Source organism: Streptomyces sp. CB01635 (assembly GCF_002803065.1).
Taxonomy (GTDB): Bacteria; Actinomycetota; Actinomycetes; order Streptomycetales; family Streptomycetaceae; genus Streptomyces.
The window spans coordinates 1-57,671 of sequence record NZ_NNBL01000009.1 but is presented as its reverse complement, the minus strand read 5'-3'; the positions used below and the strand labels follow the sequence as shown (position 1 = coordinate 57,671).

Genomic DNA, 57,671 nt, shown 5'->3' with positions numbered 1-57,671 from the left:
CCGGGCGGCGTGGTGCTCTTCCTCGGGCGGACGGCACGCCGCCTCGTACGCAAGTCGGACCCGCACCGCCCGACCACCGTAGAGCTGCCGGAAGGGCCCCCGCAGCCGGTGCCCGCCCCCGCGGCCACCGCTCCCGAAGTACTGCGCCTGGACGAGGTGGCCGTCTCCTTCGGCGGGCTCAAGGCACTCGAAGGCGCCTCGATGTCGGTACGGGCGGGCGAGACGCTCGCGATCATCGGCCCCAACGGCGCGGGCAAGACGACCCTCCTGAACGTCCTGTCGGGGCTCGTCGGCGGCGGGCGGGTGGCGGGCAGCGCGCGGTACGGCGGCAAGCCCCTGCTCAAGTCCCGTGCCACCGCCCGCCGTCGGTTCGGCATCGGGCGCACCTTCCAGCACGCCGAGACGTTCCCCGAACTCACGGTCCTGGAGAACGTGCTCTGCACACATCGCCGGGTCACCGCCCGGCACCGGGCCAGAGCCGCCGAGCTGCTGGACCGTGTCGGCCTCGCCCATGTCGCCGACCGCTACCCGGCCGAGCTGCCGTTCGGTCTGCACAAGCGCCTCGACCTTGCCAGGGCGCTGGCCGAGGACCCCGAACTGCTCATCCTGGACGAGCCGTTCGGCGGCCTCGACGCCACCGAACGCACCGTGCTGGCCCGGCAGATCGTGCGGCAGCAGGAACGCGGCACCGCCGTCGTGATCATCGACCATGTCCTCGACGACCTGTTCGCCGTCGCCCACCGGGTGGTCGCCTTCGACTTCGGCCGGCCGATCGGCGAGGGCGAGCCCGGCAAGATCCTCGACGATCCCCGGGTGCGCTCCTCCTACTTGGGCGAGGGCGGCGCCCACGACGAGCTGCCGCCCAGGGACGGCACCGAGCGCGCCGCTGTGCGGCTCGACGCGGTGGACCACGCCTACAGCGGCGTGACCGCCCTGCACGGAGTCGACCTCACCATCGGCCGGGGCAGCGTGGTGGGCGTCGTCGGTGCCAACGGGGCGGGCAAGAGCACGCTGGGCCGGATTCTGCACGGCTCGCTCCCGCCCACCCGCGGCCGGCGCACCGTCGAAGAGGGCCTGCGGACCGCGCTGGTGCCCGAGGGCCGCGCCCTGTTCAAGACACTTTCCCTGCGCGAGAACCTGGAGGTCGCCGCGTACGCAGCGGGCATCAAGGGAGCTGACCTGCGGGCCCGGCTCGCAGAGACCGCCGAGTGGCTGCCGCCGCGGCTGCGCGAGCGGATGGGCGTACTCGCCGGGGGACTGTCCGGCGGTGAACAGCAGGTCCTGGCCATCGCGCGAGCCATGATGGCGCGCCCCGACCTGCTGATCGTCGACGAACCGGCGCTCGGCCTGTCCCCGGCCATGGTCGACGAGGTGTACGCCCGCATCGGCCGCCTCGCCCACGAGGGCATGACGGTCGTCCTCCTCGAGCAGTCGCTCGGCCGGGCCGCGTCCGCCTGCCACGAGGTGGTCGTGCTCCACGAGGGCGCCGTCGCCGTCTGCGGCGAACCCGGTGACCCGGTGTTCCTCACCCGCGCCGAACGGGCCTACTTCGACGGGCCGGACGACGCCGTCGTGCCTGCCACGGGCCGTACCTGAGGGACCGCGTCACCTCACTTGCCCAACGAGCCCACCCCTCGGCCGGAGGAGAGCCACATGCAGACAGAAAGCGTCGACCTGCTGATCATCGGGGCGGGGATGGCGGGCCTGACCGCCGGTGCCCGCGCCGTGCGTGACGGCCTGACCGTCGCGCTCGTCGAGATCGGCGCGGACGTCGGCGGCTCCGCACGCTTCGCGGGCTACGCGTGGACCGCTCCGAGTCACGACGTCATGGAGCAGCACAATCCGCACGGGGACAGCGCGCTCAAGCGCGCCCTCGTGGACCGCTTCGACGACGGCATCTCATGGATCCGCACCCTCGGCGTGGAGGCGAAGGACGCCCAGCCCATCCTCAGCTTCGGCCGCGGGCACCAGTTCGACACCAACCACTACGTCGACGCCTGCCGGCGCCTGATCGTCGAAGGCGGTGGCGAACTCCTGCTGGGGACCGACACCGAACGGCTGGTGGTCGAGGACGGGGTCGTGACCGGAGCTGATCTGCGGACGGCGAACGGCACGCGCAGGCGGGTACGGGCCCGCAACACCCTCCTCGCGACCGGCGGCTTCCAGGGCGACCTCGCCCTGCGCACCGCCCATGTGCACCCCGCGGCCGACCGCATGCAGCTGCGCTCCAACCCCCATAGCCGCGGCGCCGGTTACCGCCTCGCCACGCACGCCGGAGCCACCACCGGCCACGACGACGCCGGCTTCTACGGGCACCTCATCCCCAGCGGCATCCCCTTCGCCGACCCGGCCGACTTCGTCGACATGTCGCTCTACTACAGCGAGCACGCGTTGCTCCTCAATCTGCGGGGCGAACGGTTCGTCGACGAGACGCTGGGCGATCACCTCACCGCGATGGCGCTCCTGGAGCAGCCCGAAGGCCGCGGCCTGCTCATCGCCGACGCGCGGGTGTTCCGCGACTGGATCGTCGGCTCCTACGTCGAGGGCGCCGTCGCTGTCGACAAGTTCGCCCTGGCCAGCAAGCGGGGCGGTCGCGTCGGACTCGCCGAGGACCTCGACGAACTGGCCTTCCTGCCCGAGGAATGGGGCTACGACGCCGAGACCGTCCGCACCGCCGTCCGGCAGTTCAACGAGCACGCCGCGGCGCGCAAGGACCCGGCCCCCGGCCGCGAGCTGGACCACCTGCCGCTGGACGAACCGCCGTACTACGTCATCGAGACGGTCCCGGCCATCACGTTCCCGTTCCACGGCGTGCGCATCGACGACCGGGCCCGCGTCCTGGGCGAGGACGGCCGTCCCATCGGCGGGCTCCTGGCAGCCGGATCGGACACCGGAGGCCTCTGGCACCGCGCCTACGCGGGCGGCATCGCCTCAGCCCTCGTCTTCGGACTGACAGCCGCGGACACCGCCCGCGGGACGACCCACCACTCGTGACCGGACGCAGACGTGTACGCGCAGGAGGCGGCATGACAGCCATCGACCACAAGGCTTTCTTCATCAACGGGTCGTGGAGAGCGGCCGACGGCACGGACCGCTTCGACGTGATCTCCCCGAGGTCGGAGCAGCGCATCGGCAGCGCCCCGGCCGCCTCGAAGGCGGACATCGACGCCGCCGTGGCCGCGGCCCGGCACGCGTTCGACGAAGGGGAGTGGCCCCGGCTCACCCCGGCGGAGCGAGCCGACCATCTCTCCCGCCTCGCGGACGGGATCGAGCGGCGACGGACCGAACTCGCCGAGCTGATCACCGAGGAGCTTGGCTGCACGCTGTTCCTCTCGCATATCTACCAGACGGTGTCGCCCGTCATGAGCCTCAACTACTCCGCCGAGATCGGCCGGAGCCTGCAGACGGCCGAGGTGCGCGTCAGCGATCTGTCGCGGCTCGGGGGCGAGTCGGCGGGCGGCGGCATCATCCCCATGGCCGGGTCCAGCCTGGTGGTCAAGGAACCCGTCGGAGTGGTCGCCTGCTTCCCGGCCTACAACTTCGCGCTTCCGGCGATCGGGCAGAAGGCCGGACCGGCGCTGATCGCGGGCTGCACCGTCGTCGTCAAGGTCACCGAACCCAACCCTCTGGCGCTCTTCGTCGTCGGCGAGATCTGCGAGGAGATCGGTCTGCCGCCCGGCGTCCTCAACATCGTGGCCGCGCGGGCACCGGAGTCGGAGTACCTGGTGCGCCACCCCGGCGTGGACATGGTCAGCTTCACCGGCTCGGTCGACGTCGGCGCCAGGATCGCGGCAGCCTGCGGAGAACTCATCCGGCCGTGCGTCCTTGAACTCGGTGGCAAGTCCGCGGCCATCGTCCTGGAGGACGCGAAGCTGGAGGATGTCCTTCCAGTCCTGGTGGGGGCCAGCGTCGGCACCAACGCCGGCCAGAGCTGCGTCGCCCAGACACGGCTCCTGGTGCCCGAGTCGCAGTACCGGGCCTACGCGGAGGCCCTGGCCGACGCATTCGCCTCGCTCAAGCTCGGCGACCCCATGGACGCCGAAACGGCGGTCGGCCCGCTGGTCACCTCACGCCAGCGTGAGCGGGTCGAGTACTACGTGGACGTGGCGCGCAAGGAGGGGGCGACGATCGCCCACGGCGGCCGCCGGCCTGCGCACCTGAGCCGTGGGTGGTACTACGAGCCGACGCTCGTCACCGACGCGCACAACGGGATGAGGGTGTCGCGCGAGGAGATCTTCGGACCCGTAACCTCGCTCATTCCGCACCGCGGCGAGGACGACGCCGTGCGCATCGCCAACGACAGCGAACTGGGGCTGGCAGGCTCCGTGTTCACCGCCGACACCGCGCACGGGTTCGAGGTCGCCCGGCGCGTGCGCACCGGCACCTTCTCTGTCAACACGTTCGCGGCCGATCTGGGCTCCCCGTTCGGCGGGTTCAAGAAGTCGGGCCTGGGGCGCGAGCACGGCCCGGACGCCGTACAGGAGTACCTGGTGACGAAGACGATCTCGATCGACCCGAGCCGACACCTTCCGGAGTCGGTCACCAGGAACGTTCCCCGCGGAACCGGCCCCGGGGCGCGCTGACCGCCTCCCCACCCCCCCCTCGTCACCGCACCCCGCCACCCGAGCACGATGGAGTTCCCATGCACAGTCGTCACCCCGAAATCGACCCCCAGTCGCTGTCCGAGACCGACGAACAGCGGGAACTGCGCACGGTCCTGAGGGACTTCTTCACCGAGACGAGCGGCCCCGAGGACGTCCGCAAGCAGCTGGCCACCCCACGCGGACACGACGAGGCGCTCTGGGCGCGGCTCGCGGGCGAGATCGGCGTGCACGGCCTTGCCATCCCGGAGGAGTACGGCGGATCGGGGTTCACCTTCGCCGAACTCGCCGTGGCGCTGCAGGAGTCGGGGCGCGCCCTGTACTGCGCGCCACTGCTGCCCACGGTGGTCCTTGCCGCGCACGCCCTGCTGCACAGCGGGGACCGGCAGGCGTGCGCGCGCCATCTGCCGAGGATCGCGGACGGCACGCTCACCGCGACCGTGGCCGGATTCGACGACACCGAGCCCGGCATCGGTGCCGAACACGGCACTTCGGGCTGGGTGTTGCGCGGTGCCGCCGACTTCGTGCTCGACGGGGCCGGTGCGGACCTGATCGTGGTGCGGGCCCAAACCCCCGACGGCGCGCGGCTGTTCTCCTGTGAACCGACCGCGGACACCTGCGTGCGGACACCGCACCGCGTCCTGGACGAGACGCGCCGCCAGGCACGGGTGGAGTTCCGCGGCGCACCCGCCACGCCCGTGGGCAACTCGGGTGAGGTGACAGCGACCCTCGACGCCGGGCGGGCCGCGCTCGCCGCCGAGCAGGTCGGCGGCAGCGGCCACGCGCTGGACGCCACCGTCGAATTCGTCGCGCAGCGCCGGCAGTTCGGGCGCCCCATCGGCTCGTTCCAGGCGGTCAAGCACCGGCTGGCCGACGTGCTGGTCGCCCTTGAGGCGGCCCGCTCGGCATCCTCGTACGCGACCGTCTGCGTGGCCACGGCCTCGCCGCAGCTGCCGGTGGCCGCGAGCGCCGCCGCCGCGGTCTGCTCCGAGACCTTCCGCCTGGCGACGGCCGAGTACGTCCAGCTGCACGGCGGGATCGGCTTCACCTGGGAGCACCCGGCACACCTGTACGTGCGCCGGGCCCGCAGCGGCGAAGCGCTGTTCGGCACGGCGGACCAGAACCGCGCAAGGCTCGCCGAACTCGTCGGGCTCGCCCCCCGATCCGCCGCCTGAGCGGGCAGGGAGACGCCGCATCCCATGACACACCCCACCGATCTCGCCCTCGCCGCGCCGTTCACGCTCGGGGCCCTCACCCTCCGCAACCGCCTTGTCGCCACGGCCCATGCCACCGCGGCGGTCGCCGACGGGGCCCCCACCGAGGCCGACGCGACCTACTGGCGACGCCTCGCCCAAGGCGGTGCCGCCATGGTGATCACCGGCGGCACCGCCGTCGCCCCCGAGTCGACCCTGCCGCAGCGCTATCTGACCGAGGCGTGGCGCCCCGAGATCGAGGACGCGGTACGCCGCCGGGCCGAGGCCATCACCGACGGCGGCGCGGTGGCCATCGCACAACTCGTCCACCTCGGCCGCGAGACCCTGGGCGCCGGCACCTACTACGCGCCGGTCTCCGCCGCCGCCGTCCGCTCGCCCCGCGAGGCGTCCGCGCCGCACGCGCTGAGCACCGAGGAAGTACGCGGCGTCGTCGACGCGTTCCGCATCTCGGCGGCGAACAGCGTGCAGGCCGGCTTCCACGGCGTCGAGCTGCACGCGGGGCACGGCTATCTGCTCGCCCAGTTCCTCTCCGGCGTCAACAACACCCGCGACGACGACTACGGCGACCGCATCGCCCTGCTCGCCCAGGTGATCGACGCGATCCGCACCGAGATCGGCCAACTCCCCATTGGCGTACGGGTATCGGTGGAACCCGGCAAGGACTCCGGACTCGGACTGGACGACCTCGTCGAGCTGCTCCCGCGGCTGATCGCCGCCTCGCCCTTCACGTACGCCAACGTGACGACCGGCGTCCGCAACACCTACGTCCCCGGCATGGCGACCACCCGCCCGCCGCTCCTCGACGCCGTGGCCCGTCTGCGTGCCGCGGTCGCCCTGCCACTGCTGGTCAGCCAGGGGTTCCGGGCGGCGCACGACATCGAGCGGGCGCTGGACGCGGGCGCCGATCTCGTCGGCATGGCACGGCCGTTCATCGCCGACCCCGACTTCGCCCGCAAGATGACAGTCGGCAACGAGCGCTCCATACGCCCCTGCACAGGCTGCAACGAGGGCTGCCGGACCTTCGAGCCCACCGGGTCCTGCTCGGTGAACCCCGAGCTCGGACCACCGGGAGCCGCCGCCCGCCCGGCCGTCCCCCTGCTCCTGACCCGGCGTCCCGGCCACCGGAGCGGGTCCGTGGCCGTCCTGGGCGCGGGGCCCGCCGGCATGGAGTGCGCCATGGCGCTCGCCCGCACCGGCGCCACAGTGGTCGTCTTCGACAGCGCGCGAGAAGTCGGCGGCCAGGCCCGCCTCGCCGCCCTCGCCGCACACCGCCCGGGGTGGCAGAAGCTCGTCGACTTCCAGCGCGACCGGCTCGCCGACCTCGGTGTGCGCGTACGTCTGGGCACGTCCCCGACGGCCGGCGAACTCGCGGAGTACGCCCACATCGTGCTCGCCACCGGCGCCGAGGAGACAACGGTCCCCATGCCGGGCGAGCTGCGGACACTCACCAGCACCGACTTCCTCGGCCGGTACGCCGACGTCGTGCCGCAGGCGCCCAGGGTCGCCGTCCTCGACGACGGCTTCGGCTGGTGGCAGGGCGTCAGCGCCGTCGAGAGCGCCCTCGCAGCCGGCGCCCGCGAGGTCACGCTCATCACGCCCGGCAACGGATTCGCCACGGGCCTGTCGCCGGAGAACCGCACCCAGCTGATGAACCGCCTGACCGGCGCGCCGCTCCGTGTCGTCGCCATGAGCGGCGTGACGTCGACGACCGGGGACGGTGTGCGGCTGCGCCATGTCCTGGACGGCCAGGAGACGGACCTCGCCGCCGACCTCCTGGTGACCGTCGGCGAACGGCGTCCGCGCCGCCCGGACTTCACCCCGGCCGACGGACAGAGTGTCCGCGCCGTCGGCGACTGCGTCGTACCGCGCCGCATCACGCACGCCGTCGCCGAGGGGCGCGCGGCCGCGGAGGCGGTCGCCGCCGGACCGCTGCCGGCCATGCCCTGAGCCGAACGTCCTGGCGGGGCACCGATCAGCGGCGGCCCGCCCGCCTGTTGGTTCCCGACCATTCAAGAAGAGCGAGGTAGCAATGGCACGTCGCATCGTGGTGTGTGGAGGCGGCTCCGCAGGAGGAGTCCTGGCCGCCCGGCTCAGCGAGGATCCCGGCAACTCGGTCACGCTGATCGAGGCGGGTCCCGACTACCGCACGCCGGAGGAGACCGCCCCCGAGATCCTCGACGCCGACAGGATCGGGTTCACGACCCACGACTGGGGCTACACGTCGACCGACGAGGTCGCCGTGGCCGACAGCATCCCGATGTTCGGCAAGGTGGACAAGGAGTCCGTCCCCGTCCTGCGGGGAAAGGTCATCGGCGGCTCCTCGTCCGTCAACGGCGCCAACGCCCTGCGCCCCACCCCAGACGACCTCGCCCGCTGGACCGGCCTCGGCAACGACCGCTGGTCCTGGGACCAGGTCCTGCCGTACCTGAAGAAGCTGGAGGACGACCCGGTCGGCGGTGAACTGCACGGCACCGGCGGCCCCGTGCACATCGAGCGCTTCACCGAAAGCAGCGGGCTGCGCCCGGTCCAGGCCGCGTTCCTGGACGCCTGCGCCCAGGCCGGCCACCGAGTGCACCAGGACATGAACGGCGCCGACCAGCTCGGCGCAGGCCCGCTGCCCCTCAACCGCGCGAACGGAATCCGCCAGAGCTCGGCCCTCGCCTACCTCGGCCCGGCCCGGGGCCGCGCGAATCTCACCGTCCTCGGCGAACGGACCGTGGACCGCGTGGAGTTCACCGAGGGCGCCACGGCCCGTGCCGTGCTCCTCACCGACGGAACCCGGCTGGAGGCCGACCTGGTCGTGCTCGCCGCGGGCTCGATCGGCAGCCCGTCGATCCTGATGCGCTCCGGTGTAGGCCCGCAGCGGATCCTCGAGGAGCTGTCCATACCGGTGGTCCGCGCCCTCGAAGGCGTCGGCCGTAACCTGCGCGACCACCCGATGGTCTACCTCACCTACCAGGCGGACGAGGAGGCCGTCGGTGAACTCACGCCGCCCCTGCAGAGCGTGCTCACCTTCGCCGCGGGCGGCGCCGACAGCGGCGGCGCCGTCGACCTGCACGCCGTCCTGCTGACGATGGAGCCTGGTGAACTCCTGGTGCCGCTCGTCCTCTACCGCCCCTACTCCCTGGGCAGCATGGAGATCGTCTCCCGCGACCCGGACGCCGCACCGCGGATCGGCCTCGGCCTGTTCGAGCACCCCGACGACCTGCGGCGCATCGTGTCCGGCATCCGCCACATGCGGCAGATCATGGAGTCGTCCCCGCTGCGGAAATACATCAAGGCCGAGACCTGGCCGGGCCCCGCGGTGACCACCGACGCCGATCTGGTCCGCGCCGTCCTCCAGGGCAAGAACACCTGCTGCCACGCCGTCGGTACGTGTGCGATGGGCGGCGAGGGGACGTCCACCGCGGTCGTGGACCAGTACGGCAAGGTACACGGCACTCACGGCCTGTACGTCGTGGACGCCTCGATCATGCCGGACATCCCGGCGCTGCCGACCAACACGACGACCATGATGCTGGCCGAGCGCATCGCCGACGACCTGCGCGTGGGCGGCTGACCGCCGGACAACCTGGTACCGCTGTGCACGAGCCGGCCGCTGTCCAGCGGCCGGCTCGTGCTACGTGGTGATGTGTTGTCGTCAGGCGTCGTACGCGTAGAACCCGCGGCCGCTCTTGCGGCCCAGATGCCCCGCGGCCACCATCCGCTGCAGCAGCGGGGGAGCGGCGTACAGGGGCTCCTTGAACTCCTCGTACAGCGACTCGGCGACGGCCTGTGCGGTGTCCAGGCCGATCAGGTCGAGCAGTCGCAGCGGACCCATCGGCTGGGCGCAGCCCAGCTCCATCCCGCGGTCGATGTCCTCGGGACGGGCCGCGCCGGACTCGACCATGCGGATGGCGGCGAGCAGATACGGCACCAGTAGGGCGTTGACCACGAAGCCCGACCGGTCGGGCGCCTGCACGACCTCCTTGCCGAGCCCTTCGGCGGCGAAGTCACGGGCACGGGCCAGGGTGTCGGCGCCGGTGGTGAGGGAGGGGATCACCTCGACGAGCTTCTGTACCGGCACGGGGTTGAAGAAGTGCAGGCCCACCACCTGGGAGGCGCGGCCGGTGGCGACGGCGAGGTCGACGACGGGGAGCGACGAGGTGTTCGTGGCGAGCACGGCCTGCGGGTCGGCCAGCACCTTGTCCAGCTGACGGAAGACCTCGAGTTTCACCTCCCGGTTCTCGGCGACGGCTTCGACCACGAACTGCCGGTCGGACAGGTCCCCCAGGTCGTGCGTGAAGGAGAGCCGGGCGAGCGCCTGGTCGCGATCGGCCTCGGTGAGCTTGCTGCGTCGCAGCCCGCGGTCGAGGGACGCGGTGACGCGGGCGCGGCCGGCGGAGGCCAGCTCGGGGGTCGATTCGGCGACGGTCACGTCGAGGCCACGTAGCGCGGCGACCTCGGCGATGCCGGAGCCCATGAGGCCGCAGCCGACGACGCCGAGGCGGGAGATCGCAGTCATGAAAGTCCTTCCCTGATGGGAGAGTTGAAGAGGGTCGGTGATGTGGAAGGCGTCAGACGTTGCGCCGGTACGCCCCGCCCACCTCGAAGAACGCCTCGGTGATCTGCTGGAGGGAGCAGACCCGCGCGGCGTCCATCAGCACGGCGAAGACGTTCTCCCCGCCGGCCGCGGCCCGCTTGAGGTCGGCCAGCGCGTTCCGGGCCGCGTCCTCGTGGCGGGCCTGGAAGTCCTGGACGCGGGCGAGCTGGGACTGCTTCTCCTGCTCGGTGGCGCGGGCCAGTTCGACGACGGGCGCGCTTTGCCCGTCCTCGGCCCGGGGGTTGCGGAAGGTGTTGACGCCGATGATCGGCAGGGTGCCGTCGTGCTTGCGCTCCTCGTAGAGCAGCGACTCGTCCTGGATCCGACCTCGTTGGTAGCCCGTCTCCATCGCGCCGAGCACCCCGCCCCGCTCGCTGATCCGCTCGAACTCCGTGAGCACCGCCTCCTCCAGGAGGTCGGTGAGCTCGTTGATGATGTACGAGCCCTGCAGCGGGTTCTCGTTCATCGCAAGGCCCCACTCACGGTTGATGATCAGCTGGATGGCGAGTGCCCGGCGCACCGAGTCCTCGGTGGGGGTGGTGACGGCCTCGTCGAAGGCGTTGGTGTGCAGGCTGTTGCAGTTGTCGTAGATCGCGATGAGTGCCTGCAGGGTGGTGCGGATGTCGTTGAAGTCCATCTCTTGGGCGTGCAGGGAGCGGCCGGAGGTCTGCACGTGGTACTTGAGCTTCTGGCTGCGCTCGTTCGCCCCGTACCGGTCGCGCATCGCCACGGCCCAGATGCGGCGGGCCACCCGGCCGAGCACCGAGTACTCCGGGTCCATGCCGTTGGAGAAGAAGAACGACAGGTTCGGCGCGAAGTCGTCGATGTCCATGCCGCGGGCCAGGTACGACTCGACGTACGTGAACCCGTTGGCGAGCGTGAAGGCGAGTTGGCTGATCGGGTTCGCCCCGGCCTCGGCGATGTGGTAGCCGGAGATGGAGACCGAGTAGAAGTTGCGCACGTCCTGAGCGATGAACCACTCCTGGATGTCGCCCATCATGCGCAGGCTGAACTCCGTGGAGAACAGGCAGGTGTTCTGGCCCTGGTCCTCCTTGAGGATGTCGGCCTGTACGGTGCCGCGGACACTGCGCAGGACGTCGGCCCGGATCTCCAGCGCCTGTTCCGGAGTGGGCGTGTGGTCATGTTCTGCGGCGTACGCGCCGAGCCGCTGGTCGATGGCGGTGTTGAGGAAGAACGCGAGGATCGTCGGCGCCGGGCCGTTGATCGTCATCGAGACGGAGGTGGTCGGCGCGACCAGGTCGAACCCGTCGTACAGCGCCTTCATGTCGTCCAGCGTCGCCACCGAGACGCCCGAGGTGCCCACCTTGCCGTAGACGTCGGGGCGCGGATCGGGGTCGCGGCCGTACAGCGTGACGGAGTCGAAGGCCGTGGACAGGCGGGTCGCCTCGCCGCCCTCGGAGAGCAGCTTGAAGCGGCGGTTCGTGCGGAACGGATCGCCCTCGCCCGCGAACATCCGCGCCGGGTCCTCGCCCTCCCGCTTGAAGGGGAACACCCCGGCCGTGAACGGGAACGAGCCCGGCAGGTTCTCCTCCCGCAGAAACCGCAGCAGCTCCCCGTGGTCGGTGTACCGCGGCAGCGCCACCCGGGGTATCCGGCTGCCCGACAGCGACTCGCGCACCAGGCCCGTGCGCAGCTCCCGGCCGCGCACGGTGACCACCAACTCGTCGCCGCTGTAGGCCTGTACGGTTTCCGGCCACCGCTCCAGCGCGCCTCGGGCGTCCTTGTCCAGTCGCTCCCGCGCCTCGCCCAGCAACCGGTCGACGTCGGAGGGCGACGCCCGCGCCACGATCAACTCGTCGCGAACCGCTGTCAGTTGCTGCACCCTGCGGGCCGCATCGGCCTGGTCGCCGGTGTGCGCATGGTACGTACGCACCGTCTCGGCGATGCCGGCCAGATAGCGAGCCCGCGACGGGGGCACAATCTGCGCCGCGCCACTGGAATGGCGGACCGACACCGCGGGCAGTGCGCCGGGACGGACCGGCATGCCTCGCTCGCCGAGGAGGGTGCGCAGGTGCTGGTAGAGCGCGGTGACGCCGTCGTCGTTGAAGGTCGCGGCACTGGTGCCGAAGACCGGCATCTCGTCGGGGCGGGAGCCGAACGCCTCCCGGTTGCGGACGAGTTGACGCCCGACGTCGCGCATCGCGTCCGCCGCGCCCCGCCGCTCGAACTTGTTGATGGCGACGACGTCCGCGAAGTCGAGCATGTCGATCTTCTCGAGCTGCGAGGCCGCGCCGAACTCGGGTGTCATGACGTACAGCGACACATCCGCGTAGGGAACGATCGCCGCGTCACCCTGACCGATGCCGGGCGTCTCGACGACGACCAGGTCGTAGCCGGCCGCCTTGCAGGCGGTGATCGACTCGCCCAGACCTTCGGGGAGTTCGCCGCTGCCCCGGGTTGCCAGCGAGCGGAAGAAGACCCGGTCGCCGTCGAGGGAGTTCATACGGATGCGGTCGCCCAGCAGGGCGCCGCCGCCCCGGCGCCGGGTGGGATCCACGGCGAGGACCGCCACCCGCAGCGCGTCACCCTGATCGGTACGGAGCCTGCGGACGAGCTCGTCGGTGAGCGAGGACTTGCCGGATCCGCCGGTGCCGGTGATGCCGAGCACCGGCACCGGCCGCGCCCCGGCCGCCTTCTCCAGCGCCCGCAGATCCGCGGCGGGCACCGTCCCGGCCGCGGCCCCGGACAGCAGCCGGGCGAGCGCCGGGCGCTCACCGGCCAGCACCCGGCCGATCTCGGCGGGCGCCTCCTCCCACGGTGCGGTGTCGCACTCCTCGATCATCGCCCGGATCATGCCGACGAGACCGAGCCGCTGCCCGTCCTCGGGCGAGAAGATCCGTACGCCCGCCCGCGACAGACGTTCGATCTCCTGCGGCACGATCACGCCGCCGCCCCCGCCGAACACGCGCACCTGCCCGGCGCCGCGCTCCCGCAACGACTCGACGAGGTACTCGAAATACTCGATGTGGCCGCCCTGATAGGAGCTGACGGCCACCCCCTGGACGTCCTCCTCCAGGGCGGCGTCCACGACCTCGCTCACCGAGCGGTTGTGCCCGAGGTGGATCACCTCCGCGCCCTGGGCCTGCAGGATGCGCCGCATGATGTTGATCGACGCGTCATGGCCGTCGAAGAGGCTCGAAGCGGTCACGAAGCGGACGGGATGCTGAGCGCGGTACGACCGCGCCGCCGCGTCACCGGCGGACATATGCACTCCTGACTGCCCTCTGCCCGCGTCGACAGGGGGCGGATACGGGTGGGGCCCGTCGGGACGGAGGGCCGCTGCATGGAGCTCCCTGAGCCCCTTCTGGACCTGAATCAAAGTAGGTGCAGGCGTCAAGCATAGCTGTTGAAGTCAATTCAGTTCAGTGACAGTGTCGAGAGCGTCGTACCGGAGCGATTCCCAGGAGGGGCGATGCTGGCCGCCAGGCTGTACGGAACCAAGGATCTGCGGATCGAGGAGATGCCCGAGCCCGAGCCGGGACCCGGCGAGGTGAAGATCCGCGTGGCCCACGCGGGGATCTGCGGCACGGATCTGCACGAGTACTTCGAGACACCGCGGGCCACGCACGAGCCCAACCCGCTGACCGGGGCCACCCTGCCGCAGACCTTGGGGCATGAATGCGCCGGGACGGTCGTGGAGTGCGGTGCGGGGGTCGACCGGGTCGCGCCCGGCGACCGCGTCTGCGTCCGACCGATCCGCACCTGCGGTGTCTGCCCGCGCTGCACGGCGGGCCTGTCCCACCTGTGCACGGCGCTGGCGGCGATCGGGGTGACCGCTCCCGGCGGCGGACTCGCTCAGTACGTGGTCGTGCCGGCCGACGCGGCGGTCCCGCTGCCCGACGGCCTGTCGCTGGAGCAGGGCGCTCTGGTGGAGCCCATGGCGGTGGGCCTGAACGCGGTCGAGCGGGCCCATGTCCCGTGGGGCGGCAGTGCGTTGGTGACCGGTGCGGGTGCGGTCGGCATGGGGGTGCTGTTCGCGCTGAAGGCGCACGGCGTCCACGACGTGACCGTGGTGGAGCCCTCGCCGGCCCGGCGCGCCGCGGCCGCACGGCACGGCGCCCGCGTGCTCGATCCCGCCGCGGTCGATGTGGTCGAGGAGGTGATGCGGCACACCCGGGGCCGCGGCGTGGACGCGGCCGTCGAGTGCTCGGGCCGGCCGGAGGCGCTGGATGGCGCGATCCGGTCGGTGGCCGCCCAGGCGCCTGTCGTGATGGTGGCCCTGTACTCGGGCCCGGTCACCGTCGACGCCTCCGTCGTACGCCTGGCCGAACTGGCCCTGCTCGGTGCCGAGGCCTATCCCGACGGCGTCTTCGAGCGGGTCATCGAGCACATGGCCGCCGGGCGCTACCCGACGGACGGCTGGCTCGACCACATCCCGCTCGCCGACGCCGTCGCGGGGCTGCATGACGTCCGGGACGGGCGGTGCGTCAAGATCCTCGTCGACATCCCGTCAACCAGCTCCTGAACCAATTTCGATCCGGGGGTTGACAGTGGATCACCAGCTCCGCAAACTCGGAATGAATTCAGTTCAGTTTGGACTCGGAGGGATCAGAGATGGCAGTGGAAGACGAGATCCAGTTCGAGCGTGACGGCCACGTCGCCCGCGTCTGGCTCAACCGCCCCTGGAAGAAGAACTGCGTGACCGTGCCGATCCTGGACCGGCTCGACGAGATCATCACCGAGGTCGACGAGGACCCCGAGCTGCGGGTCCTGGTGTTCCGCGGCCGCGGCGGCACCTTCTGCTCCGGGTTCGACCTGGACAGCCTGAAGGCGGACTTCGTCGGCAAGTCGAACGCGATCGACGTCGCGGTCAAGTCGGCGAAGGTGTGCGACCGGCTCTACTCGATGAAGACCCCCTCGGTCGCGGTCCTGGAGGGCTACGTCACCGCAGGTGGCTTCGAGATCATGATCTCCTGCGACTTCGCGATCGCCGCGGACGACGCCAAGATCGGCGACTTCCACATCCGCCGCTCACTGTTCGGCGGCGCAGGCCCGATCTACCGGGTGCCCCGCATGATCGGCATCCGCAAGACCAAGGAGCTGATGCTCACCGGCAAGCTCCTGTCGGGCACGGAGGCCGCAGAGTTCGGCCTGATCAACAAGTCGGCACCGGCGGACGAACTGGACGCGACGGTCGAGGACTTCATCGGCGACCTCACCGACAAGAGCCCGTTCACCATGTGGCTCACCAAGATGACCATCGACCGCAGCCTGGACGCCGACACGCAGTCGCTCATGGTCATGGAGCACCTCGCCGTGGGCGTGGCGCTCAACTCCGAGGACGCCGCCGAGGGTGTCTCGGCGTTCCTGGAGAAGCGCGAGCCGAAGTGGCAGGGGCGCTGATCCCATGACCACGGATCCGCGGAGTCCGGCCACCGGGCTCCAGGGCGCACGCTGCTCCGGCTGCGCGGTGGCCGTCTACCCCGCGGACGACACGTGCCCGCGCTGCGGGGGGCCGGCCGAGTCGGCGGCCCTGTCCGGCGCGGGCACCCTGTGGACGTGGACGGTGCAGCGCTACGCCCCCAAGTCGCCCCCGTACCAGGAACCGCCCGGCGGGTTCGCGCCGTTCGCGGTCGGCTACGTGGAGCTGGCCGAAGGCGTCCGGGTGGCCGCCGTGCTCGACGTCGACGACCTCGACACCGTCCGGATCGGGATGCCGCTCACCGTGACCGCGGGCAGCGGCGTCCCCCGGGCCAGGCCCGCACAGGAGGCAGCATGAGCACCGACGTCCTGATCTGCGGAGCCGGGCGTACCCCGTTCGGCCGGTCCGAGGCGAGCGGCCGGCAACTGGCCGTCAGCGCGGTGGGCGCCGCGCTGGCGGACGCCGGGATCGATTGGTCCCGGGTGCGGGCCGCGTTCGGCGGCAGTGACAGTGCCGGACTCGCCGACACCCTGGTGGCCCAACTCGGCCTGACCGGACTGCCGTTCGTGAACGTCAAGAACGGCTGCGCGACCGGCGGCAGCGCGCTGATCTCCGCCGTCAACGCGATCCGCTCGGGCATGGCGGACGTCGTCCTCGCCGTCGGCTTCGACAAGCACCCGCGCGGCGCCTTCGACCCGCGCCCCGAGGACTGGGGCCTGGGCGCGGAGTACGGCAGCGACGGCCTGATGGTCACCACGCAGTTCTTCGGCATGAAGATCCAGCGCTACATGTACGAGCACGGCATCACGCCGCAGACCCTCGCGCAGGTCGCCGAGAAGGCGTACCGCAACGGAGCCCGCACCCCCGAGGCCTGGCGCCGCAAGCCGGTGTCCGCCGCCGAGATCCTGGACTCCGGCATGGTCAGCGATCCACTCACCCGCTTCATGTTCTGCTCCCCGGGAGCGGGCGCCGCCGCGCTGGTGCTCTGCTCGCCCGAGGTCGCCCGCACCCTGGACGGCCCCTCGGTCACCCTGCGCTCGGCGGCCTTGCGGACCCGGCGCTTCGGCTCGTTCGAGGTGTTCAGCCCGTCGATCCCCGGGGGCGAACCGACCAGCGTCAGCCGGGATGCCGCGGCCGCCGCCTTCGAGGAGGCGGGCATCGGACCCGGCGAGGTCGACGTCTGCCAGCTCCAGGACACGGAGAGCGGCGCCGAGGTCATGCACATGGCCGAGTGCGGGTTCTGCAAGGACGGTGAGCAGGAGCGGCTGGTCGCCTCCGGCGCCACGGAGATCGGCGGCTCGCTGCCGGTCAACACCGACGGCGGCTGCATCGCCAACGGCGAACCCATCGGCGCCTCCGGACTGCGCCAGGTCTACGAGATCGTCCAGCAACTGCGCGGCCGGGCCGGCGAACGCCAGGTCCCCGGCACACCCAGGGTCGGGTTCACCCATGTGTACGGCGCCCCGGGCGTGAGCGCATGCACGGTGCTGGCCCGGTGAGTGCCCCGCTGACATTCGAGGTGGAGGAAGAGATGAGCGGCATCCCGGAACCCGAGGAGTTCCGCGCCGAGGCCCGGCAGTGGCTCGCCACGGTCGCCAGGCCGCGCGCCGCCGACGGCGCGTGGGGCAGCGGCTCCGACTCGGTCGCCGTGTTCGAGAACTGGACCGAGGAGCAGGAGCGCGAGCACACCGCCCGCACCCAGGAGTGGGAACGCACCCGCTACGACCGGGGGTGGGGCGCGCTCAACTGGCAGGCGGCGTACGGGGGACGCGACCTGCCGGCGTACTACGAGCAGCTCTACCGTTCCGAAGAAGCGGCATTCGACGTGCCGCACCGCACCGAGATCTTCCCGGTGACCCAGCAGCTCGTCGCCTCCGCGATCGGCATCTGGGGCACCGAGGAGCAGAAGGCACGCTGGCTCCGGCCCATGCTGCGTACCGACGAACTCGCCTGCCAGCTCTTCTCGGAGACCGAGGCGGGCTCCGACCTCGCCGCGGTGCGCACGAAGGCGGTGCGTGACGGCGACCACTGGGTCCTCGACGGCCACAAGGTGTGGACCTCCGGGGCCCGGGTGGCGACCTGGGGCGTCGCGGTCTGCCGCACCGACCCGGACGTCCGTAAACACGCGGGCATCACCGTCTTCCTGGTCCGCATGGACGCGCCCGGCGTGACGGTCCGCCCCATCCAGCAGATGACCGGCGGAGCCAGCTTCAACGAGGTCTATCTCGACGGCGTCGTCGTGCCCGACACCGACCGGCTCGGACCGGTCGGCGAGGGCTGGCGGGTCACGCTCAGCGTGCTGGCCGCCGAGCGCCTGGACTCCGGCAACCTCGGCCTGGACAACGCCGACCACGCCCTTGACCTGGCCCGGAATCTTCCCCGACCGCTCACCGGCGCCGAACAGCAGCGGGCCACCGACCTCTACGTCCGCGCCCTCGTGCAACGCCTCATCGGCCTGCGCATCACCGGCGCCCTCGTCGCAGGCCGCGAGCCCGGCGCGGAAGCCTCGGTCGGCAAGCTGTACGCGACCGAGACGATGCGACGCACCAGCGATCTCGTGGCGGAGCTGCTCGGGCCGAGCCTCGTGGCGGACACGGGGGAGTGGGGCACGTACGCCTGGACGGAGCACCTGCTGGGCGCGCCCGGCTACAGCATCGCGGGCGGCACCGACGAGATCCAGCACAACATCCTCGCCGAGCGCGTGCTCGGCCTGCCCAAGGAGCCGGTCCGATGAGCACGGCGACGCAGGTGGCGGAGCTGGCCGTACGGGTCGGGGACCAGCTGGCGCGCAGGCATCCGGGGGCAGCCATCGGTGAGCTGACGACGCTGCCGGGCGGCCACTCCGGGCTGACGTACTCGGTCGCCGTGGGTGACACGAAGTACGTCGTCAAGGCGGTGCCACCGGGGCAGCGGCCCGTCGGGCGCAACGATGTCCTGCGCCAGGCACGGGTGTTGGGTGCACTCGCCGGATCCGGCGTGCCAGTACCGGGTGTCGCCGCCGTCGACGAGAGTCCACCCGCCTGGTTCGCCATGGACTTCGCCGCCGGCGAGGCCGTCGAGCCCGTACTCGACGAGCCGGAGCTGTCCGCCGAACTTGCGAGGGCGCGGATGCTGGAGATCGCCTCCGTGCTGCGGCGGCTGCACGCCACCGACATCCGCACGCCTGGTCTCGGCGCGCCCCAACCACTTGACGCAGCCGGCGAGCTGGAGCGCTGGAGCCGCACCCTGCACGCCGTACCGGCAGAACTGCGCCCAGGTGGAGAGGAGCTGTTGAAGCGCCTCGCCGACGACGTGCCCGACGGCCTCCCGCCAGTCCTCCTGCACGGCGACTTCCGGCTCGGCAACGTGCTGTGCGTCGGCGAGCGGGCGGTGGCGGTCGTCGACTGGGAGATCTGGAGCGTCGGCGACCCGCGCATCGACCTCGGCTGGTTCCTGCTCTTCGCCGACCACCGCAACTTCCCGCAGCTGGGGCGCGCCGTGCCCGGCCTGCCCGCCGAGGCCGAACTCCTCGACGCGTACGGCGACGGGGGCCCCGGGCTTCCCGACATGGACTGGTTCCGGGCCCTGGGCCGCATGAAGATGGCCGCGATCATGGGCCACAACCTGCGCCGGCACCGTGAGGGCAAGCACCACGACCCGGACCAGGAACGGCTGCCGCCCACCATCGCCGCGATGATCCGCACCGCGCTCGACATCCTCGGCTGACCCGGACCGGCCGCCCCACCCCCGTACAGGAGCAATCGTGGATTTCGGATTCTCGCCCCGCGCGAGTGAACTCCAAGACCGCATGCGGTCGTTCATGGAGCAGCACGTCTTTCCCGCGGAGCCCGTCTACGACCGACAGCTGGCCGAGGCGGACGACCCGCACGCGCTGCCGCCGGTCATGACCGAGCTCAAGGAGAAGGCGCGGGCCGAAGGCCTGTGGAACCTCTTCATGGCGCACGGCGACTGGGGCGCGGGCCTCACCAACCTCGAATACGCGCCGCTCATGGGCCTTGCGGGCCGCTCCATCATCGGCCCCGAGGTGTTCAACTGCTCGGCGCCCGACACCGGCAACATGGAACTCCTCGCGCTGTACGGCACGCCCGAGCAGCAACAGCGTTGGCTGCGGCCCCTGTTGGAGGCAGAGATCCGATCCTGCTTCGCCATGACCGAGCCCGAGGTCGCGAGTTCCGACGCGCGCAACATCCGCACCCGCATCACCCGCGACGGCGACAGCTACGTCGTCAACGGCCGCAAGTGGTACACCTCCGGGATCCTCGACCCCGACTGCAAGCTCATCGTCCTGATGGGCAAGACCGACCCGGACGCGCCCACGTACCGGCAGCAGAGCATGCTGCTCATCCCGCGCGACACCCCCGGCGTCACGGTCGTACGCGACCTGCCGATGTTCGGCTACACCGACCGGTGCGGGCACGGCGAAGTGCTCTTCGAGAACGTGCGTGTACCCGTCGGGAACATCCTCGGTGGCGAGGGGGAGGGCTTCGCGCTCGCCCAGGGGCGGCTCGGCCCGGGGCGCATGCACTACGCGATGCGCGCCGTCGGATTCGCCGAGCGCGCACTGCAGCTGATGTGCGAGCGCGCCACCGAACGCGTCGCCTTCGGCGGGCCCCTGGCCGAGCGGGGCGTGGTGCGCGAGTGGATCGCCCGCAGCCGCATCGAGATCGAGCAACTGCGGCTCCTCGTCCTCAAGTCGGCCTGGCTGATGGACACCGTCGGCAACGCCGCCGCGCGGATGGAGGTCGCCGCGATCAAGGTGGCCGCCCTGGAGGTCGCCCACAAGGTCGTGGACCGGGCGGTCCAGACACACGGCGCGGCAGGGGTCAGCGACGACACCGTACTGGCCCGGCTGTTCTCCATCACCCGCGCCCTGAAGATCGCCGACGGCCCCGACGAGGTGCACTTGCGGACCGTCGCGCGCCAGGAGCTGGCCAAGTACCAGACCAAGAACGAGAAGACCGACACGAAGACCGACGCAAAGGCAGGGGCAGCGTGAGCGCCAACACCCTCGACGGCAAGGTGGCCGTCATCACCGGCGGATCCCGTGGCATCGGCCTCGGCATCGCCACCGCCTACCGGGCGGCCGGCGCACACGTGGTGATCGCCGCCCGCAAGGCCGCCGGACTCGCCGAGGCCCGCGAGGAGTTGCTGCGTGTCAAGGGCGACGGCGACCTGCACACGGTGGTCGCCAACGCGGGCGAACCCGACCAGGCCGAGGCCTGCGTCGAGGAGACCATGGCCCGCTTCGGCCGGCTCGACATCCTCGTCAACAACGCGGCGACCAACCCGTACCACGGCGACCTGCTCGACCTGGACCTGCCGCGCGCGGAGAAGACCGTCCGCGTCAACCAGTACGGAATGATCGCCTGGACCCGCTGTGCCTGGCGCGCCTGGATGGCCGAGCACGGGGGAGCGGTCGTCAACATCGCCTCCGTGGGCGGCCTGATCGTCGACCCGCACATCGGCTACTACAACGCCACCAAGGCCGCCATGCTCCACATGACCCGGCAGCTGGCCTACGAACTCGGCCCTCGGGCCCGGGTCAACGCCATCGCCCCCGGCCTCATCAAGACCGAACTGGCCCGTGCCGTATGGGAAGTTCGCGAACCCATCCTCACCGCCAAGCTGCCGATGCGGCGCCTGGGCACGGTGGAGGACGTGGCGAACGCGGCCCTCTTCCTCGCGTCCGACGCCTCCTCCTGGATGACCGGCCAGACCCTGGTCCTCGACGGCGGCGCCACCGCCCTGCCCATCGGGGTGGACGAGTGAACGCGCCATCGACCGCAGCCGAGCTGTTCTCCCTGGAGGGCCGGACGGCCGTCGTCACCGGCGCCTCCGCGGGACTCGGCGCACGGTTCGCGACCGTCCTCGCACAGGCGGGCGCCACCGTCTTCGCCGCCGCCCGCCGCATCGACCGGCTGAAGGAACTCGCCGACTCCGACGCGCGCATCCACCCCGTGGCCTGCGACGTCTCCGTCGAGGCGGACCGTGCGCGGCTGGTGGACACGGCGCTGAACACCACCGGCCGCATCGACGTCCTGGTCAACAACGCGGCCACCTCCGGCGAGACGCGCGCACGGGACGAGACCCCGGACGCCTTCGCCGACGTCCTCGGTGTCAACCTCACCGCGCCCTTCCACCTCGCCCGGCTCACCGCCGAGGCGCCGGCCGGAGAGGGCACGGGCGGCAGGAGCATCATCAACGTCTCCTCCATCCTCGGCCTGGTCTCCGCCGCGCCCCTCGGTGGCGCGAGCTACTCGGCGTCCAAGGCCGGACTCATCGGCCTGACACGGGAGTTGGCCGGCCAGTGGGGTCGTGAGGGAACACGGGTCAACGCCCTCGCCCCCGGCTGGTTCCGTACGGAGATGACCGAGGACCTCTTCGGGGACGAGCGTTCCAGCCGCTGGGTCGATCGCAACACCCTGCTGCGGCGCGGCGGTGACGGCCACGAACTCGACGGCGCCCTGCTGTTCCTGGCCTCGGACGCGTCCTCGTACTGCACCGGGCAGGTCCTGACCGTCGACGGCGGATGGACCGCGCGATGAGTGTCGGCGTAGAGATACAGGACGACGGCCTCGCCCGCGTCACCCTGCGCCGCCCCCAGGCCGGCAACGCCATCGACCTGGACACGGCCCGGGGCCTGCTCGACGCGGCTCACGCCTGCGAACGCGCCGCCGTCCGGGTCGTACTGCTCACCGGCGAGGGAAAGTCCTTCTGCGTCGGCGGCGACCTCAGGGAATTCGCCCCGCTCTCCGGCGAGGTGCTGGAGGAGCACCTCGGCGCCGTCACCGGCGCACTCCACGATGCGCTGCGTGTGTTCGCCTTGCTCGACGCGCCCATGGTGGCCGCCGTCCAGGGAGCCGTCGCGGGCGCGGGCATCGGCCTGGCCGCGGGCGCCGACGTGACCCTCGCCGCCGACAACGCCACGTTCACCGCTGCCTACACCGGCATCGGCTACGCACCGGACGCCGGAGTGAGCTGGACGCTGCCCCGCCTCATCGGGCCCAAGCGCGCCCTGGACCTGCTGCTGACGAACCGGCGGCTCCCCGCGACGGAAGCCGCCTCGCTCGGACTCGTGAGCCGGGTCGTGGCTGCGGACCAACTGGCAGCCGAGGCCGCGCGGACTGCCGAGGCCCTGCGCGACGGCCCCACCGCAGCGTTCGGCGTCACCCGGCGGCTCGTCGCCGCCGGTCTGACCTCGGGCCTCGACCCACACCTCGACCGCGAGTCCCGCGCGCTCGCCGCCGCGGCCACGTCCGACGCGGGCCGCGAAGGCGTCGCCGCGTTCCTCGGCAAGCGGGCGCCGGACTTCACCGGCATCACCCCTAACCGCTGAACCCGTACCCGTACCCGTATCAGAGGGAGCCCACAGTGTCGGAAGCATTCATCGTCGGAGCCGTCCGCACCCCGGTCGGCCGCCGCAAGGGCACGCTCAGCGGCGTGCACCCCGCGGACCTCGGCGCACATGTGTTGCGTGCGCTCCTCGAGCGCGCAGGCGTCGACCCGGGCGCGGTCGACGACGTGTACTTCGGGTGCGTCAGCCAGATCGGCGCCCAGACCGGGAACATCGCCCGCACCGCATGGCTGTCGGCGGGCCTGCCCCAGCATGTGCCCGGGACCACCATCGACCGGCAGTGCGGCTCCTCCCAGCAGGCCGTGCACTTCGCCGCGCAGGCGGTCGGGTCCGGCGCCGCCGACCTGGTGGTCGCCGGGGGCGTGGAGGTGATGAGCCTGGTGCCCATCGCCAGCCCGATGGTCGTCGGCGAACAGGCCGGTATGGGCAGCCCGTTCGCGGGCGAGGGCTGGCGCGAGCACTTCGGGGACCAGGAGGTCTCGCAGTTCCGCGGCGCCGAGCTGATCGCCGAGAAGTGGGGCGTCACCCGCGAGGACATGGAACGGTTCGCGCTCGCCAGCCACCAGCGGGCCCTCGCCTCCCAGGCGGCCGGCGACTTCGACGACGAGATCACCCCGGCATTCGGACTGAGCGCCGACGAGGGCCCACGCGTCGACACCACCCTGGAGAAGATGGCAGGCCTGAAGACCCTGACGGAGGACGGCCGGCTGACCGCCGCCGTCTCCAGCCAGATCTCCGACGGCGCCGCCGCCCTGCTGATCGCCTCCGAGGAGGCGGTACGCCGCCACAGCCTGACCCCGCTGGCCCGCGTGCACGCCACGGCCGTGGTCGGCTCCGACCCGATCCATATGCTGACCGGCCCGATCCCCGCCACGGAAAAGGTCCTCGACAGGGCGGGGCTGGCCATCGACGACATCGACCTGGTCGAGATCAATGAGGCGTTCGCCTCCGTCGTCCTCGCCTGGCAGAAGGAGATCGGCGCCGCCCACGAGCAGGTCAACGCCTTCGGCGGGGCGATAGCGCTCGGTCATCCGCTCGGCGCCACGGGCGCCCGGCTCATGACCACACTCGTCCACCAGCTGCGCAGGACCGGCGGACGCTACGGCCTGCAGACGATGTGCGAAGGCGGCGGCATGGCGAACGCCACCGTGCTCGAACGTCTCTGACCGGATCCGGTTGGCAACTGAGTTCAACTTGGGTTTACTCTCGGGTACGGACACGGTGGGTGACGGCCAGGAGAGGGAGCATGACAAGGATCGTTGAACCGGAGGCCGGACCGAGGTCCAAGCGCGCGGCCATTCTCACGGCCGCGGTGGACTGCTTCGGCGAAGCCGGCTTCGAGGCCACCAAGTGGTCCACCGTGGCGGAGCGCGTCGGTATCGGGCAGACCGCCCTCTACCACTACTTCGAGTCGAAGACGCACTGCCTGCTCACCATCATGCGGCTCGAACTGGAGCGCTCCCACGACCGGTTCGTGGCGGCCACCACGGACACCGAGGACCCCGTCGAGGCGCTGCGCGCCGCGGTCCGGGCGGCGTACGACGTCTCCCCGCACGAGGTCCTGCAGATGCGCATCCTGCAGAACCACATGGATCTGCTCTCGGGTTCGCGCAGGTCCAAGCGCGAGGAGGCCGAGCGCGTCGCGGCCCGCCAGCTCGTCCAGGTCGTCGAGCGGGACTGGACGAACCTGCTGGTGAAGGGCATGTCCCAGGGCGCGTTCCCGCTGCGGGACGCGCAGTTGCTGGGCGCGGGCGTGCTCGGTCTGATCGTCAGCGTGTGGCGCTGGTACCGGCCGTCCGGAGCCACGCCGCTCTCTGAGATCAGCGAGCTGATCGAGGGCGCCTGCGTGCGGATGGTCGCCGCCTGACGCACTGAGCGCTCCCGCGACCGTGCGGCCCCCCGACGGATGTCCGTCAGGGGGCCGCAGTACTGTCCCGGCGGTGCCCCGCCGCGCATACGCGGTGATCGCGTACGTAACCAGCCATTGCCAGGCGTGTTTCCTCAGGATTAAGATCCGACATGTGAATTGAACTGAACTCAGGTTGATTCCTGGAGGGGTTATGCGACGCCGCACGACACGCGCGCTCATCGCCGCACTCGCCGCCATGCTCGCCGTGGTGGCCAGCGCCTGCGGCACCAAGAACCCCTCGGCGGCAGGGGACGACAAGGTCATCAAGATCGGTGCCTGGTACCCGCTCACGGGTGCCCTCGCATCCTTCGGCATCCCTGAACGGGCGGGTGCCGACGCGTATTTCAAGTCCGTCAACGCCCGCGGCGGGATCAACGGCCGCAAGATCGACTGGGTCGTCAAGGACAGTGCCTTCGATCCGCAGCAGACCGTGCAGGTGGCCCGCCGGCTCGTGGACCAGGACGGAGTCGTGGCGATCGTCGCGGCCAACGGCACGGCCCAGTCTCAGGCCACGTTCCCCTTCGTCCTGGACCAGAAGAAGGTGCCGGTGCTGAACCCGCTGGGCGGGGACGCGACGTGGTACCAGCCGGCCAGGGACGGACTGTTCGGTCTGCAGACCCTCTACGAGGATCAGGCGGCCGCGCTCGGGGACTGGGTGGCGCGTGACGGAGCGAAGAAGGTGCTGGTCGTGCACAGCGACCCGGCCGCCTTTGTGAACGTCGCGAAGGAGATCGGCCCCGCCGCCCGCAAGGCCGACCCGTCGGTCCGTGTGAAACGGCTCAAGGTCAAGTTCCAGACCTCCGACTACAGCCCGGTCATCAGCAAGGTGAAGGCCGAGAAGCCCGACGCGGTCGTGTTGATCCTCGCGTCCGCCGAGGCCGCCTCGTACCTCAAGGAGGCGAAGCTGCAGGGCCTGTCCACGCCCGTGTACGGATACGCGCCGGTGGCCGCCCAGTCCACGCTCACGCTGGCGGGCAAGGCGGCCGAAGGGGTCAGGGCGGTGCAACTGGTCAAGTCGCCGAACGACGACGATCCCGCGGTCGAGGAGTTCCGTACGGCGATGGCGAAGTACGAGAAGGGGCAGCCGGCCGACTTCATCACCTTGTGGGGCTGGGAAGCCGCCAAGGCCTTCGTGGAGATCGCCAAGACCATCGACGGTCCGGTCACCTCCGAGGCCCTGACCGCCGCGTACGAGAAAGCCAAAGCGGTCGACACCGGGGTCGGACCGGTCCTGAACTTCTCCCCGGACAACCACCTCGGCACCCGCGATGTACAGAAGGTCGTCGTGAGGAACGGACGCTGGGAGTCGCAGGGCGATTTCTTCACCCCGCCGACCCGCGACTGACGTCCGTCCGCGGCCGGCACCCGTCCCGGCAGTGACCCATAGTGACCAACAGTGAGAGGACCACCCCATGGCCAGTGTGTTGCGCGCCTATATGGCACGGATGGACAGCGACCGTCCCGAGACGGCTGTCGAACTCCTCGCACCGGACTTCCGTTTTCGCATCGCCCTTCCTGGCCGTGAGGAGACCGGCTGGTCCAAGGACGACTTCGCGGCGTACATCTCCGGCCGCAACGCCGTCGAGCGGACGCACGAGATCCTGCGGCACAGCTCCGACGGCGACCTGGAGACCGTGTACGGAGTGGTCACCGAGTCCGGCAAGGCCGTCGGATCCTTCCTCTCCGCCGCCGTGATCACGCCGGACGGGCAGATGGCGCGCTACCAGTCGTACTTCACCACGACCTACGACCTCATCGAGTTTCCGGAGCAGTCATGAGCGACACCACCACGTCCACCGACACGGCCTCCGCGCCTTTCCTCACCGCCTGGTTCGAGATCCTCGACACCGATGAGCCGAACCGGATCCTCGACCTGATCAGCGACGACTTCACGCTCTCCATCCTGTTCTCCACCGGTGACGGGAACGCGACCGACTTCGCAGGTGACCGGGCCGCTCTGGTCGGCTATCTCGAACAGCGCGAGCGCGGCACCCGCACCCACCACCGGCTGTCCGCGACCACCCTGGGCCAGGACGAGCTGTTCCTCGGCGAGGTGCGCCGCGCGGGCGTTCCAGAGGCGACCTTCGTCGCGGCCGGGCGGGTGGACGATGGTGGCCGGCTGCAGCGGCTGCTGATCGGGCGGTCGTCCGAGATCCGCTTCGACTGACCTGTACGGGACTACATACGGGACCACACAAGGGACATTTTCGGAGGCAACTCATGTACAACCTCGTCCTGTTGGCCGCCCGTCCGCCGGAGTGGACCCACGAGCGGTTCATCGACTGGTGGCGCGGCGACCACGCGGAGCTGACCTACCGGTTGCCCGGGCTGCGCGCCTGGCGGCACACCGAGATCGACCAGGCTCTGGAGCCGCGCTCCGAGGGCTGGGACGGCATCTCCGTGCTCAGCTTCGATTCCCCGGAAGCCCTGAAGAAGGCCCTCGCGAGCCCGGAGTGGGCGGACGCGGTGGCCCAGGTGGGCGACATGAAGGGCCGCCGGATCGCGGTGATGGGCCGCGAGGCGGAGATGTTCACCGGCTGAGGCCACCACAGATCCAGCATGACTACATCCACTACATCCACAACATCCAGTACATCCAGCACGGCATGCACAGAGCAGGGTTCATCACGGAGTTCGGCACAGCGTAGCGAGGAAGCAGGATGCGACAGGTAGTGCAGGAGTTCCAACGACAGGCCGAGCAGGCGGACTTCGTCGCCGTCATCGACGACTCGAGCAGCCACACGGCGCGTGAGCTGCTCGCCGAGGCGGGCCGGCTCGCCTCGGCGCTGTCCGCCGGCGCAGGCGACGGGTCCGGCGGGACCGTCATGCTCCAGGCCGACAACTCATGGCGGACCGTCGCGGGCACGCTGGCCGTGGGACTCGGCGACGGGGTCCTGGCGGTGGTCAACCGGCACACCACACGTGCCGAGTTCGCGGCCGCCTTCGAGGACATCCGCCCCGACGCCGTGGTCGCCGAGCCCTCGGCGATGGACGAATGGGGGGTGTCCGAGCTGATGACGGGCGGGGCCGGAGCCGCCTTCACCTCGGACCCGGTGCTCGACGGCTGGACCTGTCACGCCGCACCCGGGCAGCGGGACGTGAGCCGCTGGTCGGGCGGCGTCCTCATCGGTCTGACCTCCGGCTCGACCGGGCGGCCCAAAGGCGTCGTCCAGTCCGAGGACGCCCTGCGCTACGCGGGCACGAGCACCATCGAGATCAACGGCCTGACGCGCGGAGACGCAGTGGCCGCGATCGTCCCGCTGTCGTCGACGGCCGCGTACTGCTTCGGCGTCTACCTCGCACTTCTCCTGGGCGGCCCGCTCGTCCTGATGACGAAGTGGGACCGGGCCGTCGCTCTGCAGCGGATGGCCGAGGCACAGGTGCGCTGGACCATGTGCGTGCCGACGATGGCCCTGCAGATGGGAGCCGAGGCGGCCGGCTCCGGCATCCTCGGGGGAGTCCGCGCGATCACCGTGGGAGGCGGTCCGATGGACCGCGGCGCCCTCGCGCGCGCCGAACAGTCCCTGGGCACGCGGATCCTGCGCGTCTTCGGCATGTCCGAGTGTCTCGGCCACACCTCGCCGCGCCCCGACGAACCCGAGGAGATCCGGCTCGGCAGGGACGGCCGCCCCTTTCCCGGCACGGACCTGCGCGCACTCACCCCCGAAGGCGACACGGCGGGACCCGGGGTGTCGGGCCGCGCGCAAGTGCGCGGCCCTTCCCTCTTCCTCGGCTACGCACGCGACGGCAAGGTCGAGGCGCCGACGCTGACCGAGGACGGCTACTTCCCCACCGGCGACCTGCTGATGACCCATGACGACGGCACCATCAGCATCATGGGCCGCGAGAAGGACATCATCATCCGCGGCGGCCGGAACATCGACATCACCGAGATCGAGCGTGCCGTCGCCAGCTATCCGCGGGTCGCGCGGGCCTGCGTCGCGGCCGTCCCGGACGAGGTGCTCGGCGAACGCATCGCTCTGCTCGTCGTCACCGAGGACGGCGGCGGCATCGACCTGGCGGAGGTGACCGGCCACCTCGACAGCGTCGGCCTGTCCAGGACCAAGTGGCCCGAGTTCGTCTACGGGATCGAGGAGCTGCCGCAGACCAAGGTCGGCAAGCTCGACCGGTCCGGGGCCCGCGAACTGGCCCACCGGCTGCGCACGAACACTCCCGACCCGGCCTGATCCACGAGGCCGGGACGATCCACACGGACACACCAGCACCAGCCAGCAAGGGAGCATCATGACCACGCGGTTCGACCAGGGCCCATGGGCCGCAGCCGGAATCCAGACCGTGCAGCCCGGGGTGCACCGCGTTCCCCTGCCGCTGCCGAACGACGGGCTGCACGCCGTCAACGTCTATCTGCTGGAGAACCTTGCGGACGATGACGGCATCGTCATGATCGACGGCGGCTGGGCGATCCCCGAGGCGCGCAAGGCACTCGAGGAGGCCCTGGCCGCCATAGGCCGCGACCTCGGCGACATCAACCACATCCTGGTCACGCACATCCATCGCGACCACTACACGAACGCCGTCGAGCTGCGCCGACTCCTCGGCTCGCGCGTGTACCTGGGCGCGGGCGAGCGCCCGGGCCTCGAGATGCTCGACCGGCTGCGCAGCGACGAACCAGCGGGCTCGCTGGAGACGTTGCGCAGGGCGGGCGCCGGCGACCTGGCCGACCGCGTCCAGGCGATGGACCACGGCGGCTACGACCCGAGCGTGTGGGAGACCCCCGACCGCTGGCTCGGCGCGGAGACCCTGAGCTTCGGCGACCACGCACTGCGGGTCGTGCCAACCCCCGGACACACCAAGGGGCATGTGGTCTTCCTGGACGAACAGCGCGGGCTCCTGTTCTCCGGGGACCACGTCCTGCCGCACATCACGCCGTCCATCGGCTTCGAACTGGCCGAGCCCGGAGGCAAGCCGCTCGCCGACTATCTGGACTCCCTGCGTCTGATGACCCAGTACGCGGACACGCGCCTGCTGCCTGCGCACGGACCGGTCGCCGACAGCGCCCACACCCGCGTCGCCGAGCTGCTCACGCACCACGACGACCGGCTGGCCAAGAGCCTGGTGGCGCTGGGCGACGGCACGCTCGATGCCCACGCGGTGGCGCGCGAACTGGGCTGGACGCGCCGCGAGGTGCCCTTCGGCGAGCTCAGCGAGTTCAACCAGATGCTCGCGATCAACGAGACGGCGGCGCACCTGGACGTGCTCGTGCTCCGGGGCCGGGCCACGGTGGCGTTCCGGGACGGGGTGAACCAGTACACGCGGGTGCGTTGACAGTGCACGTACGGGCGGAAGGGGGCGCGGCAACCGCCGCGCCCCCTTCCGCGTTCTCCGTCAGCGCGCTGTCCAGCCGCCGTCCACGTACAGCTCGGAGCCGGTGACGAAGCTCGCGTCCGCGGAGGCCAGGAACGCGACCGCCCCCGCGACCTCGTCGGGCCTGCCGAGCCGCGCCATCGGAGTGCCCTCGACCATCGCGGTGTGGCGGGGTGTGCCCCGCCACAGTTCGCGGGACAGTGGCGTCTCGATGAAGCCGGGGTGGAGGGAGTTGACACGGACTCCGAGGGTGGCCCAGTGCAGGGCCGCGTTCTTGGTCATCAGCCGGACCGCGCCCTTGGCCGCGTGGTACGAGAACTGGCTGCCGAAGCCGCCGACCGTACCGAAGATCGAGGCGATGTTGACGATCGAGCCGCCACCGGAGCGCTCGATCGCGGGCCCGCCGTGCTTCATGCCGAGCCAGACACCGCCCTGCGTCACCGAGATGACCTTGTCCCAGGACTCCTGGGTCTCCGTCTCCACGGTCCGCATCTCGGCGATGCCCGCGTTGTTGACGAGCACCGTCAGGCCGCCGAGTTCGGCGACCACCCGGTCGACCGCGCCCCGCCATGCGTCCTCGTCGCTGACGTCCAGGGCGAGGCCGAGCGCCCGCGCCCCGCCGGCCGTCAGCTCCTTCGCCAGCTCTTCGCAGCGGCCGGCGTCGACGTCGGTGACCACGACGGTGGCGCCCTCCGCCGCCAGCCGCCGTGACACGGCGTCTCCGATGCCGCCGGTGGCCCCGGTGACGAGGGCGATCTGTCCGGACAGGCGGTCTCGCACGGTGTCTCCTTCGTACGACTGTGTGGTCGCGGTCACGACAGCAGCTCCAGTCCTGAGTTCAGCAGCGCGGGCACCGCGGAGCCGACCCGCTCGAAACCCGTGCCCACGGTCTGCCCCGCCGCGTAGCGGGCATGGATGCCCTCCGCGATCACGGCGAGCTTGAAGCAGGCCAACGCCTGGTAGTAGCTCAGGGATCGGACATCACGGCCGGACTTGGCGGCGTAGCGCTCGGCCAGGTCCTGCCCGGAGGGGAAACCGGGGTTGGCCGTCGGGACGTGGCGTGCCCCGAGGACCGGTTCGCAGGTCGCGTCCCAGTACATGAGGAGCATTCCGAGGTCGGCGAGCGGATCGCCGAGTGTGGCCATCTCCCAGTCGACGATGGCGGCGATCCGGCCGAAGTCGCCCGGGGCCAGGATGGTGTTGTCGAGGCGGTAGTCGCCGTGCACGATCGTCGGCGCGCCGCTCGCGGGCAGGGCGCGGGCGAGCCTGCCGTGCAGTTCGTCGACGTCGGGCAGCGTCCGGGTGGCGACCTTGTCCCATTGGCCTCTCCACCGGCGCACCTGACGCTCCAGATAGCCGTCGGGGCGGCCGAAGTCGCCGAGCCCGACAGCGGCGGCATCGACCGAGTGCAGCGCCGCCAGCGCGTCCACGAGCGCCTCGGCGGCCCTTCGCGCGTCGGAGGGCGGCAGCTCGGCGGCCCGGTCCCCGTCGCGCAGCACCGGCCCCTCCACGAAGTCGACGACGCAGAACGGCGCCCCGATCACGTCCGAGTCCGTGCACGACAGCTCGGCCCTGGCGACCGGCACCCCTGTGCCGCCGAGCGCGGCGACGACGCGGTACTCGCGGTCCATGTCGTGTGCGGTCGGCGTCAGCACGCCCAGCGGCGGCCTGCGCAGCACCCACCGGTGCGTCCCATCGGTGACGTCGTACGTGAGATTGGAGCGCCCGCCCTGCAACAGCGCGATCCGCAACTCGCCCGTGAAATCCGGTACATGGCGCTCGAAGTAGCGCCGCAGGGCGGGCACGTCGACGCCGATCACGGCCTCCTCTGAGGTGGTCACCGCGCGTCCCTCCGCTCCCGTGCCGTCCGCACCGCGCGCTTGGCGATCGCCCAGCGGTGGGTCTCGGACGGGCCGTCGTAGATCCGGAACGGACGCACCTCGCGGTACAGCCGCGACAGCGGGGCGTCCCCCGAGATACCGAGTGCGCCGCACACCTGCACCGCGCGGTCGACGACCCGGTTCACGGCCTCGGAGACGTACGTCTTCGCGATGGAGGTGTGCTGTGCGGCCGAGCGGCCCTGGTCCAGCTCCCAGCAGGCCCGCCACAGGACCGCACGGCTGGTCTCGATGTCGATCTCGGAGTCGGCCAACAGCTGTTGCACCATGCCCAGTTCGGCCAGCGGCCTACCGAAGGCCGAGCGCTCGGCGGCGCGCTCCAGGGCGATGTCCTGTGCCCGGCGCGCCACTCCGAGCCAGCGCATGCAGTGTGTCATCCGGGCGGGGCCCAGGCGCACCTGCGCGTACTTGAATCCCTGGTCCACCTCGCCCAGCACGGCGTCGGCGCCCACTTCGCAGTTCTCGAACACGACCTCACTGTGTCCGCCGAACAGTCCCTGGTCGAGGGTGTCGATGTTCCGGACGATCTTCATGCCGGGATTGTCGGCGTCGACGAGGAACATCGTCGCGCCGCCGGCGTCGCCGGGGCCGCCGCTGGTGCGGGCCATACAGATGGCGAAGCCTGCGCCGTCCGCGCCGCTGATGAACCACTTGCGGCCGTCGATCCGCCAGCCGCCGTCGATCCTCGTCGCGGTCGTGGCGAGCGCGCGCGGGTCGGAACCCGCGCCCGGCGCCGGTTCGGTCATCGCGAAGCAGGACCGCACCTCACCGGCGGCCAAACGCCCCAGATACCGCTCCTTCTGCTCCGCCGTGGCGACGACTTCGAGCAGATGCATGTTGCCCTCGTCGGGCGCCGCGCAGTTGAGGGCGAGCGGTCCCAGCAGCGAGTGCCCGGCCGCCTCGAACACCACCGCCTGCCCGCACAGGTCGAGCCCGAGCCCGCCCCAGTCGGTGCCCACGTGCGGGGCGAACACCCCGGCCGTCCGGGCGGCCTCCTGCAATCGCCGGCGCAGCGGCTCCGGCCCCGTATGGACGTTCCCGTCGCAGGCCTGTTCCTCAGGTATCACCACATCTCGAACGAAGTCGGTGGTGCGCCGCGCGATGTCGGCGACCCTGTCGTCGATCTCGAACCCGATGGTCATGCTTCACCTCTGATCTTGGCTACTGACCATTAGCCATGAGAGAGCTGAAGCGAGCCCCATGTCAAGACCACGAGCGAAAGCGACGGCTATAGTGTGGTGCTTGAGGCCGGAGACGCGGCTAATGGTGGATAGCTTCGGGGGTTCGGATGCGTGCAGCTCAAGGTGCGACCCAAGACGGGTCCTACGAACGTCCGCACCGACCCGCACAGCCCGGGGGCGCCTCCCCGGCCGACCGCCGGTCGGCGATCCGGCAGGCCGCGCTGCAGCTGTTCGCCGCGCAGGGCTATCGGTCCACCACCATGGCCGACATCGGGGCCGCGGTCGGCATCCGCGGTCCGAGCCTCTACAAACACGTGGAGTCCAAGCAAGAGCTGCTGGTCGAGATCATGATCGGGACGATGGAGCAGCTCATCGCCGACAACAGGGCGGCCGTCGCCGGAGTGGACGACGTCCACGAGCAGTTGCGCCGCTCCGTGGAGGCGCACATCCGCTACCACGCGCGCCATCGCCTGGAGGCGTTCGTCGGCAACCGTGAGATCGGCAGCCTGGAGCAGCCCGACCAGGACCGGGTCCTCAGCCGCCGCAGCGCCTACGAACGCCGCTTCCGCGAACTCATCGAGCGGGGCGCCGCCGAGGGCGTCTTCCATGTTCAGTCGGCGAGGATCGCCTCGTACTCGATCCTGGACATGGGTATCGGTGTGTCCAGCTGGTTCCACGAGGTGGGCGAGTTCACCGTCGACCAACTCGCCTACCAGTACGGCGACATCGCGCTACGCATCGTCGGTGTGGCTGAGCAGCGCTGAAGCGGCGCTCGCCCTTGTTGCTTGTGGACGGATCGGTGGTGAGGAGCTGCGCGACACCGCGGATCGGGGCGGAACAGACCCGCAGTGGCTCGCCGACACGGCCCAGCAGGCATGGAGTCTTCACCTCGCGGGACGGGCCATGGACGGTTCGGTCCTCGTCTGCGAGGCATCGCCCTAGGGCCGCGCCGCCTGCGGACTTCCTCGGCGGTGTAATCAAGCAGCCGCTCGGCACCTGGGCTCCAGTCCGTCAGCACACCCTGTCTATCGACCGTGGCGTATCCCTTGTCGCCCGGCTCGGGGAGATCGCCGAGGGTGCTGTGGAACACGGCGTCGTGCAGGTGTCACACCCGCTACGTGGGATGTGGGTCGGGGCGGATTACAGCTCACTTGCGCCAGCTGGGCTTGGACGCGTTCGGAATCGACCTATCGCCGGGGATGATCGAGGTGGCCCGGCGTGACCACCCCGATCTGCGGTTTGAACTCGGCTCCATGACGGACCTCGACCTCGCCGATGGCTCGATGGTCGGCCTGGTCGCCTGGTACTCGCTGATTCACATCCCCGACACGGAGATCGACACGGTCTTCAAGCACTTCCATCGAGTGCTGCAGCCAGGCGGATCGCTGCTCCTCAGTTTTCATGTCGGGGACGAGTCGAAGATGAAGACGGAGGGCTACGGCGGCCACCCGATGAAGGTCCACGTCCATCGTCGTCGGCACAGCCAGATGACCGGCTGGCTTAACGAGGCCGGCTTCACCGTCGACCAACACAGCACGCTCACCTCGGCCGAGAGCACCCTGGGGGGAATCATCCTTGCCCGCCGTCAGCCTGACACCCAGTGAGATCCCTCATCTGGTAAGCCGCCGGTAGCAGATGAGGGTGGCGGCGATGCCAGCCTGCAAGCCAGGCCACCGTTCGCTCCACGGTCCAACGATGTCGGCCCAGCCGCTGGGAGGACTCAATGCCCTTGCGCGCGATGTGCGGAGTGATGTTCCGCGAGCGCAGCCATCGCCGCAGGTGGTCGTAGTCGTACCCCTTGTCGCCATGGAGCTTGGCGGGCCGTCGCCGGCGCGGTCCACGCCGGCCTCCAGGCCCTTCCTGTCGTGGGTGTTCGCAGCGGAGATACCAATGGAGAGAGGCAGACCGGTTCGCTCGGTGATCAAGTGGATCTTTGAGCCCTTCTTCCCGCGATCTACGGGATTCGGACCCGTCAGGTCCCCCCTTTCGCTGCCCGCATGTTCACTGAATCGATCGCACAACGCGACCAATCCAAGGCGCCGCGCGCACCGAGCTCGTCCAGGACCAAGCGATGAAGCTTGCCCCACACCTGGGCACGGCTCCACTCGGTAAACCGCCGGTGAGCGGTTGGCCCGGACGGCCCGAAGCCTGGCGGGAGCTGGCGCCACGTGCAGCCGGTCGTGGCCACGAACACGATGGCCGCCAGCACTTGGCGGTCCCCGTACCGACGTCGGCCGCCACCTTGAGGCCGTACCGGTGCAGCCGGGACCACCCGCTGGAACAACTCCCACAACCCTTCCGGCACCAGCCGCTCCACCATCGCCATCACGCCCACCAGCTTAGTGATCAAGCCAGTTGAGACGATCACTTAGGCGTCCTCGGACGGCCCAGAGCCGGCCCCGCTTTGTGTAGCTCTGGCCGAGCCGGATCCCCGCGAGCGTGGCCGTTGGGGATCTGCGCGCGGCGAGACGGCGCGCAGAGTAACGGCTCCGGAGGGCGGTTGAGTCCGGGGGGAATGCTCAGATCTTTGACGACAGATCCTGGATAGACCTGGTGGGAGGCGGGCTGAGCCGATCGGCGTAACGATGGGTGTGGAGGTGTTTTCGAATGCCCAGCGGTGACGTGCTCGTACTCATCGATGAGAGCGGCCGGGTGATCGAGTGGAGGCGTCCGGCCGAGGAGCTGTTCGGTTGGTCCGCCGAAGAGGCCGTCGGCGAGTCCGTGACCGCGCTCATGCGCGAGGTCGCCGCTGAGGGCGAACGGCGGGGGGAGAGCTTCTCGGATGCGGCCGCGGTGCTGGTCAAGCCGGTACTTCGAGGTACTTCCGTGTTGTGGCAGATGCTCGCAGCGGGGGACACCATGTCGGGACAGGACGTGGCAGCCTTGAAGGCTGCGTTCACCCATTCCCCAGTGGGACTGCACGTCCTCGACAATCAGCTTCGCGTGGTCCGCATGAGCACCGCCACCGGCGGGCCACATGACACACCAGTGAGGCACCTGCTGGGCAAGCATTTCACCGAGGCGTGTGAACTCGAAGACCCCGAGGAAGAAGCCGCTGTGGCGCAAAAGGTCCTGGAGAGCGGAGAACCGGTCGTGAACCGGCTCGTCCGGCGCATCAAGGCACCAGGCCAGCCCACGCACCGTATCCACTCTGTCTCTTACTTCCGCTTGGAGGACTCCGTCGGCAATGTGGTCGGACTGGTGGCATCCACGGTCGACGTCACCGAGCGAGAGAGCGCACAGAACCGCCTGGCCGTCCTGGACACGGTCCGTACACAAGTCGGGCACCGGCTGAACGTGATGGATGTCTGCCGGGAGCTGGTGGAGGCAGTAGTGCCCGCCTTCGCCGGCATCGCCGACGTCTCGGTGATCGAAGACGTCGTCTGCGGAGAGGACCCTCCCCCGGTACCCGTCCACCGGGACGTTCCACTGCGCCGAGCAGCCTTCCAAGGCCGAATCGCGGGTCACCCGCTCGGAGTCGTGCGACCCCTGCCAGCTGGCACCCCCTTCTCGGACGTCCTGTCCGACCTTCGGCCGCGCCTCGTGGCGATCGAGGAGGACAGCTCGTGGCTGGCCGTCGACCCGGCCCGAGCCGACGTCATCAGGCGATCCGGTGCCCACTCCTTGATCGTGGCACCGCTGGCGTTGCGCGGTCATGTTCTGGGCGTGGTCAGCTTCTACCGCCACCAGCAAGAAGACCCCTTCGAAGAGGAGGACGTCGCGGTGGCGTCCGCTGTGTGTGCGCACGCTGCGCTCTGCATCGACAACGCCCGTCAGTTCATGCGTGAGTGGATCATCGCGCGAACCGTCCAGCGCAGACTTCTCCCGCACCAACCGGCGACACATGCCACCGTGGAGATCTCCCAACTGCACCTTCCTGCTCCGGAGGGTGGCGGCGCGTGGTCCGACGCGATCGCACTGCCCGGCGCACGGACCGCGCTGATCGTCGGCGACGTGGCAGGGCAAGGTATCGCCGCGGCCATCACGATGGGACTCCTGCGGACGGCCGTCCATACACTCGCCGCCCTGGACCTGCAACCCGACGAGCTGCTGGCCCGCCTCAGCGACACCGTAGCCCGCCTCGTGGCCGCGCGCGCAACGCTGCCTCCCACGGATCCCCTGAACCGCGAGCCGCTCACCGCCGGCTGCATTATCGCGATCTACGACCCGGTCGATCTCACCTGCACCATCGCCCGCGCCGGCCTCCCCGAGCCGGTCGCGGTTTTCCCCGACGGTACCTCGGCCGGCCTGGCCGTTCCCTCAGGCCCCCAACTCGCCGAAACAGGCAACGCCCCGTTCCCCGCGACCACCGTCGACCTCCCCGAAGGAAGCACTCTGGCGATGGGCACGGCCGCGCTCGCGGACGCTGTCCTGGCGCCATCCGGTCCGCTTCGCCGGCTCCTGGACGGCGCCAGCACAAGGCCCCTGTCGGATCTGCGCGACGACGTCGCGCAAGCGCTCACCGGCGGCCACCCGACCGGCGAGGCCCAGATGCTGCTCGCCCGGACGAAGGCGCTGCCGCAAGATCGGGTACTGACCCGCACCCTGCCTGCGGACCCCGAGGCCGCCCCGATCGCCCGCGCAGCGGCCCGCCGCCAACTGGAAGCTTGGGGCATGGACGAGGAAACGGCGTTCACCACCGAGCTCATCGTCAGCGAGCTCGTCGGCAACGCGGTCCGCTACGGCGCTCCGCCGCTGCAGGTACGACTGATCTTCGAGCGGATGCTGACCTGCGAGGTCAGCGACACCGCGACCAGCGCTCCGCAGGTGAAACATGCCCGCACCATCGACGAGACAGGCCGAGGACTGTTCATCATTGCGAGCGTCGCGGAACAGTGGGGCACCCGCTATCAAACCCAGGGAAAGACCGTTTGGGCAGAGCAACCGACAGGAATGTCAGCGGAGCGCCGAAACGGTGCCGGGCGCGCTTCGTGAGCGCGGTAGGCGAGGCCCACCGCGCGGTGTCCCGGATCGCGAAAGCGGACGACGGCCAGGGCAAGCTCCTGCGGGGCCTGGGTGACCACCTACCGCAACCCCGTGACTTCGACGACTGGCACTGGCTCACCCAGCTGAACCAGGCCCGCGCCGTCGCCTTCGGCATCCGCCACTTCCGTTCGCACGCCCCGTACTGCATGGGCACGGTCGTTTGGCAGCTCAACGACTGCTGGCCGGTCGTCTCCTGGTCGGCCGTCGACGTCGACGGCCGGCGCAAACCCCTCTGGTACGCGCTGCGCGAGGCATACGCCGACCGGATCCTCGTCGTGCGTGACGGAGCGGTGTACGCGGTCAACGACGGTCCACAGATCTGGGCGGGCCCGGCTGAGCCCGACGCGGCCGTCACCGTGACCGCGCCGGGCTCGGACTCCGTGCCCCTGCGCGTGGCCCGGCGCTCCCTTTCCGGCGCCACGCTCGGCGAGGCGGAGATGTCGGTCGACTGCGCGCCCCGGTCGGTGGCACGCATCGAGCTCCCGGTCGAGCTGACCGGGCCGGACGACAAGACCCGCGAGCTGCTTGTGGCCGAGCTCGGAGGGCAGCGCGTGGTCGAGTTCTACGCCGAAGACACCGAGGTGGCCTTCCCCTGCGCGGACCTTACCGCCCACGTCGACCCGCTCGGTCCGGGCGAGGCCGACGGCTACCGCGTCACAGTCGACGCGCACACCCTCGTACGGGATCTCGCGCTGTTCCCCGACCGGCTCGACCCGGCGGCCGTGGCCGACCGGGCGCTGGTCACCCTGCTGCCCGGCGAGCAGGGGGCCTTCGAGGTCACCGGCGCCCGGCTCGACGATCCATCGGCGCTCAAGAGCCGACCTGTCCTGCGCTGCGTGAACGAGGCCACGGCGCCCAACTGAAACCCCTCGGGCCGGTCCCACCGCGTCCCCGCTGTCACTGGGGCGGGCCCGAGGAGCTCGCACACTGTTCGGGAAGGGTCACCCCTGCACTGAGACACTTGCGCAGGGCCGTGCTCCGCAACAGCGCCCCGGTCGCGCTGTGCGCCGTCGGCGCCACGGCCACCGCAGCCGCCACATCCAGCGCTTCGGTTCCCGACGCCGACCACCAGCACGTCCTTACCTTGGTACGGGCGGGAGTTGCGGCAGTCGCAGGCGTGCAGCAGCTCACCGGGGAAGCACTCCCGGCCGGGCCGGCCGGGCAGGCGGGCGGTGGGGTTGCGACCGGTGTTCGCGACGACCGCGCGCGCGGGCCGGCTCGCGACCGTCCGCGGTCCGCAGCAGCCAGCCGCCGCCCTCGGTAGGGCACCGCTCGACGCGGGTGACCTCGATGCCGTGGACGTCGGCGTACTTCTCCAGGTACCGGATGATGTCGTCCCGCGCGACCCAGCGGCCGGACGCACGCGGGATGGGCAGTCGGCGAAGCCGCGGTCGGAGGCCTGCATGGCGCAGATGGCTTCGACGTAGCGGGTGAGGCCGTGCTCGGTCGGCGCGGCGGCGCGAGTGTGTCACATGGCGCAGCGTCAGCACGATGTCCTCGATGCCGACACTGCCATCCGCACGGGTCTCGATCGCGCTCGCCGAGACGTCCAGCCGACGGTCGCTGCATGCAGTGGTTGCAACCCCTGGGTCGGCTGGCGCAGTTGGTCAGACTCTGATCGACGCCAGGCTCGCGCTTCCGTCGGGTGCGGAGTCGTGTGGATTTCGACCGTGGTTCCTTGAAGTAAACCTCTCATAATTTCATGACGGCCTCTTGCCAGGCAGAGATAGTACGTGTTCGGATTAATTCCGTCGGCCGGGCTCCGCGTCATCGGTTCTGATGCCGGCCTCGTGCCGTGGTCCGATGCGCGCCCTCTTTCATCGCCGTTCCAGGCGGTGGACGTCTCCCACCACCCTCTTTCTTTGGAGCAGAGACATGCACGATCTCGCCTCCGTAGACCTGCTCGACGCGTTCACCCGTGAACTCAGGCTGTGCAAGCTCCAGCCGGGCGAGCATGTGGTCGTCCTGTCCGAGCCGACGAGTCGCGGCGACTACATCGCGGCGGCCTTCGGAGCGGCGAAGGCCTGCGACGCCCATGTCATCTCCGCCACCGTGCCCGGCGGCAATCCGGCTCCCGCCGACAGCACTCGCACCGGCGCGGGTCCGGGGCTGACCTCGGTGCTGAACGACACCACCGCCCAGGAGATGCTCAAGGCTGCCGACCTGGTGGTCGACCTGACCCGTGAGGGCTTCATCCACGCGCCCCTCCAGCAGGAGATCCTGCGCGCCGGCACGCGCATCATCTTCGTCTGTGACGCCCCGGACGTCCTCATTCGCAACCTGCCGAAGGAGGACGACAAGGTCCGCGTCCTCAAGGGCGTCGAGCTGCTCAAGTCCGCCTCGGTGATGCGGGTGACGTCCGAGGCAGGCACCGAACTCACCGTCGAACTGCCGGGATCCAAGCCGGAGTTCCAGGTGGGCTTCGCCGACGACCCGGGCCGCTGGGACCACTGGCCGAGCACCATGGTGCTGTGCTGGCCGCAGCTTTCCGACGGCCGGATCGTGCTGACGGAGGGCGACATCCTCCTGCCGTTCAAGGAGTACGTGCGCCGGCCGGTCACTCTGGAGATCGCCGGTGGCAACATCGAGAAGGTTTCCGGCGGTGCCGAGGCACAGCTGCTCAACACCTACTTCGAGGACGCCGACGACCAGTGGGCTCGCAGCCTTTCCCACATGGGCTGGGGCCTCATGAAGACCGCCGACTGGTTCGCCACAGCTCTGTACGGCAAGGAAGAGCTGATGGGCATGGACGCCCGGGCCTTCGCCGGCAACTTCCTGTGGTCCACCGGCCCTCACCCGGTACTCGGCCGTGAGTCGTACGCCCACATCGACGTCGCCATGCGGGGCTGCACCGTCTCCGTCGACAGCACGGACGTCGTCACCGCCGGACGGCTCGTCGAGGCCTGACACCCCGCCCAGCTCCGCCCGGCCACCACGCGCCGCATCCCTCGTCTGGAGAATTCATGGCACCTTCCCAATCGTTCGAAGTCGTCATCGCCGGTGGCGGACTCGGCGGGGTCACCGCAGCACTGGCCTTGCGGCACCGAGGCATCAGGGTCACCGTGCTGGAACAGGCGGCACAGTTCGGCGAGATCGGGGCGGGCATCCAGACGGCCCCCAACGCCAGTCGCGTCCTGCTCGGCCTCGGCCTGCGCAAGCAGCTCGAAGCCATCCACACCGAGCCTCAGGATCAGGTGCGGCGCAGGTGGAAGGACGGCAGCGTCGTCGGGCTCACCCAGCTCGGCGAGCGCTGCAAGCGGGAATTCAACGCCCCGTACTGGCACTACCACCGTGCCGATCTGCACCGCGTCATCCTGGACGCCTGCGTGGACCCGAACGGCCCCGGACCCGTCGTCGAACTGCACACCGACAGCCGCGTGGACGGCCTGGACCGGAGCAACCCGCGCCGTCCGGCGGCCATCACCGAAGACGACCGGCGCTTCGAGGGTGACGTCGTGATCGGCGCCGATGGCATACGTTCACGGGTCCGTGACCTCATGGGGCTGCCCGACACCCTAGAGTTCTCAGGCGAGATGGCCTTCCGGGCGTTGATCCCCGGCGACCTCATCGCCGCAGACCCGGCCACCCGCTTCCTCGTCGACCGCTTCCAGAGCACCATCTGGTACGGCCCCGACCGCCACCTCGTCCACTACATGATCCGTGGCGGCGAGTACCTGAACATCGTGGCCTGCGTCCCGTGCACCGACGAGGTCGCCGAGAAGTGGACCGTCTCCTCCGACGCCGACGCGCTCGTGGACGCCTTCCCCGGCTGGGACGACCGCGTCGCCGCGATGCTGTCCAAGGCGAAGGAGGACGTCTCCTGCTTCGCCCTCTACCGGAGGCGTCGCGACCCGGTCTGGACCGATGGTCACCTGTCGCTGCTCGGCGACGCCTGCCACGCCATGCTGCCCTACCAGGCGCAGGGTGCCTCGCAGGCGATGGAGGACGCCGCCGTCCTCGCCGAGGAGCTGGGCCGGGTCAACGCCGACGACATTGCGGGAGCCCTGCACCGCTACACCGACCGCCGCGCCAAGCACGCCGGGATGGTCCAGGACGCGTCGCTGCAGAACAAGACCTTCTATCACTTCCCCGACGGCCCTCTGCAGCAGTCCAGGGACGCCGAGTTGGGGCGCTCCTTCGACGGTGAGTCGGACGTCTCCTACCAGTGGCTCTGGGGCGGGACACCCCTCAACGACCCTGACCTGGAGGCGATCACCTACCCGTTCGCGCGCTGACCGCCGGCGGCCAGCCGAATCCGTCCCACCACAACCGCCGAGCCGCACCCGCACCGCCCACTCACCGTCCCCGACGCCCCCTATGGAGCGAACGTGAAAACAGGCGATCAGATCGTGCAGGACCTGCCCTGGAGATGGTCGGTCCAGGGAAGAATCTTCATCATCGGCGGCCTCGGCTACCTCTTCGATGCCTACGACATCGCCCTCAACGGCTTCCTCATGCCGCTGCTCGGCGACCACTTCGATCTCACCCTCGCCGAGCGCGGTCTGGTCGCGACCGCGAACCTGGTCGGCATGGCCGTCGGCGCCGTCGTCTGGGGAGCAGTCGCCGACCGGATCGGACGCAAGCAGGCATTCAGCGTCACTCTGCTGATCTTCGCCTTGTTCTCGGCCCTCGGCGCCCTCGCTCCGATCTACTCCGTCTTCCTGCTCCTGCGCTTCCTCGCGGGCGTCGGCCTCGGCGGCTGCATTCCCGTCGACTACGCGCTGGTGGGCGAGTTCTCGCCACGCAAGTACCGGGGCCGGGTCCTCACCGCGCTCGACCTGTGGTGGCCGATCGGCGTCACCCTGTGCGGTCTGCTGGCCACCAGCTTCGTCGGGGTGGCGGGGGACTGGCGGTGGATGCTCGCCACGATGGTGTTGCCGGCACTCCTGCTGTTCTGGGTGCGTCGCGGCATCCCGGAGTCGCCCGTCTACCTCACCAAGAAGGGCCGCGAGGCGGAGGCCAGAGAGGTCATCGACGACCTGGTGGCCCGCACGGGAGCACCAGTCGAGCCCTACAGCATCCCCGCACCGCAGCAAGAGACCGGCCCGCGCGGCGTCGCCGCCGCAGTGCAACAGCTCGTCGGTATCTGGCGGTTCGATCCGCGCATCACGTCGGTGGCCTGGCTGCTCTTCGCGACGATCATGCTGGTGTACTACGCGGCCCTCAGCTGGATGCCGTCCATCCTCAAGGAGGAAGGTCAGGGCGACACCGCCGCCTTCATGAGCACCACGATCATGAGCGCCGTAGGTATCGCCGGTGTCCTGCTCTCCACCGCCCTCGTCGACATCGTCGGCCGCAAGTGGCTGATCGGTGTCTCGGCGCCGCTCGCCGCCGCAGCCCTGGTCGCCTTCGCGGTGGTGCGGCACATGGCGACGCCGTCCGTTGTCGCCATCGCCGTTTTCGGCCTGCTCGCCCAACTGGCCATCCCCGCCCTGTACGCCTACGCCGCCGAGCTCTACCCCACCCATCTGCGGGCCAGCGGCTTCGGCTGGGCCTCATCGGTCAGCCGCACGCTGACCGGATTCGCCCCGCTGCTCTTCGGCTCGGTCATGTGGCCACTGCTGGGGCTGCCCGTCACCTTCGCGGTGCTCGGGGCGGCGGTGCTGGCCGCCGTGGTCTGGATGGCGATCGCCGCACCCGAGACCAAGGGAGCGGTCCTGGACGCCTCCGACGAACCGGCGCCGGAGACCCGTGCCGTGCCGGAAGCTGCCGCAACCTGACCTGCCCCAGGGCCCCCGATACGTACCCAGACCGGAGGAATCCGATGAAGCCCGCCCCGTTCGCCTACCACCGGGCGCGAGATGTCGACGGCGCACTCCGTCTGCTCGCCGACCTCGGTGACGACGCCAAGGTGGTCGCCGGCGGACAGAGTCTCGTCGCGATGATGAACTACCGACTGGCGCGCCCGCGCCATCTGGTCGACATCGCGCGCCTGCGGGAACTTGACCGGATGGAGCGTGATTCCACCGGCGCCTTGCGTATCGGGGCGCTCACCACGCACCACACCGTGGAACGTGATCCGCAGGGAGTGCTCGGGCGGGACTTCGCCGTGCTGAGCCGGGCCATGGAGTGGGTGGGGCACCTGCCCATCAGGACCCGCGGCACGGTCGGCGGAAGCCTCGCGCACGCCGACGCCACCGCCGAGTGGTGCCTGCTCGCGGTGGTGCTGCGCGCCCGGTTCGTGGTCCGAGGTCCTCGTGGCGAGCGCACCATCCCCGCCTCGGACTTCTTCCACGGCTACTACACCAGCGATCTGGCACCGGACGAACTCCTCGTCGAAGTCGTCTTCCCGCGCCCCGCACCCCACGCGGCGCTCACCGAATTCGCCGAACGACGAGGAGACTTCGCCCTGGTCGCCGCTGCCGTGGACCTGGACCTGGACGTGGTCGACGGGACGGTGCGCGGGGGCCGGGTCGGGCTCGGCGGTGTCGCAGCCGCCGTCGTCCGCGTACCGGAGGCCGAGGAAGTCCTGGCTGCGGGCGGCTCGTTCGCCGACTGTGCCGCGACAGCGGCCGCAGCCGTCGACCCGCCCGAAGACACCGCCTACCGCAAGAGCCTTGTCCGCACCCTTGTACAGCGCGCCTGCGAGGAGGCCATTACCGCATGAGCTCGACACCGAACTCCCGTCAGCTGGTGGGGCGTTCAGTCCCGCGGCGCGAAGACCCCCGGCTGCTGACCGGGCGCGGACGCTTCGTGGACGACATCGCACTGCCCGGGATGCTCCACGCCCAGTTCGTGCGCAGCACCGTCGCCCACGGCGAGATCGTGTCCGTGGATCTGTCCGCCGTACGACAAGTTCCCGGCGTGGTGGCCGCCTTCACCGCCGAGGACCTGCAGCTGGGCGACATTGTTGCCGAGTTGGCGCGCCCGCTGAGCGAGTACGTGCCGACCGCGATGCCGATCCTCGCCCGCGACCGTGTCCGTTACGTCGGCGAACCCGTCGCCGTGGTCGTGGCGCGCGACCCCTACGCGGCCGAGGACGGCCTGGAGGCCGCCAAGGTCAGCTACTCCACGCTCGCGCCCGTCACCTGCGAGGAGGACGCGCTGGCTCCGGACGCGCCCCGCCTGCACGAGGAGGCGGCGCACAACACCCTCGTCGATGTCTCGCTCTTCGCCACGGAGGGCATCGACGACATCTTCGCCGGCGCATACCGCGTCGTGGATGTCGAGACCTGCACCGGCCGGCAGAACGCCCTCCCCCTGGAGACCCGCGGCGCCGTCGCGCACTGGGACGAGCGCGAGGAACAGCTCGTCGTCCACACCTGCACCCAAGTACCGCACCAGGTAAGGACGGTGGCCGCACGCAGTCTGCGCCTGGACGAGCGGGCGGTGCGGGTCATCGTCCCCGACATGGGCGGCGGCTTCGGGCAGAAGTGCGCGGTGGGCCGCGAAGAGATCGCGGCGGCGGCTGCCGCACTGCGCCTGCGCCGTCCCGTGAAGTGGATCGAGGACCGCAAGGACGCGCTGACCGCCTCCTTCCTCGCCCGAGAACAGCACTACAGGGCGCGCGCGGCCTTCGATGCCGAAGGCCACATCCTGGCCCTCGACGCCGACGTGGTGTGCGACATGGGCGCCTACTCCTGCTACCCGTTCACCGCCGGCATCGAGCCGCTCATGGCCTCCGCCGAGATGCCCGGCGTCTACCGGGTCCCCGCCTACCGGGTACGCGGCCGCGCGATCACCACGAACAAGGCGCCCACCGGCCCGTACCGCGGAGTGAGCCGCCCGCAGTACGTCATGGTCGTCGAGCGTCTCTTCGAGCGCGCCGCCCGCGAACTCGGCCTGGACCCGGTCGAGGTGAGGCGCCGCAACGTGATCACCGAATTCCCGTACACCGGCGTCAACAACATCACCTACGACCCGGGCAGCTACCTGGAATCCCTCAACCTGTGCGAGCAACAGCTCAGGGACGAAGGCTGGTACGAGAAGCAGGCCGAGGCGGCACAGCACGGCCGTCACATCGGCATCGGCTACTCCTGTTTCAGCGAACGTACCGGCTACGGATCCGCCGCCTTCGCCCAGCGAAAGATGCAGATCGTGCCCGGCTTCGACATCTCCGAGGTCCGCATGGACACCACCGGAGCCGTCACCGTGACCACCGGCACCCTCAGCCACGGACAGAGCCACGAGACGACCATGGCTCAGATCGTCGCCGACGAACTCGGCCTCGACCTCGCCAAGGTCAAACTCCACCAGGGCGACACCGACCGCATCACCTACGGCTGGGGCACCTTCGCCAGCCGCTCCATCGCCATCGGCGGCAGCGCGGTGCGGATCGCCGCCGGGCGCCTCGGCGACAAACTGCGCCACATCGCGGCCGCCCGCTGGGACACCGATCCCGACGATGTCGAGCTGACCGGCGGGGGAGCCAGGCGCCGCGGCCCGGCGGGGGACTTCCTGTCCTACGAGGAACTCGCCGACATCGCCTACCTGAAGGCACACCTGCTGCCCAAGGACATCGAACCAGGCCTGAGCGCGACCGCCACCTTTGACGTCCTCAACGACGGAACCTTCTCCAACGCCACCCACGGCGTCGTCGTCGAACTCCACCAGGGCACCGGGCGGGTGGAGATCCTGCGCTACGTGTGTGTCGAGGACTGCGGCGTCGCCATCAACCCCCAAGTCGTCGAGGGACAGTGCCGCGGCGGCATCGCCCAGGGCATCGCCGGCGCCCTCTTCGAACAGATCACGTACGACGCCCAGGGCGAACCGTCGGCCACCGGGTTCATGGACTACAAGGTGCCCACCGCCCACGAGATCCCCGACGTCCTGATCCGCCACCTCGAAACGCCCTGCGCCTTCACCGAGACCGGGGCCAAGGGGGCAGGCGAAGGCGGCACCATCGGCGCCCCTGCCGCCGTACTCAACGCGGTCAACGACGCCCTGCGTCCCACCGGCGTGGAGCTCGACAACACCCCCATCACACCCCGGACCGTCCACCACGCCCTGAACCACCAGGAGCTCCCCGCATGACCAACCCCAGCAGCACGCAGGACCTGCAACTGCTCACCCTCGACATCAACGGCGAACGCCACGAGGTGATCACCGAGTCCCGACGCACCCTCGTCGACGTACTCCGCCACGACCTGCACCTCACCGGCACACACGTGGGCTGCGAGCACGGCATCTGCGGGGCCTGCACCGTCCTGGTCGACGGCCGACCCGCCCGCGCCTGCCTGATGTTCGCGGCCCAGGCGGAAGGTGCCGAGATCCGGACCGTGGAGTCGCTGGGAGGCAGTGGCGGCGAACTCGCGGACCTGCAAGAGGCGTTCCGGGACCACCATGCACTGCAGTGCGGGTTCTGCACCCCCGGCTTCCTGATGCTCGCCGAAGGGTTCCTCACCGAACGCCCCGAGGCGACCAAGGAAGAGATCAGAGACGTGGTCGCAGCCAACCTCTGCCGGTGCACCGGCTACCAGACCATTGTCGAGGCCATCGACGCCTGCGCGACCGCCCGCCGCACCGCGTGCGCACAGGGCCGCAAGGGGACGAGCCGCAAGGAGACGACAGGATGCAACTGACCAACACCGTTGCGGTGAAGGCCGCGCCCGACGAGGTGTTCGCCCTCGTCAGCGACGTTCAGCGGGTCGCCTCGTGCATGCCGGGTGCCGCCCTGGAAGGCCAGGACGGCGACGCGTGGCGTGGCGCGGTCAAGGTGAAGGTGGGACCGATCACCGCCGCCTACGCCGGCACCGTCCGCTTCCTGGAGGTCGACAGCGACAGGCGACGGCTGCGGGTCCACGCCACTGGCGCCGACACCCACGGCAGCGGCGACGCCGAGGCCGAGGTCGTCCTGGAGGTGATAGCAGCACCCGGTGGCGCACAGCTCAACCTCGACACCGACCTGGTCATCCGCGGGAAGATCGCCCAGTTCGGCAAGGGCGCCATCGCCGCCGTGTCCGGGCGCATCCTGGAGCAGTTCGCGCTGAACCTGGGAAACCTGCTGGTCGCCCCCGTGGCCGCAACCGAGGCAGCATCGTCCAGCGCCGCGCAGCCTGCTGTCACTCCGTCGGTTTCTGCGCCCGCCCCCGCGGAACTCGACGGCCTGTCCCTGGTCGCCGGACCGCTGCTGAACAAGTACGGACCGGTCGCCGCCGCCTTCGCGGCCGGCCTCGTCCAGGGTTGGCTCCTCGGCAAGCTGAAGGCCCAGTCCGCTCAGCTGCGCGACCTCCGGAGGCCCGCATGAGCAGCGGGCTCTACGGCCGTACGACCGACGACACCTACGAGCAGGCCGGGTTCGGGGCACCGGTCCAACGCGGCAATCGCCCCGTGATTCTGGTCGTCGACCTCACCCGCGGCTTCACCGAGGACGGTTACGCCACGGGCAGCGACCTCACCGACGTGGTCAAGTCGACCACGCGACTCATCGAGGCCGGCCGCCCCGCCGACGTCCCGGTCGTCTTCACCGCCATCTCCTACACCCGGGCAGAAGCAGCCGGCGACTCGGTGACGTGGCTGCGCAAGGCACCGGGGATGCGCTCCCTGGTGGACGGCAGCGATGCCGTCGCCCTTGACCCGCGATTGCCCTGGCAGCCCGGACAGGACCACCTCGTCGTCAAGAAGGGCGCCTCCGCCTTCTTCGGTACCGGCCTCGCCGCCACCTTGACCGGCCTCGGCTGCGACACCGTCCTCGTGTGCGGCGCGACGACGAGCGGCTGTGTTCGGGCCACTGCGGTGGACGCGGTCCAGTCCGGCTTCCCGGTCCTGGTGCCGCGCGACTGCGTCGGCGACCGGGCCGACGGCCCCGCGCAGGCGGCGCTCTTCGACATCCAGGCGAAGTACGGAGACGTCATCGGCCTCGACGATGCAGTCGGCTACCTCGCCGCCCTGCCTACATCCCGATTGCCTGCGCCCTGACTGTCTGCTCTCCGGCGCGACCACCCCTGAGCTCTTGAGGACGAACCCCATGACACAGCGCTCGCTCCTGCAATCCGCGCTCGCCGACCTCGCCGACGTGCCCGCCACCAGCCGCTGGATCTGGTCCGGCTCCGTACGCCTGCACGCGCTGGACTACGGGGGAGACCTGCCCCCGCTTGTCGTCCTCCCCGGCATCACCAGCCCCGCGATCACCATGGACTTCATCGCCCGTGAACTGACCGACCTGGTCCGGCCGGTGGTCCTCGACGTGCGCGGTCGCGGTCTGTCCGACGACGCCCCCGGACACACCCTGGAGGCGTACGCCGAGGACGTCGAAGCCCTGATCACCGGACTCGGTCTCGAACACCCGCTGCTGTTCGGCCACTCCATGGGCGCCCGCATCGCGGCCGTCACCGCCGTGCGGGCCAAGGTTCCCCTGGGCGGTGCCGTCCTCGCCGACCCGCCGATGAGCGGCCCCGGCCGAGACGCCTACCCGACGAGCCTCTGCACGTTCCTCCGACAGCTCGCCGAGGCCCACCGCGGCACCGACGCCGACGAGGTCGCGGGCCACTGGCCCACCTGGCCCCGTCACGAACAGGAACTGCGGGCGCGCTGGCTGTCCAGCTGCACACGGGAAGCGGTCACGGGCACTCACCACGGCTTCGAGAACGAGGACTTCTTCACCTGGTGGCCGCAGGTGCCCGCCCCCCTCGCCCTGCTGCACGGCGCGGACAGCCCGGTCGTGACGTCCGCCGGCGCAGCTGAAGCCGCAGAGGCCAACCCCGCCGCCTCTGTACACCGGATTCCCGACGCTGGGCACATGATCTTCTGGGACGCGCCGACGACTGCAGTTGCCGCACTGCGCACGGCCCTTCGCGGGATGCTCACCGGCCGCGAACCCGGCTCCGACGCCGTGGTTAAGTGTGGACATGCCTGATGAGACCACAGCTGCCGAGACCACCCCCAGGCCCCCCGCCGAGCTGACCGCCGCCCCCGGCTACCAGGTTCGCCGCCTCTACCAGGCCTACCTCGCCGTGTGGTTGAGGGAGGTGGACCCGGTGCTCACAGGACCACAGTTCGCGGTGCTCCAGACGATCCAGGCACACCCCGGGCGTGATCAGCGCTCCCTCGCCTCGGCGGTAGCCCTTGACACCTCGACGATGGCCGACGTCGCCAAGCGCCTCGACAACCGTGGGCTGATCATGCGTCAGACCGCAGCTGACGACGGGCGACGCAAGCTGCTCTACCTCACCGAGGACGGCAGACACGTTCTCCGCGAGGCCGAACACCGCGCCCGGGCCCTGGACAAGCTCCTCCTCGAGCCGTTCAGCGAGACCGAGCGCACCACCTATCTGCACATGCTCACGTCCCTCGCCGATCACTGGGTGGGACTGGCCGGGGGGCCGACCCCGACTCCCTCCCGATAGCCGGTCCGCCGTGCTCCGGGCGGGGAAGTGAACGCCCCGCCACAACCGGAGGACGACAACCCATGACGGACCATCACATCGGTCTCATCGTGCCCAGTTCCAACCTGACGATGGAGACCGAACTGCCCCGGATGCTCCACGCCCGGGAGACGGTCGAGCCCGGCGACCGCTTCGTGTTCCACAGCAGCAGGATGCGGATGAAGCACGTCACCCCCGAGGAACTGCGGGGGATGAACGCGCAGACCGAGCGGGCCGCGAGTGAGCTCGCCGACGCCAGGCCCGACGTCGTCGCCACCGCCTGCCTGGTCGCCATCATGGCCCAGGGACCGGGCTACCACTGCACCGCCGAAGCCGAGATCACCGCAGCCCTGCAGGCCGAGAGCGCCGAAGCCCCCGTCGTCTCCAGCGCGGGCGCACTGCTCAGCGGCATCGAGGCGCTCGGCGCCCAGCGGGTCGCGATCATCACGCCGTACATGAAGCCGCTCACCGCCAAGGTCGTCGCCTACATCGAGGACGCGGGGATCGAGGTGGTGGATGCCCTGAGCCTCGAAGTCCCCGACAACCTGGCCGTCGCCCGTCTGAACCCAGCGGATCTGCGCGAGCACCACCGCCGGCTCGACCTGAGCCGGGCCGACGCGCTGGTGCTCTCGGCCTGCGTGCAGATGCCGTCCCTCGCCTCCATCCAGACGGTCGAGGACGAGACGGGGCTGCCGGTGCTGTCCGCCGCGACGGCGACGGCGTACCGCATCCTGCAGGAACTCGGTCTGCCTCCGGTCGTGCCGGGAGCCGGAAGTCTCCTCGGCGGACGCTCCGCCGAACTCGCCGCCCACTGAACCCGGAACCGAGCGGGGGACACGTCCAGGCTCGGCGGCGGTGTCCCGGGCCGGCGCGGCCGCGTCGATCCCCACCGCCGCCGAGATCGGCGCCCCCTGCTCATCGACGAGCGTGACCTCGCCGCCGCGGAAGCGAAGGACGGCGGCCTGCGCATCGGCGACCGGAGTCTCCGCGCCCTCGTCCTGCCCGCGACGACCACGCTGCGGTCGAGCGAGACGATGGACACGCTCCGCGACCTGCTCACCGCGGGTGTACCGGTACTGGCGAGCGGGCCGAAGCCGGAGGTCTACGAACACGGGCCACAGACAGCGAGCGCGGACTGGGAGCGCCTCGGTGTATCGGTCACGAGCCTCGCACCGTCCCCGCTGCCGCCGAGCTGCCCGGCCTCTTCCCGGCACCGGCACAGGAGCTGTCGGTGTGGGATCTGTCGGTGCGGGCGATACGGAAACCGCCGTGCCGATGGGCGACGCAGGCAGCCACCATGCTTGAAGGACTCGACCCGCTGCTCACCCCGGACCTGCTGCACGTCCTTTCCGAGATGGGGCAGGGCGATACGATCGCGATGGAGGTCGTCGGAGACCCGGACACGATTCCCGATGTGCAGGCCGAGGCCATCCGTGCCGCCTCGCGGCCCGCCGACCTCTCTCTCGACGTGGAGTCGATCGCACGGCTGTGGCCCCGGACCTCGTCCGGGGCCACAGCCGTGCGGTCAAATCCCCGTGGTCACCCGCCGAGCCGCACGCCGCGTGCGTCGAGGAACGCCGCGAGTTCGGTCGCCGTCGGGCCGGTCGCCGGCCCGCGCCGGGTGACCGCGAGAGCGGCCGCCGCGTTCGCGCCCCGGGCCGCCTCGGCAGCGGGAACTCCGCGGCCAAGGAGTGCCAGGAACGCGCCGACGTGCGCGTCCCCGGCCCCGTTGCTGTCCACGGCGTCCACCGGGAACCCGGGCACGTGCACCGCATCACCGCCGTCCGGCGCGGCCAGCCAGCAGCCGTCCTTGTCGGCCCGCACCAGCACACCGGCCCCGGCCCGCAGCCGCCCGCGCAGCACCTCGGCCGCCGCGCGCGGATCGGCCTGCGAGGTCATCAGCTCGGCCTCCCGCGCATTGCAGCTCAGCCAGTCGGTGCGGGCGAGCACCGGGTCGAGCACCGCGGCCGGGATGTCCGCCACCAGCGGCGCCGGGTCGAAGCAGACCCGTACGTCCTCCGCGAGGTCCGTCACCACCTCGGCCAGGAGCGGCCCGTTGACCTCCATCACCAGGCCGTACCCAGAGACCTGCAGGAGGTCGCCGCCGCGCACGGACCCGGCGATCGTCCGCGCCTCCTCGGGGGTCATCCGTGCGTCGACCCCGAAACTCGTCACGAACGTACGCTCGCCGCCGCCGTCGACCAGCGCCACGCAGAATCCGGTGTCGCCGTCCGTGCGCGCCCTGAGCACCGTGCCGATGTCCTCGGCCGCGAGCGAGGAGCGTACGAGGTCGCCGTACGGGCCGCTGCCGTGCAGCCCCGCGTACACGGCCTCGGCGCCGAGCCGGCGCGCGGCGGTCAGCGTGTTGAAGCCGCCGCCCGCGTACAACTCCGTACGCGTACCGATGACGTCGCCACCGCGCTCCGGCAGGGCGGGCACCTCGATGACCAGATCGGCGATGACGTTTCCGGCGAGCACGACACGGGAGCGGGCGGTCATCGGGCGGCCTCCTCAAGGGTGGTGGAGTCAGCGGCAGGGGTGGTGAGGGTCACCTGCGAGCGGCGCCCGAGCAGCGCGTACAGCGCGCCGCCCACGACGATGGCGATGAGCCAGCCGAGCCCGTTCACCCCGAGCCAGGAGTCGGCGAGCGGCCCCTTGAACCACACGTCGTCCGCGCTCGTCGCGGCCGTCGTGAACAGCAGCCCGGCCACGATCGCCGCCAGCCAGGCGGTGACGGCGGGCAGATGGAAGCCGCCGCGGTACCAGTACCGGCTGCCCCGACCCGTGTTCATCAGCGCCGACGGGTCGTACTCCCGTCCGCGCAGCATGTCGACGGCGATCACCCCGATCCACGCCGAGATCGGCACGGCGAGCAGCGTGAGGAACGTACTGAACGGACCGTAGAAGTCATCGGCGATCAGCATGAAGTAGATGCCGCCGAGGAACATCAGCACGATGTCGATGCAGACCGCCCAGGCGCGCGGCACCCGCAGACCGAGCGTGATCATCGTCAGGCCGGCCGAGTACGTGGACAGGTGATTGGACATCAGCAGCCCGCCGAACGCCGCGATCAGATACGGCACCGCCATCCACGACGGCAGCATCGCGTTGATCGCGGCGACCGGATCGGCGGAGGTGGCGAGGGACGGGTCGCCGGCCGTGAGCAGCGAGCCCAGCGAGATCAGCAGCACGAGCGGGATGCCGGCGCCGAAGGCCGAGGCGCGCACGAGGCGCCCGCCGGGGATCGACCGCGGCAGGTAACGGGCGTAGTCCGCCCCCGCGTTGGCCCAGCCGATGCCGGTGCCCGAGGCGATGAACCCGATACCCGCGACGACCGCGCTGGCACGGCCCGCCGGTGCGTCGAGCACCTTCTGCCAGTCGACGGTGGCGACGAGGAAGCCCATGACGACGAGGTTCAGGACCCCGAAGGCCACCGTCGCCCACTTGTTGATCCACATGATCGTGGCATGCCCGAGCCCGCTGATCAGCAGGGTGCAGAGGATGAAGACCAGCAGACAGACCAGGGTGAGGACGGTGCCCTTGCCCACCCCGAACAGGGTGTTGAGGAGAGCGAGGAGGGCGTACGCCGCTGTGGTCGTCGTGATCGTCTCCCAGCCGACCCGGCTCAGCCACGTCATCAGCGTGGGGCCGTGGTTGCCGCGCTGCCCGAACACCGCGCGCGACAGCGTCAGGGCCGGGGCCCCGCCCTTCTTGCCGGCCAGGCTGAGCGCGCCCACCAGGGCGAACGATCCGACCGAGCCGACGACCGCGACGAGCGCGGCCTGCCAGATGTTCAGGCCGCGGAAGGCGACGAGCGTCGCGCCGAGCGGCAGCCCGAGGATCGATATGTTCGCGGCGAACCACGTCCAGAACATCTGGCTTGCGTGGCCGTGCCGCTCGGTGTCGGGGACCGGCTCGATCCCTCGGGTCTCCACGGTGCCGACGCGGTCGTTCTTCGTTGAAGCGGCCATCGCGGAACTCCTTGCTGGGCTGTCGGTGGGGTGGGTGTGTGGAGCGCTGGGTGTCAGGGGCGGTGGGTGAGCAACTGATGTGTCAGAGGCTCCAGTTCGAGGTCGTTGACCTCGTGCAGGGTGCGTACCTCGGTGGCGGGCAGGGCGGCGAAGCCGTGCACGGAGCCGGCGATCGCGCCCGCGATCGCGCCGATCGTGTCGCTGTCGCCGCCGAGATTCGCCGCGAGGAGCGCGGAGCGCCACGGGTCGCCGTCGGCCAGCGCGAGTACCGCGAAGGCGGCGGGCACCGACTCCTGGCTGGCGACGCTGGTGCCGATGAGCGCGTCGATCCGGTCGAGCGCCGCGTCCTCGTCGAGGCCGACGACCAGGTCGCGCGCCCAGCCGATCCGCGCCGAGATGCTGGCGCCCGCGATCCAGTGCCCGCGCCGGGCACCGGCCGCAGACAGGCTGATCGCGGCGTCGAAGGCGTCGTCGAGGCTGCCACCCGCGACGCCGGTGGAGACCGCGGCCGCGACCGCCGCCGCGCCCGCGATGCCGACGGTGGTGTCGTGCGTGACCTGGCAGGACTCGACGACCCGGTCGAGGAACCGCTCGGTGTCGGGAGCGCAGGCGAAGGCGATGCCGACCGGGGTGACCCGCATCGCGGCACCGTTCGTGGTGCCGTACCTCCCGGCCTCCTTGGGGTCGGTGCCGCGGGCCACGGAGTCGAGCGCCGCCTTTGTCGACGGGCCGAGCAGGTCGAACGACCCCTTGGCCTTCATCTCCTTCTCCCAGGCGAGGAGTTCCTCGGCGAACCGCAGCGGGTCGACGTGCCCGCCGCCCTCGACGAGCAGCCGCGCCACGATGACCGCCTGGTCCGTGTCGTCGGTGACGGACCCGGCGGGCATCCCTGCGCTGACAGGGTTGTCGGGCTGCGCGGATTCGAAGCCGCGCAGTGTGCCGTAGACGCGGACGACGTCGGCGCGCGACATGACCTGCGTCGGCATGCCCAGGGCGTCGCCGAGCGCGAGGCCGTAGAAGGCCCCGAGGGCGCGGTCGAACTGGGAGGTGTCGGTCACAGGTGGCCTCCTCGGCCGGTATGTACGTGCAGTTGGAACCGGGCGGGATCCAGCAGGCTCGTCACCTGCTCGACCACGCCCCCGTCCGCGTCGCGGAACACCTGGGCGACGCGGAGGAAGGACTCGCCGGGGGAGCGGTGCAGGGCCGAGGCGTCGGCGTCCGCCAGTCCCGCAACGCCTATTTGTGCCTCGGCGGAGTCCGGGATCCGGCCCGCCGCGGTGAGCGTGCGGCTCAGCGAGTCCCCGTCCAGGCCGCGGTCGGCCAGACCGGCCAGCGCGCCCACGGCGGGCACCCGGCTGAACTCCAGGGAGACACCGTGTCCGTCGGGCAGTCGCCGCACCCGGTCAAGAGCAGTGAACTCATCGCTTTCCAGGCCGAGTTCGGCGGCCAGGGCTGCGTCCTTGATCCGCTCGAACCGCAGGACGTGGGTGCTGAGTTCGGTGCCTTGATCGGCGAGGGCCCGGGTCCAGCCGAGCCGCTGGTCGAGCGGGGCGCCGTCGAAGGTGACGATCGAACCGATTCCGGCGTGCGTCTCGATGAGCCCTTGCTCGCCCAGGACCCCGAGGGCCTGCCGCACGGTCGTCCGGCTGACCCCGAATCGCTCCCGCAGGGCGTGCTCGCCGGGCAGCTTGGCGCCGTCCGCATGCACACCCGCACGAATCTCGTCGGCGAGGGCCAGGGCGACGCGATGATGCTTATAAACCTGTCCAGGCATGTCTAGAAGGTAGACATGAAGAAGCCGACCTGTCTAGACCTGCCCGGTGTGGATTCGATCGGCCGCTCCGGGCGCCTCAGGGGGCCCTCCCCCTCCAGAGGGGCCGAGCAGCCGCACTCATCGCTCTCTTGCGGCGCTGGACGTGGTGGCAATCGGCCCCCACTGCAGGCGCAGGATCAGCGTGCGGATCGAGCGAACGGTGGGTGGGCGGCCTGGTCTCTTCGGCCGGCAGGTGTGGGCGTGGTGCTGCTTGATCAGGTTGCGGTGCCGGCGCGGCACGGGGTCGGGTTGGACCAGTAGCCGGAGCCGGAGCAGAGCCTGGCGCGGGAGTGGCATCAGCAGGGCGGCGAGGAAGGCTCGGTCTCCCGAAGTGAACTTCACGCGGTACGCGCCGAGTTGCCGTTCGAGGATCGTGATCTGGTGGCGCAGGGCAAGGGTCTCCGCGTCCTTGTCGCGGTCGTCCATCGGCAGCAGTCGCAGCTTGGCGAACGCGTTGGTGACGGTCAGGTGGGCGAGACGAAGCAACACAAGTGCTCATCCTGCCGCGGCACCGTACAGTCCCCTGAGCTGCATGGACGGCATTCTCGGCAGGCGCAGTGTCCGTGGCCACGTAGCGCTTGCGCCCTTTGATCTTCTTGCCCGCGTCGATGCCCTGGCTCGCCTCGGAGACGTTTGCGGAGGTCTTCACGCTCTGCGCATCGATCACGGCTGCGGAGTGAGTCGCAGGCCGGCCCTGTGCGCGGCGGGCTTTGTCACGCAGCAGATCGTGGACTCTTTGAGCGGTGCCATCCACTTCCCGCTTCGCGTAGTAGTCGTACGCGGTCTTGTACGGAGGGAAGTCGTGAGGCAGGTACCCCCGCGGGATGCCCGAGCGGTTGACGTAGCGGATGGCGTTCACGATGTCCCGTAGATCATGCACCTGTGCCGCGGTTCCCGGGCCGGTCCGGGCGGCCCGCCATGCTCCGAACACTGGCTTGATCAACGCCCAACGGGCATCAGAGACGTCACTGCGATAAGGGCGCTGCGGTCTCACGAGACGTGCAACGACCAACCATCGCCGCAGTCACTTCCAACACCCCAGTCACCTGCAAAACAGATCAGTTGCCCTCTAGGGGAGTCACCCTCCGAGGGCATCGTCCTGGTCTCCGAGTCGGGCTGAACGCGTGACCTGGGTAACGCGGAGGGGGGTCG

50 protein-coding genes and 2 pseudogenes (1 of these 52 running past the window's edge) are annotated in these 57,671 nt (G+C 70.6%); 40 read left to right on the top strand and 12 right to left on the bottom strand.

The window, feature by feature from the left end; all coding sequences use genetic code 11:
* From CG723_RS23435 to CG723_RS23410, 6 genes are all read left to right on the top strand, one after another.
* Window positions 1-1,596 carry the 3' portion of an ATP-binding cassette domain-containing protein gene (locus CG723_RS23435; protein WP_100595444.1) on the top strand. Its footprint begins 909 nt before the window's first position, so the window shows 1,596 of its 2,505 coding nt (coding positions 910-2,505); its start codon lies beyond the left edge, outside the window; its stop codon occupies window positions 1,594-1,596.
* A gap of 57 nt (window positions 1,597-1,653) precedes the next feature.
* Window positions 1,654-2,994, top strand: a complete 1,341-nt coding sequence (locus CG723_RS23430) for an FAD-dependent oxidoreductase (protein WP_100595443.1) — start codon at window positions 1,654-1,656, stop codon at window positions 2,992-2,994.
* A 32-nt stretch (window positions 2,995-3,026) separates the two neighbouring features.
* The gene (locus CG723_RS23425; protein ID WP_100595442.1) at window positions 3,027-4,583 is read left to right on the top strand and encodes an aldehyde dehydrogenase; all 1,557 of its coding nucleotides are present in this window, start codon (window positions 3,027-3,029) and stop codon (window positions 4,581-4,583) included.
* A 59-nt stretch (window positions 4,584-4,642) separates the two neighbouring features.
* Window positions 4,643-5,776, top strand: a complete 1,134-nt coding sequence (locus CG723_RS23420) for an acyl-CoA dehydrogenase family protein (protein ID WP_100595441.1) — start codon at window positions 4,643-4,645, stop codon at window positions 5,774-5,776.
* Window positions 5,777-5,800: 24 nt separating this feature from the next.
* Window positions 5,801-7,762, top strand: coding sequence for an oxidoreductase (locus CG723_RS23415; protein WP_100595440.1), 1,962 nt, complete (start codon window positions 5,801-5,803; stop codon window positions 7,760-7,762).
* Window positions 7,763-7,844: 82 nt separating this feature from the next.
* Window positions 7,845-9,374 (top strand): GMC family oxidoreductase, encoded by a 1,530-nt coding sequence (locus CG723_RS23410; RefSeq protein ID WP_100595439.1) that lies wholly within the window; start codon window positions 7,845-7,847, stop codon window positions 9,372-9,374.
* Between the two features lie 81 nt (window positions 9,375-9,455).
* On the opposite strand, the gene CG723_RS23405 is transcribed toward CG723_RS23410, so the two are convergent.
* Both CG723_RS23405 and icmF read right to left on the bottom strand, forming a co-directional pair.
* Window positions 9,456-10,319, bottom strand: a complete 864-nt coding sequence (locus CG723_RS23405) for a 3-hydroxybutyryl-CoA dehydrogenase (protein ID WP_100595438.1) — start codon at window positions 10,317-10,319, stop codon at window positions 9,456-9,458.
* A gap of 52 nt (window positions 10,320-10,371) precedes the next feature.
* Window positions 10,372-13,623: a fused isobutyryl-CoA mutase/GTPase IcmF gene (gene icmF / locus CG723_RS23400; protein ID WP_100595437.1), complete on the bottom strand. Its 3,252-nt coding sequence runs from the start codon at window positions 13,621-13,623 to the stop codon at window positions 10,372-10,374.
* 207 nt (window positions 13,624-13,830) lie between these two features.
* Between icmF and CG723_RS23395 the strand changes: the two genes are divergently transcribed.
* The 18 genes from CG723_RS23395 (at window position 13,831) to CG723_RS23310 (ending at window position 30,329) form a co-directional block, all read left to right on the top strand.
* Entirely contained in the window at window positions 13,831-14,883 is a 1,053-nt protein-coding gene (locus CG723_RS23395) for an alcohol dehydrogenase catalytic domain-containing protein (protein ID WP_100595436.1), read from the top strand.
* 89 nt (window positions 14,884-14,972) lie between these two features.
* Entirely contained in the window at window positions 14,973-15,761 is a 789-nt protein-coding gene (locus CG723_RS23390; protein WP_100595435.1) for an enoyl-CoA hydratase/isomerase family protein, read from the top strand.
* 4 nt (window positions 15,762-15,765) lie between these two features.
* Window positions 15,766-16,137 carry a Zn-ribbon domain-containing OB-fold protein gene (locus CG723_RS23385; RefSeq protein ID WP_100595434.1) on the top strand — a complete coding sequence of 124 codons (372 nt, stop codon included), beginning with the start codon at window positions 15,766-15,768 and terminating at the stop codon, window positions 16,135-16,137.
* A complete protein-coding gene (locus CG723_RS23380) occupies window positions 16,134-17,279 on the top strand; it encodes a thiolase family protein (RefSeq protein WP_100595433.1) in 1,146 nt (381 codons plus the stop codon). Before CG723_RS23385 ends, CG723_RS23380 begins: the two co-directional genes overlap by 4 nt.
* A gap of 32 nt (window positions 17,280-17,311) precedes the next feature.
* Window positions 17,312-18,514 carry an acyl-CoA dehydrogenase family protein gene (locus CG723_RS23375; protein ID WP_100595432.1) on the top strand — a complete coding sequence of 401 codons (1,203 nt, stop codon included), beginning with the start codon at window positions 17,312-17,314 and terminating at the stop codon, window positions 18,512-18,514.
* On the top strand, window positions 18,511-19,485 hold the full coding sequence (locus CG723_RS23370) for a phosphotransferase family protein (RefSeq protein ID WP_100595431.1): 975 nt from the start codon (window positions 18,511-18,513) through the stop codon (window positions 19,483-19,485). The genes CG723_RS23375 and CG723_RS23370 overlap by 4 nt, the downstream gene beginning before the upstream one ends.
* 37 nt (window positions 19,486-19,522) lie before the next feature.
* Window positions 19,523-20,776 carry an acyl-CoA dehydrogenase family protein gene (locus CG723_RS23365; RefSeq protein WP_100595430.1) on the top strand — a complete coding sequence of 418 codons (1,254 nt, stop codon included), beginning with the start codon at window positions 19,523-19,525 and terminating at the stop codon, window positions 20,774-20,776.
* Window positions 20,773-21,549: an SDR family oxidoreductase gene (locus tag CG723_RS23360; protein ID WP_100595429.1), complete on the top strand. Its 777-nt coding sequence runs from the start codon at window positions 20,773-20,775 to the stop codon at window positions 21,547-21,549. The genes CG723_RS23365 and CG723_RS23360 overlap by 4 nt, the downstream gene beginning before the upstream one ends.
* Window positions 21,546-22,325, top strand: coding sequence for an SDR family NAD(P)-dependent oxidoreductase (locus tag CG723_RS23355; RefSeq protein WP_100595428.1), 780 nt, complete (start codon window positions 21,546-21,548; stop codon window positions 22,323-22,325). The genes CG723_RS23360 and CG723_RS23355 overlap by 4 nt, the downstream gene beginning before the upstream one ends.
* A complete protein-coding gene (locus CG723_RS23350) occupies window positions 22,322-23,116 on the top strand; it encodes an enoyl-CoA hydratase-related protein (RefSeq protein WP_234374466.1) in 795 nt (264 codons plus the stop codon). The genes CG723_RS23355 and CG723_RS23350 overlap by 4 nt, the downstream gene beginning before the upstream one ends.
* Window positions 23,117-23,151: 35 nt before the next feature.
* Window positions 23,152-24,300 carry an acetyl-CoA C-acetyltransferase gene (locus CG723_RS23345; RefSeq protein WP_100595426.1) on the top strand — a complete coding sequence of 383 codons (1,149 nt, stop codon included), beginning with the start codon at window positions 23,152-23,154 and terminating at the stop codon, window positions 24,298-24,300.
* Window positions 24,301-24,380: 80 nt separating this feature from the next.
* Window positions 24,381-25,001, top strand: a complete 621-nt coding sequence (locus CG723_RS23340; protein WP_100595425.1) for a TetR/AcrR family transcriptional regulator — start codon at window positions 24,381-24,383, stop codon at window positions 24,999-25,001.
* A gap of 193 nt (window positions 25,002-25,194) precedes the next feature.
* Window positions 25,195-26,388 (top strand): ABC transporter substrate-binding protein, encoded by a 1,194-nt coding sequence (locus tag CG723_RS23335; RefSeq protein WP_100595424.1) that lies wholly within the window; start codon window positions 25,195-25,197, stop codon window positions 26,386-26,388.
* 67 nt (window positions 26,389-26,455) lie between these two features.
* Complete coding sequence (locus CG723_RS23330) at window positions 26,456-26,821, top strand: nuclear transport factor 2 family protein (RefSeq protein ID WP_100595423.1); 366 nt, start codon at window positions 26,456-26,458, stop codon at window positions 26,819-26,821.
* The gene (locus CG723_RS23325) at window positions 26,818-27,210 is read left to right on the top strand and encodes a hypothetical protein (RefSeq protein ID WP_100595422.1); all 393 of its coding nucleotides are present in this window, start codon (window positions 26,818-26,820) and stop codon (window positions 27,208-27,210) included. The genes CG723_RS23330 and CG723_RS23325 overlap by 4 nt, the downstream gene beginning before the upstream one ends.
* 53 nt (window positions 27,211-27,263) lie before the next feature.
* Window positions 27,264-27,584, top strand: coding sequence for an EthD domain-containing protein (locus CG723_RS23320; RefSeq protein ID WP_100595421.1), 321 nt, complete (start codon window positions 27,264-27,266; stop codon window positions 27,582-27,584).
* 119 nt (window positions 27,585-27,703) lie between these two features.
* Entirely contained in the window at window positions 27,704-29,230 is a 1,527-nt protein-coding gene (locus CG723_RS23315; RefSeq protein ID WP_100595420.1) for a class I adenylate-forming enzyme family protein, read from the top strand.
* A gap of 58 nt (window positions 29,231-29,288) precedes the next feature.
* On the top strand, window positions 29,289-30,329 hold the full coding sequence (locus CG723_RS23310; RefSeq protein ID WP_100595419.1) for an MBL fold metallo-hydrolase: 1,041 nt from the start codon (window positions 29,289-29,291) through the stop codon (window positions 30,327-30,329).
* 60 nt (window positions 30,330-30,389) lie between these two features.
* Here CG723_RS23310 and CG723_RS23305 read toward each other — a convergent pair whose 3' ends face one another.
* Genes CG723_RS23305 through CG723_RS23295 form a run of 3 tightly spaced genes read right to left on the bottom strand, consistent with a single transcriptional unit; the run spans window position 30,390 to window position 33,408 of the window.
* Window positions 30,390-31,148, bottom strand: a complete 759-nt coding sequence (locus CG723_RS23305; RefSeq protein WP_100595562.1) for an SDR family NAD(P)-dependent oxidoreductase — start codon at window positions 31,146-31,148, stop codon at window positions 30,390-30,392.
* 32 nt (window positions 31,149-31,180) lie between these two features.
* A complete protein-coding gene (locus CG723_RS23300) occupies window positions 31,181-32,209 on the bottom strand; it encodes a phosphotransferase family protein (RefSeq protein ID WP_100595418.1) in 1,029 nt (342 codons plus the stop codon).
* Window positions 32,206-33,408 carry an acyl-CoA dehydrogenase family protein gene (locus CG723_RS23295; protein WP_100595417.1) on the bottom strand — a complete coding sequence of 401 codons (1,203 nt, stop codon included), beginning with the start codon at window positions 33,406-33,408 and terminating at the stop codon, window positions 32,206-32,208. The genes CG723_RS23300 and CG723_RS23295 overlap by 4 nt, the downstream gene beginning before the upstream one ends.
* A 146-nt stretch (window positions 33,409-33,554) precedes the next feature.
* Between CG723_RS23295 and CG723_RS23290 the strand changes: the two genes are divergently transcribed.
* The 3 genes from CG723_RS23290 to CG723_RS23285 all read left to right on the top strand — a co-directional run bounded on the left by CG723_RS23290 (window position 33,555) and on the right by CG723_RS23285 (window position 35,051).
* On the top strand, window positions 33,555-34,211 hold the full coding sequence (locus tag CG723_RS23290) for a TetR/AcrR family transcriptional regulator (RefSeq protein ID WP_100595416.1): 657 nt from the start codon (window positions 33,555-33,557) through the stop codon (window positions 34,209-34,211).
* Window positions 34,192-34,389 carry a hypothetical protein gene (locus CG723_RS46365; RefSeq protein WP_159032525.1) on the top strand — a complete coding sequence of 66 codons (198 nt, stop codon included), beginning with the start codon at window positions 34,192-34,194 and terminating at the stop codon, window positions 34,387-34,389. Before CG723_RS23290 ends, CG723_RS46365 begins: the two co-directional genes overlap by 20 nt.
* Before the next feature lie 92 nt (window positions 34,390-34,481).
* Window positions 34,482-35,051 carry a class I SAM-dependent methyltransferase gene (locus tag CG723_RS23285; protein ID WP_100595415.1) on the top strand — a complete coding sequence of 190 codons (570 nt, stop codon included), beginning with the start codon at window positions 34,482-34,484 and terminating at the stop codon, window positions 35,049-35,051.
* A 37-nt stretch (window positions 35,052-35,088) separates the two neighbouring features.
* Here CG723_RS23285 and CG723_RS23280 read toward each other — a convergent pair.
* Window positions 35,089-35,773, bottom strand: a pseudogene (locus CG723_RS23280) (IS5 family transposase); the annotation flags it as partial.
* 281 nt (window positions 35,774-36,054) lie between these two features.
* On the opposite strand from CG723_RS23280, the gene CG723_RS23275 reads away from it, so the two are divergent.
* The 13 genes from CG723_RS23275 to CG723_RS23210 all read left to right on the top strand — a co-directional run bounded on the left by CG723_RS23275 (window position 36,055) and on the right by CG723_RS23210 (window position 51,550).
* Window positions 36,055-38,382: a SpoIIE family protein phosphatase gene (locus CG723_RS23275; protein WP_100595414.1), complete on the top strand. Its 2,328-nt coding sequence runs from the start codon at window positions 36,055-36,057 to the stop codon at window positions 38,380-38,382.
* Window positions 38,379-39,296, top strand: coding sequence for a hypothetical protein (locus tag CG723_RS23270; protein WP_100595413.1), 918 nt, complete (start codon window positions 38,379-38,381; stop codon window positions 39,294-39,296). The genes CG723_RS23275 and CG723_RS23270 overlap by 4 nt, the downstream gene beginning before the upstream one ends.
* 1,012 nt (window positions 39,297-40,308) lie before the next feature.
* Window positions 40,309-41,340, top strand: coding sequence for a hypothetical protein (locus CG723_RS23260; protein WP_100595411.1), 1,032 nt, complete (start codon window positions 40,309-40,311; stop codon window positions 41,338-41,340).
* A gap of 56 nt (window positions 41,341-41,396) precedes the next feature.
* A complete protein-coding gene (locus CG723_RS23255; protein ID WP_100595410.1) occupies window positions 41,397-42,668 on the top strand; it encodes an FAD-dependent monooxygenase in 1,272 nt (423 codons plus the stop codon).
* A 93-nt stretch (window positions 42,669-42,761) separates the two neighbouring features.
* Complete coding sequence (locus CG723_RS23250) at window positions 42,762-44,153, top strand: MFS transporter (RefSeq protein ID WP_100595409.1); 1,392 nt, start codon at window positions 42,762-42,764, stop codon at window positions 44,151-44,153.
* Window positions 44,154-44,197: 44 nt separating this feature from the next.
* Window positions 44,198-45,040, top strand: a complete 843-nt coding sequence (locus CG723_RS23245; RefSeq protein WP_100595408.1) for an FAD binding domain-containing protein — start codon at window positions 44,198-44,200, stop codon at window positions 45,038-45,040.
* Window positions 45,037-47,406, top strand: coding sequence for a xanthine dehydrogenase family protein molybdopterin-binding subunit (locus CG723_RS23240; protein ID WP_100595407.1), 2,370 nt, complete (start codon window positions 45,037-45,039; stop codon window positions 47,404-47,406). Before CG723_RS23245 ends, CG723_RS23240 begins: the two co-directional genes overlap by 4 nt.
* Complete coding sequence (locus tag CG723_RS23235) at window positions 47,403-47,954, top strand: (2Fe-2S)-binding protein (RefSeq protein ID WP_100595406.1); 552 nt, start codon at window positions 47,403-47,405, stop codon at window positions 47,952-47,954. The genes CG723_RS23240 and CG723_RS23235 overlap by 4 nt, the downstream gene beginning before the upstream one ends.
* A complete protein-coding gene (locus CG723_RS23230) occupies window positions 47,945-48,619 on the top strand; it encodes an SRPBCC family protein (RefSeq protein WP_100595405.1) in 675 nt (224 codons plus the stop codon). Before CG723_RS23235 ends, CG723_RS23230 begins: the two co-directional genes overlap by 10 nt.
* A complete protein-coding gene (locus tag CG723_RS23225) occupies window positions 48,616-49,290 on the top strand; it encodes an isochorismatase family protein (RefSeq protein WP_100595404.1) in 675 nt (224 codons plus the stop codon). The genes CG723_RS23230 and CG723_RS23225 overlap by 4 nt, the downstream gene beginning before the upstream one ends.
* A gap of 49 nt (window positions 49,291-49,339) precedes the next feature.
* Window positions 49,340-50,227: an alpha/beta fold hydrolase gene (locus CG723_RS23220; RefSeq protein ID WP_100595403.1), complete on the top strand. Its 888-nt coding sequence runs from the start codon at window positions 49,340-49,342 to the stop codon at window positions 50,225-50,227.
* Entirely contained in the window at window positions 50,220-50,717 is a 498-nt protein-coding gene (locus CG723_RS23215; RefSeq protein WP_100595402.1) for a MarR family winged helix-turn-helix transcriptional regulator, read from the top strand. The genes CG723_RS23220 and CG723_RS23215 overlap by 8 nt, the downstream gene beginning before the upstream one ends.
* A gap of 62 nt (window positions 50,718-50,779) precedes the next feature.
* Complete coding sequence (locus CG723_RS23210; RefSeq protein WP_100595401.1) at window positions 50,780-51,550, top strand: maleate cis-trans isomerase family protein; 771 nt, start codon at window positions 50,780-50,782, stop codon at window positions 51,548-51,550.
* Between the two features lie 724 nt (window positions 51,551-52,274).
* On the opposite strand, the gene CG723_RS23205 is transcribed toward CG723_RS23210, so the two are convergent.
* The 6 genes and pseudogenes from CG723_RS23205 to CG723_RS49290 form a co-directional block, all read right to left on the bottom strand.
* The gene (locus CG723_RS23205) at window positions 52,275-53,234 is read right to left on the bottom strand and encodes a PfkB family carbohydrate kinase (RefSeq protein WP_100595400.1); all 960 of its coding nucleotides are present in this window, start codon (window positions 53,232-53,234) and stop codon (window positions 52,275-52,277) included.
* Window positions 53,231-54,706 carry a purine-cytosine permease family protein gene (locus CG723_RS23200; RefSeq protein ID WP_100595399.1) on the bottom strand — a complete coding sequence of 492 codons (1,476 nt, stop codon included), beginning with the start codon at window positions 54,704-54,706 and terminating at the stop codon, window positions 53,231-53,233. Before CG723_RS23200 ends, CG723_RS23205 begins: the two co-directional genes overlap by 4 nt.
* 53 nt (window positions 54,707-54,759) lie before the next feature.
* Window positions 54,760-55,764 carry an ADP-ribosylglycohydrolase family protein gene (locus CG723_RS23195; RefSeq protein WP_100595398.1) on the bottom strand — a complete coding sequence of 335 codons (1,005 nt, stop codon included), beginning with the start codon at window positions 55,762-55,764 and terminating at the stop codon, window positions 54,760-54,762.
* Window positions 55,761-56,480 (bottom strand): GntR family transcriptional regulator, encoded by a 720-nt coding sequence (locus CG723_RS23190; RefSeq protein WP_100595397.1) that lies wholly within the window; start codon window positions 56,478-56,480, stop codon window positions 55,761-55,763. Before CG723_RS23190 ends, CG723_RS23195 begins: the two co-directional genes overlap by 4 nt.
* 117 nt (window positions 56,481-56,597) lie before the next feature.
* The gene (locus CG723_RS23185) at window positions 56,598-57,008 is read right to left on the bottom strand and encodes a hypothetical protein (RefSeq protein WP_234374465.1); all 411 of its coding nucleotides are present in this window, start codon (window positions 57,006-57,008) and stop codon (window positions 56,598-56,600) included.
* A 250-nt stretch (window positions 57,009-57,258) separates the two neighbouring features.
* Window positions 57,259-57,513 (bottom strand): annotated as a pseudogene (locus CG723_RS49290) (transposase); the annotation flags it as partial.
* Between the last annotated feature and the right edge of the window lie 158 nt (window positions 57,514-57,671).

Coding starts and splice junctions, on each gene's coding strand:
- CG723_RS23335 (WP_100595424.1), top strand. CDS start 25,195: ATGCGACGCCGCACGACACGCGCGCTCATCGCCGCACTCGCCGCCATG.
- CG723_RS23260 (WP_100595411.1), top strand. CDS start 40,309: ATGCACGATCTCGCCTCCGTAGACCTGCTCGACGCGTTCACCCGTGAA.
- CG723_RS23395 (WP_100595436.1), top strand. CDS start 13,831: ATGCTGGCCGCCAGGCTGTACGGAACCAAGGATCTGCGGATCGAGGAG.
- CG723_RS23420 (WP_100595441.1), top strand. CDS start 4,643: ATGCACAGTCGTCACCCCGAAATCGACCCCCAGTCGCTGTCCGAGACC.
- CG723_RS23320 (WP_100595421.1), top strand. CDS start 27,264: ATGTACAACCTCGTCCTGTTGGCCGCCCGTCCGCCGGAGTGGACCCAC.
- CG723_RS23210 (WP_100595401.1), top strand. CDS start 50,780: ATGACGGACCATCACATCGGTCTCATCGTGCCCAGTTCCAACCTGACG.
- CG723_RS23380 (WP_100595433.1), top strand. CDS start 16,134: ATGAGCACCGACGTCCTGATCTGCGGAGCCGGGCGTACCCCGTTCGGC.
- icmF (WP_100595437.1), bottom strand. CDS start 13,623: ATGTCCGCCGGTGACGCGGCGGCGCGGTCGTACCGCGCTCAGCATCCC.
- CG723_RS23425 (WP_100595442.1), top strand. CDS start 3,027: ATGACAGCCATCGACCACAAGGCTTTCTTCATCAACGGGTCGTGGAGA.
- CG723_RS23190 (WP_100595397.1), bottom strand. CDS start 56,480: ATGCCTGGACAGGTTTATAAGCATCATCGCGTCGCCCTGGCCCTCGCC.
- CG723_RS23275 (WP_100595414.1), top strand. CDS start 36,055: ATGCCCAGCGGTGACGTGCTCGTACTCATCGATGAGAGCGGCCGGGTG.
- CG723_RS23430 (WP_100595443.1), top strand. CDS start 1,654: ATGCAGACAGAAAGCGTCGACCTGCTGATCATCGGGGCGGGGATGGCG.
- CG723_RS23315 (WP_100595420.1), top strand. CDS start 27,704: ATGCGACAGGTAGTGCAGGAGTTCCAACGACAGGCCGAGCAGGCGGAC.
- CG723_RS23350 (WP_234374466.1), top strand. CDS start 22,322: ATGAGTGTCGGCGTAGAGATACAGGACGACGGCCTCGCCCGCGTCACC.
- CG723_RS23330 (WP_100595423.1), top strand. CDS start 26,456: ATGGCCAGTGTGTTGCGCGCCTATATGGCACGGATGGACAGCGACCGT.
- CG723_RS23215 (WP_100595402.1), top strand. CDS start 50,220: ATGCCTGATGAGACCACAGCTGCCGAGACCACCCCCAGGCCCCCCGCC.
- CG723_RS23200 (WP_100595399.1), bottom strand. CDS start 54,706: ATGGCCGCTTCAACGAAGAACGACCGCGTCGGCACCGTGGAGACCCGA.
- CG723_RS23205 (WP_100595400.1), bottom strand. CDS start 53,234: ATGACCGCCCGCTCCCGTGTCGTGCTCGCCGGAAACGTCATCGCCGAT.
- CG723_RS23255 (WP_100595410.1), top strand. CDS start 41,397: ATGGCACCTTCCCAATCGTTCGAAGTCGTCATCGCCGGTGGCGGACTC.
- CG723_RS23385 (WP_100595434.1), top strand. CDS start 15,766: ATGACCACGGATCCGCGGAGTCCGGCCACCGGGCTCCAGGGCGCACGC.
- CG723_RS23290 (WP_100595416.1), top strand. CDS start 33,555: ATGCGTGCAGCTCAAGGTGCGACCCAAGACGGGTCCTACGAACGTCCG.
- CG723_RS23225 (WP_100595404.1), top strand. CDS start 48,616: ATGAGCAGCGGGCTCTACGGCCGTACGACCGACGACACCTACGAGCAG.
- CG723_RS23415 (WP_100595440.1), top strand. CDS start 5,801: ATGACACACCCCACCGATCTCGCCCTCGCCGCGCCGTTCACGCTCGGG.
- CG723_RS23390 (WP_100595435.1), top strand. CDS start 14,973: ATGGCAGTGGAAGACGAGATCCAGTTCGAGCGTGACGGCCACGTCGCC.
- CG723_RS23370 (WP_100595431.1), top strand. CDS start 18,511: ATGAGCACGGCGACGCAGGTGGCGGAGCTGGCCGTACGGGTCGGGGAC.
- CG723_RS23340 (WP_100595425.1), top strand. CDS start 24,381: ATGACAAGGATCGTTGAACCGGAGGCCGGACCGAGGTCCAAGCGCGCG.
- CG723_RS23325 (WP_100595422.1), top strand. CDS start 26,818: ATGAGCGACACCACCACGTCCACCGACACGGCCTCCGCGCCTTTCCTC.
- CG723_RS23230 (WP_100595405.1), top strand. CDS start 47,945: ATGCAACTGACCAACACCGTTGCGGTGAAGGCCGCGCCCGACGAGGTG.
- CG723_RS23375 (WP_100595432.1), top strand. CDS start 17,312: ATGAGCGGCATCCCGGAACCCGAGGAGTTCCGCGCCGAGGCCCGGCAG.
- CG723_RS23410 (WP_100595439.1), top strand. CDS start 7,845: ATGGCACGTCGCATCGTGGTGTGTGGAGGCGGCTCCGCAGGAGGAGTC.
- CG723_RS23295 (WP_100595417.1), bottom strand. CDS start 33,408: ATGACCATCGGGTTCGAGATCGACGACAGGGTCGCCGACATCGCGCGG.
- CG723_RS23245 (WP_100595408.1), top strand. CDS start 44,198: ATGAAGCCCGCCCCGTTCGCCTACCACCGGGCGCGAGATGTCGACGGC.
- CG723_RS23240 (WP_100595407.1), top strand. CDS start 45,037: ATGAGCTCGACACCGAACTCCCGTCAGCTGGTGGGGCGTTCAGTCCCG.
- CG723_RS23405 (WP_100595438.1), bottom strand. CDS start 10,319: ATGACTGCGATCTCCCGCCTCGGCGTCGTCGGCTGCGGCCTCATGGGC.
- CG723_RS23235 (WP_100595406.1), top strand. CDS start 47,403: ATGACCAACCCCAGCAGCACGCAGGACCTGCAACTGCTCACCCTCGAC.
- CG723_RS23310 (WP_100595419.1), top strand. CDS start 29,289: ATGACCACGCGGTTCGACCAGGGCCCATGGGCCGCAGCCGGAATCCAG.
- CG723_RS23220 (WP_100595403.1), top strand. CDS start 49,340: ATGACACAGCGCTCGCTCCTGCAATCCGCGCTCGCCGACCTCGCCGAC.